Here is a 57,671-nt window from a genome sequence, read left to right as displayed (position 1 = left end):
CGTAAAATACCTGCTACAAAACCTTAAAAAATAAGCACCAAAGTACCGCCAATGATGAGCAGCGCACCCGATGCTGTTTTCCAGGTAAGGGGTTCGCCTAAAAATATCACCGATAAAACAATAGCGATGGCCACACTCAGTTTATCAACCGGGGCCACCTGCGATACCTTGCCCAGTTGCAGTGCCTTAAAATAACAGATCCACGAAAGCCCGGTAGCGCAACCCGAAAGCACCAGGAACGTCCAGTTTACTTTGGATAAACTACTGATACCCTGATTACTCCCTTTAAACAGCACAATACCCCAGGCCAGTATCAGTATCACTACCGTGCGTATGGCGGTTGCCAGGTCGGTATCAACGCCTTTGATGCCTACTTTGGCAAATATCGCGGTAAGGGCGGCAAACAGGGCCGAAAATAAAGCATAGATCCACCACATAATTTTTGAGTTTAATGTTATGAGTTTTACGGTTTATTATAGGTTTCTTTTGTGCAAAAACTTTTTAAACCTGGTATTTTAACAATTTTTTGTTCAAAAAGGGGCTAAAAAAGCTCTTTAATTGTCTGTTTTAATAAAGTTTTAATCCATTTTAACACTTTTTAACGAAATTATTGACGGCTTTTAAAAGTTTAAAAAGTATTAATTTATTGCCTACCAAATAACAACATACCGAACGGTCGGTTTGGTTGTTGTATTTTCCTTTAACCAAACAGCCCGGTTTCCTTTGTTATCAGGAAAACCGGGCTGCTGTTTATACAAAAACACGCAATATTATATAGAATATCCAGTGCCGGTATGCAAACTTCCGGATCAAAACTGTAGCAAATCTGGTGAATACAGAATGTCTACAAATTGATGCTGTAGCTTGGCCAATAATTGGCGATAATTAATAAAATACCATCTAACCAGAATAAGGGTAAAAACCAATGAAAGTGTTGTAAATAAAAATAAACAACAATTTAATTCAATATCATGAAAAATTTCTGCACTTTCGGGAACGCTTATTATAGATCTGATCACAGCAATAACACCAATAAAATAATCCCTACAGGTGTTGATGTAAAATTTATAGCCTGAGTTATCTACCTGAATTTTTGCGGGGGCCGGTTTACATCCCGTTTGAAGTTTAACATGCTTAAAGCATTGGTGTTCAGGTATCGGCAAAGTAAATTTTATATAAAATATTCATGAAATGTTTATGAAGTTTGATCTTTAACGAAAATTTTTTACAAAAAAATGATACTTTAAACACGTTTTCATTATATTTAGCGTTTATAAACTATATGATTAAAAAAACTGATTTTGTTTACTCCCAGGAGTCTGAACCTCATCGTATTCGTACAAAAAAAATCCTAAAGCAATTTCCGGAGCTACGTAAACTGATTGGCAAGAACCCAAAAACCATATGGGCTATCATTGGTCTGGTGGTATTTCAGGTAGTTTTAGCCTGGTTTGTTCGTGACCAATCCTGGTGGATCATTTTTGGGGCAGCTTATTTATTAGGTGCTTTTGCCGATCATGCCTTGTTTGTAATGATACACGAATGCACCCATCAGCTGTTATTTAAAAACCGTAATGCTAATCGCTGGGCCTCTATGTTTGCCAATTTACCGCAAATATTGCCAAGCGCTATATCGTTCGAAAAATACCATATTAAACACCACTCTTTTCAGGGTGTACATGAGCTTGATGCCGATTTGCCCAACAAATGGGAAGCAAAACTGATCAGCAATTCTTTTTTTGGTAAAGCCATGTGGTTACTATTCTTCCCGGTTTTCCAACTTTTCCGTTTATCAAGATTAAGAGAAATACACCCGTTTGATGGCTGGATACTGACCAACTTTGTACTACAGGTGGTGTTTACTACCGCCATATGGTATTTTATGGGCTGGCCGGCAGTTGCTTTCTTATTGTTAAGCTTTTCTTTCTCGGTTGGTTTACATCCACTGGGCGCCCGCTGGATACAGGAGCATTACCTTACTCACACCGAAGAACAGGAAACCTACAGCTATTATGGCAATTTTAACGTGGTAGCTTTCAATGTGGGGTTCCATAACGAACATCATGACTTTCCGTCAATTCCATGGAATAAATTACCAGAGATCAAAAAAACAGCACCTGAGTATTATGATACCCTGCACTATCATACTTCATGGACAAAATTATTTTTCCGTTTCCTGTTTGATCGCGAGATATCCTTATTTAACCGTATCCTGCGTAAAGAACGCGGCAAGGTTGCGTTAACCGATATATCCAAACCGGATATCGACATGACCCGCGCCGAAGCTGTAAAACCTAAGCTTGAACCAAGCCAGGTATAAATTATAAAAGCATTTGAAAAGGCCCTTTTAAGGGCCTTTTTTTGTTGCATAACATTTCCCCTCTTGAGAGGGGGCGCGCAGACTTGTGCAGTGGCAGGGTGTGTTTATGAAGCAGAGAACACACCCCTCCACCCCTCTCAAGAGGGGAATCGCGCCATCCTTCGCTCTTTTTCCGTATTCCCAACACCTGTAGTGCAAACGAGCGCAAACCTGAGAAGGGGTTTATGCTATCATCATAGAAAAAGCTTCCTCCCCCCAAGGGAGGAAATCACACATTTCCCAGGCATTTTACCTTCCTATTATCTCCATGAGAGATACTCAAATCCCCTTCCCAAAAATGAACAAATGATGAAGACAAAAAGATCAAATATCTGATTGATGCTAAATTAACTTACCTTTAAATCCCTATTAATTTAATTCGATAAATGGCAGAATTGCGTTCCTTTTTCTCACATCACGAAGATCTTACCCAGGTAATTTTATATGCAGGCATCATCACGAGCTTATGGTTTGCCGAAGCAATGGTTTCATCAGAAGGCACCCTCAGCAAGTGGAAACACTCTACGGTAAACGCTTTGTTTATCTTCACCGCGTTACCCATACAACTCGCTTTAACTACCTTTGTTATCCTGATATCTAAATGGACTATAGCTCATCATTGGGGGCTCATCAATTTTATTCCGTATTATAAAAACCCCTGGGTATATTATACCAGTCTGTTTGTACTGCTTGATCTGTGCGAATATATTTACCACGTGACCATGCACAAGGTTGAAGCCCTATGGAAATTTCACCTGGTACATCACAGCGATCTGAATGTTGACGTTTCCACTACCACCCGCGAACACCCTTTTGAAACCGGTATACGCACTTGTTTCCTGATGCTGTGGGTATTTATTTGCGGCCCGGCTATTGGCGTTTTAATTTTGCGTCAAACGTTTCAATCTTTCTCCAATATCATCGCGCATACGAAATTCAGGCTACCCGAAAAAGTTAACCGCATAGTAGGTTTGGTGTTTATAACCCCCAACCTGCACCATGTGCACCACCATTATCAGTTACCCTATACCGATTGCAATTATGGTGATGTGCTGAGCATCTGGGACCGGCTTTTTGGCACTTTTGGCAAACTAAGCCAGGAGGAAACTGTATTTGGGATTGACACTCATATGAACGAGGAATTAAACGGAACTTTTGTTGGCGCGGTTAAAATGCCCTTCCAAAAGTTTGAACGGCCCACCCAGCATTTAAATTAAAACACTTGCAGTTTTAATGGTAGGGAGGGATTTATACGCGCGATGATTATCCCGTTCCATAAACCCCTTCCTCCCCTTCCCGAGGGAAGGAATCGCACAGGGCTTTGGCTTTTTGATTGGGTATTATGCTAAGCTCCGTCGAAGCATGGCGGGCAGGCCTCTGCGCTCTACCCTTCAACGGAGCTCAACGTGACATCCCTCTTTCAGCACATCATTTATCTGCTATGCATTTTCATAGGCTCTTACTTTAAGAAGCATTTCTGACAAACAGCTTATTGCCCCTAATTTATTGCTCACCAACCATTTACTTATAATCCAAGGCATTTATTTAATGCTATCTTCATAATATTTTGGTTAATTTGCGTTATTATTCGCAACAAATAAGATGTCCAGATCAAAAAAATTAAAATTAATAGCACCCTTAGTCATCCTTATTTTTGTGGGGGCCTTTGCCAAGCACAGGCTATTTGACAAGGTTGCGCAATCTGGCACGCTCCAAAGTAAACAAATGGATGAGACATCGGGTATAGCCGCCTCAACCATCAACCCCGGCATTTATTATGTACATAACGACAGTGGTGATACCAGTCGCTTTTTTGCGATAACTCCCGATGGAAAATTAAAAACCACTATTTACTTTACCGGCTCAAAGGATATACCTTTAGGTGTACGCGATTGTGAAGACATTGCAGTAGGCCCGGGACCAGCCAAAGGCAAAAGCTACGTTTATATAGGCGATATTGGCGACAATGCGGGCAGATGGCCATATATCACCATTTACCGGATCCGCGAAAAAAGATCATGGGCAACCGACAGCCTCACCCATGCCGAAGCCGAACCGCTTTATTTGAAATACCCCGATGGCCCAAAAGATGCCGAAACCCTGATGCTTGACCCGGTTGAAGAATTGCTGTGTATTGTAAGCAAAAGAAGGGATACCGTATCGGTTTATACCACACCGCTGATGTATAATGCTAAGGATACTGTTACCCTCACCAAACGTGCTCAACTGTTTTTTTCTGGCTTTAAACCTTTTAAATGGATCACCGCCGGCGACATATCCAAAGATGGCAAGCAAATTCTGCTGAAAAGCTATGAAAAGGTTTATTACTGGAAACGCGAGCCCAAAGAGCACATATGGGAAACCATGCTCAGGAAACCTGATGAACTGCATTATAAGGTTGAAAAACAAGGTGAAGCGATAGGTTTCACCCCTGATGGTAAAGCGTATTATACTACCAGCGAAGGCGTTTTTGCCCCTATTTATTATTACGAAACACCGGAGTAGGTTAAATCCCGTGCGTCATTGCGTAGCGTGACTCACCTTATACAGGAGTCGTTTAGCCGGGCGTATACCCGCTCTTGGCCGCGGGAGGGCCAGTTACTTTGTAGCCACAAAGTAACCAAAAGGCTTTCAGCAGAAATGCTTCTTTGCGCTCTTAGCCTTTGCCCCGCAAATCGGACAGAACCAGGGCTGCAATTATTTTGCCCTACTTCGTTCGCGCAACCCTACACTTCAGCAAAAACTTGCTATCCCCGCATCCGCACCGCCCTGCATTGTTCTGCCCGCTTTCGCCCGAAGCTTATCTGCTGACGGGGAAGAGAAAACAGACTGTTACCAGTTATTTGAATATAGAATTGCATAAAAAACATGTCATTGCGAGCGATAGTGTGGCAATCTCTTCGCTTGCATATTGAAGGCAATGAGATTGCTTCGTCGTCTCTCCTCGCAATGACATGATGTTTAGTCAAATAGCTATTTCTCCACCCTGATCAGCATAACACCGTGAGGCGCTACTTTGGCACTGAAATCTTTACCGGTGGTGATCACGTATTTTTGCTGCCACACATCTCTGAATTTGGTGTAGCCTTTTAAGGCAGCATCATTTTTATCCAGGCTGATGGTTTGGTACTTGTCGGACAGGTTGAACAGGCCGATGGCCTTGCCGCCATCTTTCAGTTCCTTTACCCAGATCTGGTAATCGTCTTTTTTGATATACTGGCTGGCACCTTTGCCTAAAGCGTCCTGATCAATAGCCAGTACCTCATCATTGGTAAGCAAATTCAACGTAAACCTATCCAGGTGGCCCATATCGCAACCAATTAATAATGGCGATGATAACAAGCTCCACAAACTAATGTGCGTGTACTGCTCATCATAAGTGAGCTGTGTATTATGCAGGCTCGGCCCCCATCCTACTTTACCTACTACCAGCATATCGGGATCATTAAAGTGGCCCGGCTGAGAAAATGGAGCGGCTTTATCCTGGCTAAAACCTATAGACGATAAACTGCGCCAGGTATCCTGAATATCGCCGGTGGTGCGCCAGCTATTGCCGCCTACCTCGGCACCCCACTCCCATACCTTACCCCAGCCATACTGGCAAAGGCTGTACATGATATCGCGGTTTATTTTATCCAAAGAGTTACGCATTACCTGGTACGGCTTTTTAAGCGCGGCCAGATCAGGATGCGGCTCTATTTCGGAGTAGGCACACCAGTCGTATTTCAGGTAGTCGATGCCCCAATCACCATAAGTTTGCGCATCCTGGTCTTCATGTTGCCAGCTGCCCAGAAAACCGCCGCAGGTACGCGGCCCCGGCGACGAATAGATCCCCATACGCAAGCCCAGGCTGTGTACATAATCGGTAAGTCCTTTCATATCCGGAAACTTACTATTAGCCGTTATTTTACCATCAGTCTGGCGTTGTTCGGCCTCCCAGCCGTCGTCGATATTGATATAGGCCCAACCGTGCGCGCTTAGCCTGTCGGCCATGGCTTTTGCCGAAGTGCGTACCTTTTTATCATCCACACTTAAACCCCAGGCGTTCCAGCTGTTCCAGCCCAGTGCCGGTGTTAAGCCAATTTTATCGCCAATAATAATAGTGAAGGCTTTTGTTTTGCTACCCAGCCTGTTGCTCACGGTAAAGGTTACCAGATACGTGCCCTTTTGGGCAACCGCGCCGGTGATGATGCCCGTAGCTGCATCCAGTTTCAGACCATCGGGCAGCCCCTGCGCCTTATAAATTAAAGGCTTTTGACCGGTGGCCGGTATCAGGTATAAGAAAGGGTTACCCGGGCGTGCGCCAAAAACTTCGGCACCATTTATTTTGGGTTTGGCCGATGGATACGGGGTGAGCAAGTAAGGTGTTGTTTCGGTGTGGGTTATTTCCTTGCCCGATTTTTCGTCGGTAAAATTATAGGTGATAGTGTATGATTTTTTCTCTAAACGGGCTATGTTAAACGAATAGGTAAATGGCTTGCCAAAAGTAAAGGCGGCGTCATTTGTTTTTTCGTATAAAACGGCATTGGTTTCGGGATCGGTCACTCTAAAGGCCAGCTTACCGTTGTAATCATAATGATTGGTAGTGATCAGTTTTACCGATTTGCTCAAGCTCTGATGCTCGCCATATTCAAAATCGGCTTCGGTGTTTACAGTTACATGATCCATCACATCGGCCATGCCAATGCTAAAGTTGGTACCGTAGATGCCGCCATCGCCGCCGGTATCAAAAATACGAACGGCCAAAACATTCTCCTTGTCCCACAAAATAGCCGGGTTATTGGCGGCTATAGTATACGTACGCGGACCATAAAAACCACCGGTTTTAATGTCGCCGGTTTTGCCGCCGAACCGGCCTATCAGTTTACCATTCAGGAAAACCTCGTCGTTATCATCAACACTGCCCAGGTTAATCCGCAGACTGTCTTTCAAAAATGCTTTTTCTTTTAATGATGCGGGGATTACCACATGGATGCGGTACCAGCCAAAACCATCATAACCGGGATGGCCTTCCTGCTCCCAGCTGTGGGCTACGTTAACCTCTTTCCAATGCTGATCATTATACGTTGGCGAGGCCCATTGTGTCGAATCGCCAACGGCCAGTTTCCATCCCTTGGCAAGGGATACATGCTGCGCACGGACGCTTGAGAAGCCCGCGGCAAGCAAAACAAGTAAAAGTAGTTTTCTCATTCAGGGTAATTTAACAGGTTTAACAGTTCTCTCTTTTTGAAAATTCAGGAGCAACTAAGATACAGCATTAAGCCATAAAATGTATGCTTAACAATTATTGTTTTTTTAACAATAACATAGCGTTAGGTACATTGAAATTTAACCTCCTGTTCACCATGAGTTATAATTGAGGGACTAACTTTAAGTATCGAAAAAACAACCACATGAAAAGGACATTTTTGATAACCGCCTTATTAATTTGCTGCTTTTTAGCCGGTTTCGCCGCTATCGCCGATTTTTCGGGCCTATGGACAGGTACTTTAAAAGTAGAAACCGGCGAGGTTTATCCGCTGTTGTACAACTTTAAGATCGAAGGCGATAAATTAACCGGAACAGCCAAAACCCCCAAAGGCGACCTGCCTATTGACGACGGTAAAATAACCGGCAACGATTTCAAATTCACTGTAACACTGAGCGACATGGAAATTGCCCATACCGGTAAATTTTATGATGATTCAATCGGGGTTGATATTGCCGTGGGTGATACCAAAGCGCATACAACCTTGTTGAGGAAGAAGTAGAAGAAGAGGCAAGAAATAAGAATCAAGAAATAAGACATACGAAGTTTAAAACCCCGTATGTCATGACAGCATAATGGCGACGACTCACCCCGTCGGCGCTTCGCTGGACGGCCCTCTCTTCGCCTTCGGCGGAAAGAGGGCATGGGAAATTTTTTCTTTTATTTTCATCCATTTTTAAATCCCCTCTTTCCGGCAAAACCGAAGAGAGGGTGACCAAGCGTAGCGATGGTCGGGTGAGTCGACTCAACTATTACTCCGTCGTATCCCTTTCCACCAGTTCCATGCCACATTTGGAGCAAACGCCGGGTTTGTCGAAACTCAGGTCGGGGTGCATGGTGCAGGTGTACTTGCTTTTCTTTTGATGCTTTTCTGTGGCTTTAGGGCCGTTGCTGCAAGCCGTGATGGTTCCCAATGACCATACCGCTAAACACAAAATAATGATTGATCTTTTCATGGTTATTTATTTTTTAAAAATGCGGCAAAGCCAAACAGCGATGCCACCAGCACACCCAGGGCGGCAAGCATACTCACGATGTCGCGGATATCCTTACCAGCCCAGCTCATACCAAAATACTTATGCAGGAAGATAAAGGATAAACCTTCGGCCCTGTCGATACCGGCAACTTTGGCAGCCAGCTTTGATGAGGTAGTTTCGATGTACCAATTGTCGCCGTTGGGGTAACTAACCCGGGCAACCGGCAGGCGCTTGTTGATAAAGCCGTATTCGTTATTAAACTGCTTGATCACATCTACCTTTACCCGGCCTTTATATGTTTTTAAACCCGAGGCCGCAGTGTGATAATAGGTGCTTAAAAAGCGGGCATAGTCCTCGTCGGCTAATTCGCGTTCTTTGCCGGTTTGCGTATCAAAGTAAAGCACCTCTTTTTTGTTGTCGACCACCTGGTAAAAAGTATTGCCATTAAAACTTACCAAGCCGCTTTGTTTGATGGTGCTATCGGCAATGGGTAAGTTGAGGTTGGAAACAGCTAATTGTTTACGGTTGATCACCTGCCCATAGTCAGCTTTAGCCGGTTCGTTGTGATATAGTTTTACAAACAGGTGAAAAGCCCCGCTTACCACAAAGGTGAACATCACAAAAGATACGATGAGCCCTATCTGCCGGTGAAAGCGGTGCACAAAGCGTTTGTCCTCCCTGCCTTTGGCTTTACGGTTTTGCTGTATGGTTTTGAACTTTTTCCAGAACAAACCGTAGATGGTTAGGCCACTGATAAGCGAAAACAGCATCACGCACATGATAGCCAGCAGGAACGCGTTGCGAAAAGTATCGCCGGCAATATCGGCCAGGAACTGCCAGGTGTGGAACTGTTCAAACACCCAAAGCATGGTTTTCCGGGTATGGTTATTAAAAGTGCCCATACGGTTATGGCCTGTTTCTACGTAAACATCCATGCCATCGGGGCGGTTAAAGGAAACTTTCCAAACGGGCAGCAGGTGATTGATGGGCTGGTATTGCGCGTCGAAAGTGGTTTGCAGCAGGATGCTTTTCAGGGTAGATGTAGAGTCCTGTGTAAAAAAACGGGCGAGGTATTCGGCATACTGTACGTCGCCGTTGGGCAGCAGTACACCGTCGGTAGCCGAATAGTATTGATAAACACTATCGCGCCCCTGCACCTGGTAAAAGGTACCTTTGTTAAAATGGATGAGATTAAAGTTCCGCAGCTCATGCAGGTTGTTCTTATCCATCACTTGTTGGAGCGATAATGCAGGCTGCATTTTGCTTTGCGGCAGAGGCTTAAAAACCTCTTTGGCAATGGATGGCCTGAACCAGTTTGACATAAAAGGGTGCGAAAGCCCGCTTAATGTCCAAAAGATCACCGGTACCAGGCCTATTAAGCCCAGTACACGATGCCATTTATAAAAATTACTTTTTATTGCTGATGATACCATGATCAATATTTTGAAAAAGAGTAACTGATGCCCAAAGTGTAAGTACGCGGCGGCGCGGCATTATACGTATCGCCGTATTGGTTGCTGGTTACTGTGGTTGCGTATAACTTGTTGGTTAAGTTCATCACGTTAAACCAGATACCCGCTCCTTTGATCACGCTGCTTTTGATATCATAGCCCAAACGCAGGTTATAAATATCGTAACCACTGTAAGTTTTGGTATTAGCCGGATTGGTATAGTACTGGTTAATGTGCTGCCACTCGGTAGCAATGCGGAAACCTTGCAGATACTGCGGCTTGTAGGTGAGCTCGGAGTTGGCTATCCAGGCGGGTGCGTTGTTCATACGGTTGCCGTCGTAGTTGATCACCGTGCTGGTGCCATTGCTGGTGCGTACTTCGCTGTATTCTACATAGGTATGGCGGGCATTGGTACCACTAAACCGGAAGGTCAATTCTTTCACCGGCGCCACGGTTACGGAGTACTCCACACCGCGGTGACGGGTTGCACCTGCGTTTTGGTTTTGGGTGGTATTATCGGGCAACAGCTGACTGATGATCTCGTTATGCCCTTCCATATCAAACAAACTCAATTCAAAGTATAACTTCTTGTTGAACGCCGAAAACCATCCGCCTACTTCGTAATTATCAAAAGTGGCTTGCTTCAATGGTGTTAACTGGCGCGAGCTGTACAAGTCGCCGGTTTCTGGTGGCTGAAAGCCTACGCTGTAGTTGGCGTAGAAGCCTTTGTTATGACCCAGATCATAAGTTAAACCCAGTTTTGGCGCCAGGATATTAAAATTATTGGTTTCCTGCTGTTTGTATTTGGTTTGCCCCGCCGGGATGCTGTTGGTAAAATCATAATGTACCCTGTCATAACGCAGGCCACCGACGATACGTAGTGCCTCTACTGGTTTTATTTCGTATTGCAGGTAAGCGGCCGTATTGAACAGTTTGATGTTGTAATTATCAATGTACCTGCCGGTATTGGTAAAGCCGGTGTAGTAGTTGTTCTGCACATCTTTATCAATGTTCAGGTACTGGGCATAATACGAGCTCGGACTATCATCCATATAAACACCACCAATCAAACGCGAATGCAGAAAATCAATATCCACACGGTGCTGGGCCAGCAAGCCATAGCTTTGGAATTTCTGATCGTTCACCTGTCCGTTCGAGCTTACATATTTGCCGGTATTGTCGCGTACATCAGAGATATAATAGCTGGGCAGTTGCGCGGTAGAATTATCGCGGAAAAACAGGGTTACGAAAGTGCTGTTCTTGTCATCCCACTGATGATCCAATCGTGTGCTTGCCCGGAAAGCTTTTACCCTGCGGTAGGTAAAGCGTTGGTTGGCACTATATTTACGGCTGTAAAAACGGGTGCTATCCAAACTGCCCGGTGTTTGGGTATCCAGGTAATTGTAAGCAACGGCGGTGGTTAAACGCGTGGTTGCATTAAAATCGTAAGTGGTTTTAAAATTAACCGAATACTTGTCAAAGTCGGAATAATCCTGCCAGCTGTCTTTTTGATGAGCCACATATCCGCCAACATACAAACCAAACTTGCCCTGGCTAAAACCGCCATCGGCATCAACCCGGCGATAGTGATAATTATCGCCCTGAACAGAAACATTACCTGCATAACCCGTAGGCGGCCCTTGCGTAATAAAGTTTACCGCGCCGCCAATAGAATTACTACCATACAGCGATGACGCCGGACCTTTGATCACCTCGATATCCTTAACACCCGACATATTGATCTCATACAGCGAGTTATGGTTAAAGATCCCTGTAGGGCGTATCGGCAAACCATCCTCCATATATAAATAAAGCGCGTTATAGGTAATAGGCTGACGGATGGCCATGGTATGCTGCTCGTTACCCAGGTTCACCATATAAACACCGGCTACCTTGTTCAATAACTGGTATAAGGCGGTAGCTTTGGCGTCTTTGATCTGGGTAGAATTTATTTTGCTGATAGCGATAGGCGCATCCTGCCTGGCCTGCCCTTCCCGGCTGGCGGTTACTACCACGGGTTGCAGATCCACTGTTGAAGGCTCCAGGGCGATGTCAAGGTCGTGCCCTTTCAACGTAGCCACATCCACAATGCGTGCATTATAACCTACCATAGCAAATTTAAGTTTGGTAATCCCCTGCGCATTGATGCTAAAATGGCCCTTAGCATTGGTTGTGGCCAGCTTTACGCCGGTAGCGGCATCGGCTTTACATACAGAGGCACCCACCAGCGCCTCATGCGTATTGGCATCTGTAATGGTTCCCTGCAGGATGGTTTGGCCATATGACCGGGTAAAAAATGATATAAATAGTATAGATAGAATTAGATATTTTTTCATGAATAAATCATCAGGAGCCGAAGCCCCGGTATAAAAATTAAGTATAGGACAATGGGTTTCCCGGGGGGATCTCTTTTAGTTTGTCATGCTGAACGGAGTGAAGCATCAATTGTGCGACTTGCATGGTCGTGAACAGATCCTTCGCTATGCTCAGGATGACAAATTCAATGGCTGTCATGCTGAGCCCGTCGAAGCGTCGTGGGCAGGCCTCTGCGCACGATCCTTCGACAAGCTCAGGATGACACAGGCCGCTTTTTACTATACGCAAAAGCACACAGCAAAGCCATCAATCCAAAAAATCCGGGAAAATAAAATGGGAATTATCCTAACCGGGGAGGCTGGAAGATCGTACCGACACGGTCGACCGGAAGGGTACAATCATAAGGGGTTACAATCACTTGCAACAAGCTGGAGTGAAATTTAATAACCGTTGAACTGGCTACGTAAACTTCCTGAAAGAGGCTCTTTTGCGACTGCCTTTCATCGCTTGCCTGCTTTTCCTCTGCCTGTTTTATCTTTTTCGCGAAATAACATTTACCATCGCAATGCAACCAGGGTTTATTCCGGTTTTCGCAAAGCTTGGTAGCAATGTAGTTCCTGTTCAGTTCAAAACCCGCGTAAATAAAAAATCGCGAGAAATTAACCGTGATCAGCGAAACGATGAGTAAATAGGCTGTAAAACGTTGCAGCATGATGCCGCAAAGGTAGTAGCTGCACGTTTAATAAGCAATGCCTTATAAAAAATAAGTTTTAATTACCCCGTTTCAATACCGTGTTCAGATGCTCCCCTTTATAAACAATATGCATCTGGATGGAATCCGGGTAAATTTTCCCGGTATGCGGTGCATTACCATTGGGTACAGGTACGTTGAAAGAAAAATCGCTGCCGTTGATCATACCATCGGTAATTTGCACATCTCCTTCGGGCATATGGGCTGTGCCGGTAAGCTTATCGCTATCCACCTTAAAGGTGTAGTTTAATACAAATGTGGTATTGTTGGGCAGTTTGAGCGTTCCTGTCCATTTTCCGTTGATATTTATTACCGCGGCAAAACAGATCATCACCGTAATAACCATAACGGCAGTCGCCATCATCTTTTTTTTCATAGGGATATTGCCAACAGGCATTATAGCCCTGCCGCTATGGATATACAAACTTTTGGTTAAATAGTTTAACCAAACAAAAAAACCTTACTAAAAAGTAAGGTTTTCATAGCGAGGTTTAAGTATGAAAATACTTTAATATTATTTCTTTTCTTCTGGTCTTTTTAATACCGAGTGAACTTTGGCTCCGTTGATCTCCAGGTCGATTCCTGTTGAATCGCCATAAAATTTGCCGGTATGTGGAATATCCATACCACTGGTGGTAACACTGAACGAAAAAGTGGTACCATCTGTTTTTCCATTAGCTATCTGCACATCACCTTCGGGTGTTAAAGCCGTGCCGGTTAGCTTATCGCCGTCAACTTTAAAATTATATAATAATGGATACTCGGAACCATCACCTAAAACTAATTTTCCGGCCCATTTGCCACTCAAATCGGCAATGGCTGCCATACAAACCATAAAACAACCTACTAACATCGCGGTAGTAAAAAACTTTCTTTTCATAACGTATTTTTAATTTACCTAAGATAATGTGTTTTTTGTTAAAAATCAGTTAAGTACGCGTTATTTAAACTATACAAAAGTTAAGATAAAATAGCGGTTTAAACAAGTTATTTGCCCTTTTATTTTTACATATTAACTGAATGTTATTTTGCGGCACAAATAATTGTTTAATTTTGACCCGATGAAAAAGGTGGACGTATTAAAGCTGATGGACTTGGTTGAAGACATCAAGAAATTGGATGAACTGATTGCTACCAGTCGCCAAAAAAAGACCTCAGATTTTGTACTGAACCAGTATGAAGCTAAAAAGATCAAGATGGTAGGCTCCATTATCAACGAGCTGGCCAATCCACCTATTCAATCCATAGAGAGTTACCTGCTCATTAAAAAGATCCTGAATAAATACTACCCTAACCTTCCCGAAGATGAGCTGATGAGTAACAGCGACATTGGCAAAATTGTGGCCGTTATTGAGGGCTAAGCGTTAATAGACATCAGCTATTACTTCCACTTCGCCACCTTTCCAAAACGTTGTGGTTGGATGAAAATGCTTCCATGACCGCCAGTATTCCTGGTAGGCCTGCACTTTGGCCAATCGCTGCCCTTTTTGCGTTCCGGAAATACACAAGCCATCCCAATCCCAAACCGAAGCGGTTTCCTGGTCGGTTAGCAAGCCATCATTACCCAGGTTAAAATGCAGGGTTTTACCATTGATATTTGCATTCCAGACATGATAAGTAAGATTGTCATGCTCAACACCCAATAGCAACGCCTGATGATTAAACTCATCATTAAGCAAATGTTTATTAGTTAAACGCCGCCAATCATAAGCCCGGGCTTTACCGTTGATAATTATCCCCACTACCCAGCTTTTAGGGATTAGCGCATCCTTATTTTCCAGCGTGCTATCGCGATCAATGGCCTGCACACGATCATAATTTTTTAGATCGGCATAATCATCGGCATATAATTTATCCGGCTGCATGATCAACGAGTTAGGATGTTTTTGTAACCAGGCTCCCAGGGTTGATTGCTCGTAAGGTAATTCTTTTAGTTGATGACCTTTCAATTCGCCAACGGCAGCTACGCCCGTGGCCTGGTACCACCAGGTTTTGGTGTTTTCATCTTCAATAATAGCATTATAGTGCCGGGCTCCTACCAACCTGAAATGCTGCGTGACTCCATTGATAACCGGGTCGTATACCCTGCCGGTACGGCACATGGTACAATAGGTTACCAAGACAGGTTTCCGCCCAACTTCGTCCTGTACTTTATGATGATAGCCCAGGTAAACTACCGGATAAGCCCTGGCCGCGCCATTAATCACCACCCCTATAACCAGGTAATTCAAGGGTACTTTATTGGTAAAACCGGTAGCGAATTTCACCCTGGCTGTTTCTTTAAACATGGCTTCGGCCTTATAGGCAAAATCGGTAAAATAAAAACTGATGAGGCTAAGCACCAATACCACCACCTTTATAATATTACCCCTGGCCGTATTTTTTCCATAATACCCATAATATTTGATCAGATACCCTACAATGAGCAGCGTAGCAACCACACGTAATGGGTTAACCAGTTTTTCGAGATAATAACATACGGTAATGGCATCCAGATCCTGGCTGCCTGGAAAAGGCATCAGCAGGTAAGCGTGCACCAATCCCGGTACAATCAATAAAATAACACCCAGCCAAAATATCCAAGCTCTGCTCCTACTGCTCATTACACTTCGGGGTTTAAGACAGCATAACGGTAGGGTAACAGCAAATAGTCATTGGTTTTTAATATACCGGCAAAACGGCCATAAAACAAAGCATCCGTTGACAGGTTTTCGTCTAAAAATATATATGGCATATCAATAGTAAAGTATAGGTTTTGGTTTACCCTGCTAAGTAATTTCAAACAATCAGTCTAAAATCATCCCGAATTTATTAAAAATTACTTGATAAAAAACAGCCCACACTATAATTATTTTTAGTCAAAAACCTGCCCATCAAAGCTGGTATTTTACTGCTTTTTACCGTTCTCTACGCTTTTGATCTCTTCTTTACGATCTTTTGCAAAATCAAAATGATCAAAATCGGCAGTCTGTGGTACATCCAGGGTAAAGCTATTAAGTGGTTCAATTTCAAGCGTAATATTTTCGGCTATCAAGTCAACCACATGGCCTCCAAAGGCTTTATCAGTTGATAAAAAGTGAAAGTGATAACCGGCAATGTGCGGCCCCTCCATAAACTTTGGTATCCGGAAACCGATCAGGTCGCCGTTCATATCGGCATGGTCAAAAAAGTGCTGCCTGTCCAACATCGAGGCCAGGGGCAGATACGGCTTTTCAACCGGCGGGAATGCCCTGGTTTTTACCAGTTTAAATTTACCACTGATGTGGATAGCATAAATACCATTTTGGTTGGTGAGCAAACTATCCAGGTAACTGTAAAACGCCGCTTTGTTTAATGTGCCACTATGTTTATACACTTTAACGGCATTAAAAAAACACACTACCGCGTACGGCGTTTTACCGGTATCGGGTATTTCGGTGGTTTTACCGGTAGCCTGTGTCTGGTACAAATGTCCTTTAAAAACAAGCAGTTCGCCATCGAGCCTGGCCGGCGCGCCCAAACCAAAATTACCATGCTGTTTTAATTGTTTGTATGGATAATACGAATCATACAAACCACCAATAAATGCCGAAGCTAAACCGGCACTGAACAGATCACGATCGTTCGGGTTAACTGGTTTAGCTTTTTGTTGCGCCGATGCTGTAAAGCTGAAACAAATAACAGCCAGCAAGAAATAAATAGGGGATTTTTTCATAGCTAATAATACATTGTAAATGTGGCAGCAAAACAATCGTTTTTTTAGCAGTTTGGCAAATATTATAGTATACATTATTCATAAGTCGTTGTAAATTTTACGTTGCTTTTACCACGGGATGGCAGGGCTATGTTAACTTTGCATATTCTAAAAAAAAGAAAAACATGAAGATAGAGATATGGTCTGATGTGATGTGTCCGTTTTGCTACATTGGCAAACGCCGTTTTGAGGATGCGCTGCAACAATCAGGGCACCAGGAGCAGATAGAAATTGAATGGAAAAGTTTTCAGCTCAACCCCGATATGAAAACCGATCTGTCGACCAATATTAATCAATACCTGGCCGATGCCAAAGGCTGGACACTGGATTATGCCGCTCAACTGAACGATCATGTAACCCAAATGGCCGCCGAGGTTGGCCTCACCTACAATTTCGACCGCGCCGTAGTAGCCAATAGTTTTAATGCGCACCGTTTTACACACCTCGCCAAAAAACATGATCTGGGCGACGCCGCCGAAGAGGCCTTGTTTAAAGCCTACTTTACCGAAGGACAGAATATTGACGATAACGATACCCTGATTAAGTTGGGTATAAGCATTGGCTTAGATGCCGCTGAAATAAAGCAAGTATTAGCAAGTGATACTTATGCCGATGAGGTAAAATACGATATAGCACAAGCGCAGCAGTTAGGCATCCGTGGCGTTCCGTTTTTTGTGATGAACAATAAATATGGCGTATCGGGCGCACAGGCCGTTCCCCTATTCCTGGAAACTATCGAAAAATCATTTAGCGAGTGGCAGCAGGAAAATAAAAAGCCTTCATTAACCATTATTGAAGGAGAATCTTGCTCACCCGATGGCGATTGCGGATAATTCTATATCGCGGGTAAATATTTATGTATCAGGCAAAAAACGATTTAGCCTGTTAATTTTTAACATATTTGTTATACCTTTGTATATACAATACATAGTGTAACAAATACACTTACATAAATATCAATGATCGACGCGCCAGCTGTACCTCTTCCTGTATCAAAAAAAGCACTCCGCATTGCTGTGGGGGCCATGTTTTTTATGGCCGGCCTTAGCTTTTCGAGCTGGGCATCGCGCATTGCTACGGTACAACAAGACATGGGACTCTCTGATGCTGCTTTGGGCGCAGTATTATTCGCGTTGCCGGTAGGTTTAATGTGCTCCCTCCCTTTTTCGGGCTGGATCATCACTAAAATAGGCAGCCGTAAATTGCTGATCAGCGCTTTGCTCATCTATTCGATGGCCCTGGTGACTTTAGGTTTGGCGCAAAATCCTTTTCAACTGATCATTTGCCTCATCTGTTTTGGCTTCAGTAGCAACGCCGTAAATATATCTGTAAACACCCAGGCCGTACTTACCGAAGAATTATATCAACGCCCCATCCTGGCCTCATTTCATGGCTTATGGAGCCTGGCAGGATTCACAGGCGCGGGTGTGGGTACATTTATGATCGCCAACCATGTAGCGCCTTATCATCATTTTATATTAATGATGGTGGTGATCATGATAGGTGTAATTATAGCAGCCCGCTATCTGAAAGATGATAAAGTAGCCAACGCGGGTCCGGTTTTCGTGATGCCCGATAGCTCGCTGATCAAGCTGGGTGTTATCGCCTTTTGTTCGATGATCTGCGAAGGCGCCATGTTTGATTGGAGTGTTATTTACTTTAAAAAGGTAGTGCTTGCACCAACAGCCCTTGTAGGCGTGGGCTTTACTGCTTTCATGCTTACCATGGCGGGAGGCCGGTTCTTTGCCGATAAGTTCGCGCACCGTTATGGCTTAAAGCGCACCTTGCAGGTAAGCGGTACATTAACGGCTACGGGTTTGCTTTTCGCGGTAGCATTTCCTCATGTATATACAGCCATAGCCGGTTTTTTATTGGTAGGTGTTGGTGTATCATCGGTTGTGCCCATGGTTTTTAGCGCTGCGGGCAAATCAAAAACCATGCAGCCGGGTGTGGCTTTGGCAGCAGTATCAACTATAGGCTTCCTGGGCTTTTTGGTGGGCCCGCCCCTCATTGGTTTCATAGCGGGCCTGGCAACATTAAGGGCTTCGTTTATCCTGATAGCCTGCATGGGGATATCGGTAGTAGTGGTATCTACCAAAGCCAAAATTTGATCACTCCCTGTTCAAATCATCTTCTGTAGGGTTAAGCAAATACTCAAACTGCTCATGTCCGTTATGAAAAATAAATTTCAAACGCTCTTTGGGTGCTTCAATATCCAATGACATTAAGCCGATGGTTTGCGGCAGGTTGTCCCTTATTAATTTCAGATCGGTTATATGGGGCATCTCCACGAATATATCCTCTCCCTGTGCCTCTATCTTCCATCCCGGCAGGTTGGCGTGATTTAGTACATCGATCCATTTTTGCTGATAAGTGTTCATATTGCTATTTATAGAAATAAAGGTTTGAGCACCTGACTTGGTTTTAAATAATTCCTTAATTTAGGAGCGATGAGGCAAAAAACTCCCATTGAAAAGATCGCTGCTCCTGTAAATAAGTTCATCCACCAGGAACATACCAGCGGCATTGTGCTTTTTATCAGCGTGGTTATAGCCATCATTTGGGTCAACTCCCCGCTGGAGCATTTCTATCATGCCCTTTGGGACATCAAATTTTCCCTGGGCTTTAACGGTCATGTACTTGATCATTCCCTGCACCTGTGGATCAACGACGGACTGATGGCTATATTCTTTTTTGTGATAGGCCTGGAGCTGAAACGGGAGTTTATGGCCGGTGAGCTTTCCTCCATCAAAAAAGCATCCTTCCCCATGGTGGCTGCTTTGGGTGGTATGCTGGTACCGGCCCTTATTTATTTCCTGATCAACAAAAACACCCCATCTGAACATGGCTGGGGTATCCCTATGGCCACCGATATTGCCTTTGCGCTGGCACTGCTTTCCATCGCGGGCAAACATATCCCATCCTCCATCAAAGTATTCTTATCAGCCCTGGCTGTGGCAGACGATTTGGGTGCTGTACTGGTGATTGCTATATTTTATAGTTCGCATATTGCCCTAATGCCTTTAACCATTGGGGTTTGGTTATTGGTGATACTGCTTATAGGCAACAAAATGGGCATCAGGCCTATTGCTTTTTACCTGGTGATAGGCTTCGCTGTTTGGGTAGCTTTTTTACTTTCGGGAGTGCACGCCACTATTGCGGGTGTATTAGTGGCCTTTACCATCCCTGCACGTACCCGCATCAACGAAAAAAATTATGCCGATAACCTGCGCAAGCTACTGCTCAATTTTGAAAATGCCATCCCTAACAACAGCACCCTAACCACTCCCGAGCAGCATGACACTATCGAAAAAATAAAGCAATTAAGTATGGATGCCGAAACACCGCTGCAAAAAGTAGAATTTATGCTGCACCCATGGGTGGCTTTTGTGGTGATGCCGCTTTTTGCTTTGGCCAATGCCGGTATCGTGATCGGCGCTAACTTCTTTTCGTCACTGGCTAACCCAGTAAGCCTGGGAGTGGCAATCGGTTTACTGGCGGGCAAGTTTGTGGGTGTGTTATTGGCCACCTGGCTTATGGTAAAATTTGGTGCGCAACTGCCCGCAAAATCTACCTGGAAACAGATTATCGGGGTGGCCCTGCTGGCTGGCGTGGGCTTTACCATGTCGTTGTTTATATCGGGGCTTGCCTTTAGTCACCCGGAAATGGTTGATCAGGCTAAATATGGTATTTTGTTAGCTTCCTTATTGGCAGGTGTGCTTGGAGTACTGGTGTTGAGGAAGGCCCGATAGTGAGTTAGTGAGTGGTGAGTAGTGAGTTTTTTGTCTGAACCTTGATTCATACGATTTAAGGATTCTCAGGATTTTAGTCTAAATTGTCCGTCATTTTTAACTCACAACTCACAACTCACAACTCACAACTCACAACTCACAACTCACTATTCGGCTTGCCATACACACTCAAAGGTGTAAGCCTGTCCTGAAATATTACTTTCCCGCTATTATAAAACTTTATAAAATCATCGGCACTTATCTGTCCTGGATAAGGCACAAAATAATGGCTCGCAGTGCCGTTTCGCCAGGCCAATGCATAGGATAGTTTGTGCTTGACCAATGTGGGTAGCAAAATTTTTGTCCACCAGTCGGCTTGGGGTATTTGTTCATAACCCGTTTCGGGCAGGCAGGCTACTTTATGATGTTTGGTTGCTATGGTCTCTAAAATAGTAAGGCGATTATCCAGTTTGGTTTGATAATCGGCAACGTTAGTGTAGCAGTAATTATCAAAACCCACAAAATCAACATAGTCATCGCCGGGGTAGCGTTCCAGGAATTCCCCTTCTGAATCAAAATCGGCGGCGGAATATACGATGAGCAGATTATGCAGTTTTTTCTTCTTACGCAGGTAATCAATAGTAAAGCACCACAGCGTTTTAAATTCATCGGCCGACGAAGTATTTTTGCCCCACCAAAACCAGCTGCCGGTGAGCTCGTGAAAAGGCCTGAACAGGATGGGAATGGCTTCGCCGCCAGGACCCTTCATATCGGCCATATATGCGGCTGCTTTATCCAGCCAGGAAACATAAACATCATGGTAAACCCCGCCAGGTATCAATTCTTTAACCGTATGTTCTGTGGTATCCCAGGCCGTTTTACCATTGGCCGGATTATCCATGTGCCAGCAAAAAGTATTGATACCGCCGCGCGCATAGGCTTCCCTTACCAGTTGTTTTTGCAGTTTAAAAGGGACCCCGTTAATATCATTAATACTGTCGTGCTCAATTTTAGCCAAATCCCAACCATACACCGCCGGGTATGAACCCGTAACACTTTTTACATCCGAGCCGTTGAGCTCAAACTTCCAGTTAACACCATAAGCCGTATCGTCATGGTGTCCAAACAGAACGCCGGCACCCAACAAACGCTGCATACTAAAAAAGAGAGCGCTGGTTTCGGCCGTGGCTTTCTTATCGCAGGGGCTATATAATTGCGCGCTGGCCAACAAGTTGTAAAACAATAAAAACAAAGCGGTAATGATTATATACCTCAAAACTATATGCATATTTTAATAAACAGGGCAAGCCACTAATTTACTATTAAAAGTGTTGTTGAACAGAAATTTTACACTCCATCAACTATATTTTTCTCAGCCCTGTCATTCAATATAAATTATAACTGTTACGTTTGCAGCCAATTGCGGTTTTATTTTTTTACCCATATGGTCAGAAACTTAAACTCAATTTAATATGTTATTAAAAACGGCCTCCTTAACTTTCAGCAGGTTAATCCATGGCCTATAATTTGGCTTGTTAATTGTATAGTGAATTTAGATTTTATCATGCAAAAACAGAAAACTGCCATATTATATATCAAGTTCAAACAATTGCATCAGGTTATTGTAGAGTAACCATAATTAATTTGTACAAATACCTACTATATCGTATTTAATGGATACAGCAGAAAGCACAACAGCGGTTAAAAAGAATTCGAAGTTTAAACAAAGCCTCGTTAACTTTTTTACCGATCTCTATAAGATCAACCAATTTATTTTGCGTTTTTTCAGGGAGGCATTCGTCCCCCCGTTTGAATTTAAAGAGATCGTAAGGCAGTGTTTCGAGGTAGGTGTACGTTCTTTTACCTTGATATCGGTTACCGGTTTTATTGTTGGGGTGATATTTACCAAACAGTCTCGCCCGTCCTTATCCGAGTTCGGAGCGCAGTCATGGTTGCCATCATTGGTATCTATCGCTATTATGCGTGCGCTGGCACCCCTGGTTACCGCCCTTATCGCATCGGGTAAAGTAGGTTCAAGTATTGGCGCCGAGCTGGGCTCTATGCGTGTAACCGAACAAATAGACGCCATGGAAGTATCGGGCACCAAACCTTTTAAATTTTTGGTGTGTACACGCGTATTGGCCACTACCCTTACCATTCCTATTTTATCAACTTATACCGGTTTGATAGCCATATTGGGCGGATTTTTAAATGTAAGTCAGAACGAAGGCACCAGTTGGAGTACCTTTATACAACAGGTATTTGAGCCTTTAACTTTTGTTGATTTTGTGGCATCGCTCATCAAATCAATCGTATTTGGTTTTACCATAGGTATTGTAGGCTGCTACCAGGGATACAATTCGACCAAAGGAACCGAAGGTGTTGGCAAGGCAGCTAACGGCGCCGTAGTTACCGCCATGTTCCTGGTATTTATTGAAGAAGTGATTATTGTACAGATAACCAGCTGGTTCCGTTAATATGAAAAAGACACATACACCAACAGATCACAGCAACCCGGTTATCAGTATCAGAGGGCTTAAAAAAGCCTTTGAAGATTATGCCGTACTGCGCGGTATCGACCTTGACCTTTACCAGGGCGAAAACCTGGTGGTGCTGGGCAGGTCGGGTACGGGTAAATCGGTATTGATCAAGATCATTTCGGGCCTGTTGAAACCAGACGCGGGCGAAATAACCGTACTGGGGCATAATATGGAGCAAATAACCGAAAAAGAACTGCAGGAACTGCGGGTGAGGATCGGCTTTTCGTTCCAGAACAGCGCTTTGTATGATAGTATGACGGTTCGTAAAAACCTGGAATTTCCATTGGTGCGTAACCGTAAAGGCATTACCCGGGCTGAGATCAATACCGCGGTGGAAACCGTGCTGGATGCCGTTGGTTTGTCGCAAACCATTAACCAGATGCCTGCTGAGCTTTCGGGCGGTCAACGTAAACGTATCGGTATTGCCCGTACGCTGATCCTGAACCCCGAGATCATGCTGTATGACGAGCCCACTGCCGGTCTTGATCCGATAACCTGTATCGAGATCAATGACCTCATTAACGAAGTGCAGCAGCGTTACAATACTTCATCTATCATCATTACGCACGATTTAACCTGCGCCAAACAAACCGGCGACCGTATAGCCATGCTGCTCGATGGGCAGTTTCAGCGTACCGGCACTTTTGATGAGGTTTTTGATACCGACGATACCCGGGTTAAACCATTTTTTGATTACAACTTTATTCACTAAGAACAGACATTATACCATTATCATGGATGCAACAGAAAATAGAAAAGCAATAATAGTAGGCATATTTTTAGCGCTTGGCCTCATCGTATTTATCTTGGGGGTATTCACGCTTGGCGGCCAGCAAAAAAGCTTTGTAAAAAACATAAAAATAAGCTCCGTTTTTAGCGACGTAGCCGGACTAAAAAAAGGTAATAACGTATGGTTTTCGGGCGTTAAGGTAGGTACCATCAGCGAGGTTAAATTCATCGGCCCATCAAAAGTACAGGTGTTTATGAATGTTGATCAGGCCACTCAGCAATATATACACCGCAACGCCGGCGCCAAAGTAAGCTCCGACGGGTTAATTGGTAATAAGATCATCGTGATTGATGGCGGTAGTCCGCAAGCTCCTGAAATTCAGGACGGCGACGTATTGCAGGCCGAGAAAATGCTCTCAACCGACGACATGTTGAAGACCCTACAGGATAATAACCAGAATCTGCTGGCTATCACCACCGATTTTAAAGTACTGAGCCATAAAATACTGGAAGGCAAGGGAACTGTTGGCGCCTTAATGGCCGATAGCACCATGGCCATACAACTGCGCGGCGCCATGCGTAATTTACAGGCCGCCACACAAAGTGCTGCAAACATGGCCGTACAGTTGAATAATTTCAGCGCCAAAATGAATACCAAAGGCGGCTTTGCCGATAAACTGCTTACCGACACAGCTACTTTCAACAAAATAAGCCAATCGGTTGCCCAGCTGCAAAAAACAGCGGCGAATGCATCAACCCTTACCGAAAACCTGACCAAAGCCAGCAATAAACTGAATACTACCGACAACATTCTGGGTGTGCTGCTGAACGATCAGAAAGGCGCCACACAGGTACAAACCACACTGAACTATCTGCAACAAAGCTCGGTTAAACTTAATGATGACCTGGAAGCAGTACAGCACAATTTTCTGCTGCGCGGCTTTTTCAAAAAGAAGGCAAAAGCCAAGGCTGATAGTTTAAAGGCGCAATAAACTTTATACTACAGGTATGCAAAGCGGATGTATGGTATTGGGGATAATTGAGATGTGCGCGGCAGGGCTGCTCATTTTTTTGGCTTATCTTATCAAATACAAAAAAAGAGTTGAGATCATTGCCGGTTATGACGAGCGAACCTGTAAGGACAAAGACGGTCTGGCCAATTGGATAGGCGGCAGTCTCCTGATCACCGGGCTCCTATGCCTTTTATTAGGCATTGTAGCCACCCTAATGCCCAACCATACCGATCACATGCTGATCGCTTTTGGCATTATTGTACTTCTCTGGGTGGTTATAGTTAATGTAGGCGGACGGAAGTTTAAGGGATAATCTACTTATCTTCTCACAGCCGTCGCTCAGCTCCAGCCTACAGGTGTTGAGAAGAAGAAAAAGTTGTCATTTCGACGAGGTACGAGGAGAAATCTTATACGTCGAGATAAGCAAATTGTACAAGATTTCTCTTCGCCCTCTGCCACAAACCCCGGCTTCTGCTTATCGAAATGACAAATTTGGTAGGAAATTATATCTTCCCAACACCTGTAGGCTGTAGCCGAGCGACTGCTGCTGTGCTCTTCTACGCCACCGTATCCGGATGCAAGATCTTGCCCGGAAACTCATCCATGTTTTTATAATACATTTTGGGATCTACACTGCTTTGTTCCATTGCCCACACCGCCATGGTGTACAAAATAGGTTTTAAACGCATACCTGCATCAGTAAGCGTATAGCTAACATAAGGCGGCACTACAGGCTTCGCTTCTCTTACTATCAGATTATCGGCTTCTAACTGCTTCAGATGCTGGATCAGCACTTTTTCGGTAATGGCCGGGATGGCTTTTTTGATCTCACTGTACCGTTTGCTGCCCGATAACAGGTGAAACAAAATGATGGGTTTCCAATACCCCCCTATCTTTTCCATTACATAGGTTACCGGACATTCTTTAAATGCGGTCTGCTTGTTTTCCTGTATGGTTGAACTCTCTTTGATTGCTGTCATGGCTACATACTTCAGGGTAAGTACTTGTATAAAAGTAAGTACTAAGATAGCTTTGCTGGTAATAAAAACAAAATATAAAGTTATGAAAATCACCGTCACAGGCTCATTGGGCAATATCAGCAAACCACTGGCTAAACAATTAATAAGGGCCGGCCACCAATTAACTATCATCAGCAGTAACGCCGAGAAAGCGGCAGCTATTGAAGCCATAGGGGCAACAGCGGCCATCGGCGTAGTTACCGATGTAGAATTCTTAACTCGAGCTTTTACCGGAGCTGATGTGGTGTACACCATGGTGCCGCCTTATTTTGGGGCAAACAACTTCCGGGAATATGTGCGGAGTATCGGTAAAAATTACGCTGAAGCTATTGAAAAGGCAAGCGTGCCACGTGTGGTAAACCTGAGCAGTATAGGCGCGCATCTTGATGCAGGCACTGGCCCTATCGCCGGCATGCACGATGTGGAACTGGAACTGAATAAGCTGAGCAATGTAGCCATAAAACACCTACGTGCGCCATTCTTTTATGTAAACTTTGAGGGCAATATCGATATGATCCGGAATATGGGTATTTTAGGTTCTAACTACCCTGCGACAGCCAGATTAGTTATGGTTCATCCGGAGGATATTGCTGCCGTTGCCGCGGAAGAAATACAACAGGAATTTACTGGCAAAAGCATACGCTACCTGGTAAGCGACGACCGTACCATGGGCCCCATAGCCACCGTTTTAGGTACCGCCATAGGCAAACCAGAATTACCTTGGGTTGAATTTACCGATGAGCAGGCCTTGAACGGGATGCTGCAAAACGGCCTGCCACCCGAAATGGCCCGCAATTTTGTAGAAATGGGAACCGCTATAAGATCAGGCTTATTATGGGGCGATTATGATCAAAATAAACCCAAAGTACCGGGTATTATCAAACTGGAAGCCTTTGCACAGGAATTTGCAGATAGGTTTAAATTGGTCTAATACCTCACCCTGCCCTCTCCTTTGGAGAGGGTTGGTTAAGATTTTAAATAATCGCTTTTACTCCCGGTATTTTCACCAGTAAACTACCCAAAACAAATGAACCAATAACCGCCAACGGTGCCACAAAAAGCAATTTTATAGCAGGATCGGCATCCAATGGTCTGAATAACATGGACAAGGAAATCAGCACCAACGGATGAAATATATAAACCGCAAAAGTAGCTCTCGACATATTTTTCATGAACATTGATTGACTATTCCATCTTTGCCTGGCAATACCCAGTAAAGCCACAATGATAAATATCCCGGTGAACTGCTCCCAGCAGGCATACATTAAGGATTGCCAATGTCCGTCGCCGCTAAAAGTTTCTACAGGGCTGTTGGTAACTTCTTTGATATAATATATTACCGGAAACACCACTAAGATCATGACAGCAACCATAACGGCGAAGCCCTTACCCATTTTATAGCTCACTATATTAAGCCATTTCCCGCGCGAGGCTACTATACCTAAAGTAAATAAAGCGATATATTGTACAAAGTGCCCCAACTGAAAACCTACTGGTTTTAATACCCAGCCCACCGGAAATACCGACCGGACCAGGTAGCTGCCTAAAGCCAGTGTAAGCGCAAATAAAACCACAGTGAGCGTGGAAGGCATTTTCCCCGATGCGGATAGTTTGCTTTTAAACAACAACATGATGCCCACATACAATAAACTAAACAGCAGCAGGGCGGCCACAAACCATAATACCCCAAAATCTATCCAGGGATGAAAACCACCAAGGAACTGGATGTAGGTAATGTCATGACCCAGTGCAAAACGGTAAACCAGGAAGCATAATACCGGCGACAGGATAAATGAATAAAATATAAGGGGGATACCCAGACGTTTTAACCGATCGATGGTAAAACGTGCAGCGCCTTTTTTATGGTAGGATGATTCGGTGAAATAGGCCGAGATAAAAAAGAAAAAGCCCATAAAAAACGACTGATTGGTGGCCACAAACAAGGTCATCGGTATTGATGCAGCAACAGAGGTTGTTTTTTCGGCATAATACCAGCCGCCGGGGGCGCCATAAGTAATAAAAGCATGATGCAATACCACTAAAACGGTAAGCATTACTTTTAGATTATCGATATATACAATTTTAACTGTTTGTGTATTACTGCCAGCGGTAGCGGGTAATACAGCGGTTTGATCTTGCATTGGTATAGGTTAAGCGATATTTTATAATTTGATACACCTAAAGGATGCTTTTATTTCAAATTAGTTACACCGCTTTGCAATTATTTGATCAATTGTCCGGCATTGCGTTTATCCGGGGGGAGTGCCATGAAGCTTTTATAACTTGCACTTAAATAGTTGGTGAGGTTAAAATCATTGGCTGTATAAACCTTAACCGATGGAATGTATAACAATATAAAATTTTCAAGATCAGTACCTGTTAGGGGAACGTACTTAGCTATATTATCGGGTTTAAACACATTGGTAATCTCATCGCGTACTTTTTCGTTCTCTAATAACTCTGCTTGTTTCCTTTTATCTTTTTCGTCTTTGTTCCAGTAATGCAAGCGAAGTATTACACCACCTTTGGGATCACCTTTTGGATTGCCCGGGCTGGGTGCATTACGTTGATAGATCATGGTTTGCCCATGAAACTCCGGGTCAACATAACCACTTGCCGGCTTTTTGATCTCCACATTGGTTACTTTTACCTCTTTCAATTCATTTTGCTTAGCCGCTATAAGCACCTGAATACCACGCAAATCAGTAACAACAACAGTATCCGGAAGATAAAACGAACTTTTAAACAGGAGAATGTCGCCGCCTTTGGCGGGGATGCTGAACTTACCTGCTTTATCGGTTGCGGTGACTTTGCCATTGGTTGAGTTTTCCACCCGCAAACCAGCAACTACGGTATGAGACTTGATCTCATAAACAGTACCTTTCTGTACACCCTGCCCATAGGCCAGTGCCGAAACAAAACAAGCGATCAATATGAGCAGGAACTGACGAGGCATATATAAAGTATCCAAAATAACAAAACACAAATTTACAGATAAACTTTTTAACTTATTTTAACATATTGAGAAACCAATAACAGAAAGAAAAGGGCGCCAGTTGGCGCCCTTTTGATTAACGAGATACGTAATATTAAACGTATAGTTTATTCCTCACTCTTTCCCCCTTCATTCTCCTTCTGTAGCTTTTTAAGCATTTCTGTGCCTATCAGGGCATCTATTATACCGTTACCTCCGTTGTCTTTACCGCTTACCAATATTTCTGGTACCAGTTTAATACCGGCTGCGGCAAGGGCTTCGGCTACACGTACAATGGCGTATTGTTCGGTACCCATGGCTTCGGTTTTTTGTTTGGTTACCTCAGCTTCGGCCAAACCGATGGCTTTGATCTTGGTACTTTCTGCAATACCATTTACCTCGGTAGCGTTAGCGTCGGCCTTAGCATTCACTGTTTTGGCCTCAGCATCGGCTTTGGCTATGGTAATCCTTACTTCGGCATCGGCCTTAGCATTAATGGTTTTGGCTTCAGCTTCACCATGTGACGCTGCAACTTTTGAGGCAGCCATCTGGGTGTTGATCTCAACCTGGCGGGTTGATTTTACCACCTCTGGCTGCATATCGGCACCGGCACGGGCGCTTTCAAATTCCTTACGTTCAATTTGCGCATGGCGTTGTATCTCGTAAGTCACCTTTTCCTCTTCGGCCAGTTTACGGTCGGTCAGGGTTTTCATCAGGGCGGCTGGCGGTACTATGTCACCAATCAGGGTATCTACACCAATTACGTTATAGGTGGTTAATACCGCGCCGATATGGTCACGTGCATCACTTTGCCTTTGGATACGGTTAGCCAAAAAGCCTATCACGTCACTCTTTTGTGCCGAGTTACGGAAATAGTTGGCAATAGTAGGTTCCAATACCTGCGATACCAGGTTTTTCATCTTACCAAAACGGGCTATTACCTTTGGCGCTTCGTTACGTGGCACGTGGATGATCTGTGACACATCCAGGTTGAATGTAAAACCATCAGATGACCTTACCGTAATAGTACACAGGTTTTTATCCAATTCATGTGCTTCAGTGCGGCTATCGGCCCAGTTCAACACAATGTTGGTTGTTGGTACAATCTCCACCGCATGAGTGTAAATGTTGATCGGGTGTTTACCCGGATCAAGCGGATCTTCCCAAACACCTTTCTGGCCACGATGAACGATATTACCATGTTTAAAGGCATCGCCACTGGTATCTTTACCTTCGGGCCCAACAAAGGAGTTTACTACACCTACATAACCAATAGGTATATAGGTCATATCTACCTGTTCAACAATTACAAACCAAGGGTTCAGGTAATAAGTACCGGCCAGTATCACGTCTTCCTGCAAACCTTTACGACCACCGGCATTAATAAACGCGATAGGGTCCTGGTAGTTTTTATGGCCCGATACAGATTCACCGGCAATCTCGCCCTTATCCAGCGGCTCGCCATCCAACGTAGTGACGATACCTACTTTATTTTCGTGGATCTGGGTGATGGGTACCATCTCAATCTCAAACAAGAAGGTGTTGATACGGTAACTACCTGGCGTAAGGAAAGCAGCCTGCGGACCTTTTTGCCCATTATTGTCCAGGAAGGCAATAGCATCCTGGAACTTGTCGCAATCAACCGGTTTACCCAGCACACGACCTGTATCCAGCGAAGCTCCGTCTTTTGCCTTTACCAGTCCCAGCTTGTTTTGCTCAATCACGGTAAACGCCTCCATGGTAATACCATACTGCCATGGCCACAAACCCCAGTACAAACCAGGGGCAAGCGCTTTGGCCTGCATACCAGCCTCGCCATGAATAGCGATGATACGACCATCGGGCAAACGCGATTTGCTTGACAGAGTGAACTTTTTGACCACCAGTCCGATACGGTTATCCGGCACGATCACCATACCGAAAAACACGCGCAAAACAAATTTGTACATCAACAAAATCAGGATGACAGGCACAGCCCACCAAAGCATAACAATTAGATTGTTGTTCATTTTTTTTAAGATTTAAATAATTTGATTTTTTAACGGAACCCTTAAGGTGCGGGCCCTCACAATAACTTATAGCTTAAACTGGATTGGAGTACCTTGGCTATATAGTGTCATTAAGACAGTTGCAATTACAGGATGTTACAACTTTTTTAAAAAATATTTTTGACCGCTGATTTTTTTGATTTCGTTGATTACGCTGAAGCATGATTTACTGGATTAAGGATTATAGGATTTTTACCCAAGATGATATTTTCCGGTAACAATTCATAATGAATTAATTGTAAACAATTCAGTTTACCGATAGTTAAATCAATAGTATCTCATTTAATCTTTACGGTCATGAATACTTCAATATCAAAAAACACCAGCAAAAAAACTACTGATAGTAAGAACAGAAAGCAACTCGAAACAGAAGCGCCAATAAGCGAAAAAGACGAGGTAAAAAAAGCCGAAGAGCGAACAAAAAAGCACCTGAAAGGCAAAAGCTGATTTTATACTTTAACCGTAATTGCATAGCTTAGATTAAATTAATGCGATCATGAAATTTTACGGTTTTATATTATTTGCACTCTCGCTATTTGTTATGGCATCATGCAAACCGGCAGTTACCACCCAGGCACTTACCGGCAAATGGAAGTATATAAAAATAGAGCACCCAAATGCCAGCCCGCCGGATACGGTAAAAAAGGCCGAGTTGGATGAGGCTGTGCCCTACATACAGTTTACGCCTGAAATGAAATATACGATTGTATGGGGAGGTAAATTCCTGTCGCACGGTGCTTTCACGCTCAACGGCAGCAATATGAATGTAAAAGAAGTACTGCCCGATGGCAAGACCCGTGATTTTGTCTTTTATGTATCGGAATTAACGGATGATAAGATCGTTTTTGAAAGCACCGGCCCCGAAGGATCAAAGGTTACGGCTTTGCGGGCGAGTAAGTTTTAGATTTTGCTTTGTCATGCTGAACGCAGTGAAGCATCTATTATACGACAAGCAAAGCATGTTGAAGAAGATCCTTCGCTATGCTCAGGATGACAAGATAGATAAACTCCAAAAAAATTTCAGCCAAAAAAGGTGATATATCTGTTATAAGTTACACATGGTAATAAACAGTGTACAATGGATGCAGTTAATTTAGAAGAGCAGGTTGCAGAACGGCAGCAGCTTTTCATCACATTATATCAAAAAGTTTTCCCGGCGGTAGCCCGGTATGTGAGCAAATGCGGCGGATCATTTGACGAGGCCAAAGATGTTTTCCAGGATGCTTTGCTGAGCTATTATGAAAAAAGCAGATCGGCCAATGCCGATATTAAAAGCAGCGAAGGTGCCTATATTTATGGTACTGCCCGCTACCTGTGGATTAAACGCTACAAAGAAGGCCAGCAAACCACACAATTGGACGACAGCGCTACTGACTTAGCTGTGGAAACCATCGTACCCCTCGCCGACGATAAACTATTGAACTTCCTGGAAACAGCTGGCAAACGCTGTATGGAGCTGCTACGCTCCTTTTATTATGATCAGTTACCCATGACCAAACTGGCACAACTATTTGGCTTTTCCGGGGTGCGTTCGGCAACCGTGCAAAAATATAAGTGCATTGAAAAAGTAAGGGAATCCGTTAAACAAAAAGCATTAACCTATGAGGACTTCCTTGAATAACATAGCACAAACCGAAGCCTACCTTTTCAAAAGGTCGAACCCTACCAGCTCTCTGCTGTTCGAAGCCAAAATGCTGCTTGATCGGGATCTGCAGACCCGTGTTTCGCAGCAACAACAGGTATATACCCTGGTACAGCAATATGGCCGCAAACAGGTAAAAGCCGAGATCGAGGCCGTTCATCAACAATTATTTAACCAGCCCGAACATCTGAGTTTCAGGCAAAAAATAGCACGCATCTTTTTAAGATAGAATCAAGAAGTAAGAATCAAGAATCAAGACGGTAAAACAATTTCTGGCTCTCGGTTCTTCGCTCGCACTCTCCCCTTTAAAAACCACAATTTTATGAATATCGATAAACAGGAATTCCGCAAATATGCGGTCATGCACCATGCTATTGCCGGTACCCGGGTAGATAGCTTTATTTCACAGGTCGAAAAAAGTACGTTACCCGTAGCCATGACGCCCTACATTACCGAAGAACGCGAAATGCGCGTAGCCCAGATGGACGTATTTTCGCGTCTGATGATGGACCGGATCATTTTTCTTGGCGAAGCCGTTGACGATCATGTAGCCAACATCATTCAGGCGCAACTGCTTTTTCTGCAGTCGACAGATGCCAAAAAAGATATACAGATGTATATCAATTCGCCGGGCGGTTCGGTTTATGCCGGCTTGGGTATTTATGATACCATGCATTTTATAGGACCCGATGTGGCTACCATTTGTACCGGCATGGCCCTCTCCATGGGATCAGTACTGCTATGTGCAGGTGCAGCGGGTAAACGTGCAGCGCTCAAGCATTCCCGCATTATGCTGCACCAGCCATCGGGCGGGGCGCAGGGTATGGCATCAGACATTGAAATAGCCTCTACCCAGATCCGCAAAATGAAACAGGAACTATATGAGATCATCGCCCAGCATAGCGGCCAGCCATACCAAAAGGTTCATGATGTATCCGACCGGGATTACTGGATGACAGCCAGTGAGTCAAAAGAGTTTGGGATAATTGATGAGGTGTTGGGGTAACACCTCACCCTACCCTCTCCTTTGGAGAGGGTTTTAAAACCAAGCTCCATATCGCCAATAAAAAAGCCTCTTAACGAGGCTTTTTTATTTATCTTGGTTTTATTATCCGCAAGCAATGAGCACAAGATTTATTATCATGTTACTAAACGACGACGTTGTAGCCGGTGGGTTTTCTTTCGGACTTATTTTTAGTTGGTGGCAGATCCTTACGTTTCTTATTCTTGTTACTTGTGTAATTTACTTCATTAGAAGAAATCGTAGAAATAGGCGCATATAGCATTTTGCTCTATTGACAACACACAGACGGAGTGGGTCGTCTATCACAGTCCTCAATGCGCTATCACACCCGCATCTACCGATGCCGATACTTTATGCTTGATAAACCGGCTGCCTATCAGTAAAGTAAGCAATGCTACCACACCTGCCGCCGCCATAACCCCTGCCATGGGTAATGCGCTATGACTTGTAATGAGTGTGATACCCACCGATGCCAGTGAGCCAATAGCCATTTGGAAGGCTCCCATTAATGCTGAAGCCGAACCCGCGTTTTTGGTAAAAGGTGCCAATGATAAGGCAGCTGTATTAGGATAACTGATACCCACACCGCACAATACACCAAATATCATGGCAATGGTGCCAGCAATGTTAAACCAGTTATTGAACGCACCTATTAAAAATACAGTCGAGATAAATACCAGCCAAATTAATGAGGCATTCACCAATTGTTCGCTTTTATATCTTTTCATCAGGATGCTGTTTACCTGGCTCGAGCCGATAAACCCTACAGAAAGTCCGGCGAATATCCACCCAAACCCTTTCTGACTTACTTTAAACACCTCAATAAATACAATTGACGACGATGATACGTAAGCGAACAGGCCTGCAAAAGCGAATGCCCCGCAAAGCGCATAAGTTAAAAACTGCGAATTTTTTAATACATGCCAGAAGTTACGGATAATAGGCAGTGGCTTTAAGGAATATGATGGATCGGGCTGATAGCTTTCGGGAAGTAAAAATATAACCGCTAATAGTATCAGTACAGCAATAATCGTCAATATCAAAAATATTACCTGCCATTCAAATGCAGCTGTAATATAGCTACCAATGGTTGGCGCCAGCATAGGTGAAGCACCCAGTACCAATATCAACAGCGAAAATACTTTGGCGTTATCCTCCACCGGGAAAAGATCGCGTACCATAGCCATAGCCGCAACGGTAGCAGCACAGCTGCCTATGGCCTGAAAAAACCGCATCACGATTAGCATTTCTAACGAGGTGGAAAAGAAACAACCCACAGAGGCCACTATATAAAGACATAAACCGAAATACAAGGGGCGTTTACGGCCATACCTGTCCAACAAAGGGCCATACAATAATTGCCCGGCCGATATACCTATAAAATAGCTCGACAGTGACAAGGCTACCTTATCGGTACTGGTATGCAGATATTTAGCGATGGCTGTAAAGCCAGGCAGGTACATATCTATAGAGAAAGGGCCCAATGCGGTTAATGAACCCAAAATGAGTATCAGTGTTACGTAACGTTTTTTTGTCATGTGATTTTTGGCAGATGGTCGGTTTTTGACCAGGGTTAACAGAATAAATACAGGATATTACCGGCGAGGTACTGAAGGGTCTTTTACTACGAATGGCCGGATAAAAACATACCACGAAAATAAAATTTAAATTTCAAAACCTATATCCTTGTTTTGTCATTTTAGGAAAATAGATAAGATACAAAAATCAAACACGTCATTACGAGGCACTTTTTATAATAAAACAACAAAGCTCTAATCCCCTAAAACGTTTCTCCCAGGTTAAGGTTTATCGATGAGAAATTTTTGCTCACACCATAATCCAGGGCAATATTAGTCCCCGATTTTTTGTTGAACTTAAAACGCAGGCCTGTACCACCAGCGGGTCGCCAGTAAACAAAATCATGTGTATTGGGCTCGGTAACCGAGTTTACGTTGGCAAATAAAACAAAGCCAATAAGGCCGTTGCGGGTAATATCACGCCGGTATTCAGTTTCAAAATAAGCCAGTCGTTGCCCTCTGTACCTGTTTTGCACAAATCCCCTGCCCGATCGCTGGTAAGGTTCCCAACCCAAACTGGGCAGATTCAAATACGGTGTACCAGGTGTAAGTGATGTCCAGAAATATGACCAGAATGCCAGTACGTTTTTAGGACCGCTATTGGTTAATGATACGTATTTGCGTAGATCGATATATAACGAACTCCAGTTGGTATTACTCCCCAGCATTTTTGAATTTACCCGGTATATGATATTAGCATAGGCCCCCGGCAGAGGATTAATGGAGTTTTTGCGGGTATCGTATAGCAAATTGAAAGTCACCCCTGACGAAAAAACATTTTGATCTTTAGTAGTGCCGTATTTATAACCGGTAAAACTATGCAGACTCACATCTCCATCGCTGTCAATGTCCTGATAATAATCCAGATCGTAACCCAGGCCAGCATAAAAGTATGGTTTTATTCTTTTCAATACCGTTTGATAAAAACGCCCGTAATTATAGTTCACCAAAAAGCGATGATCTTCGGGTTGTTTCCCACCCAAACCCCAGGTGTATTGCGGATATACCAATACACGGGTATCGCCAACAATATTCCACTGATTGTTATTGAGCCAGATATTTGAGCGGATGGGCAGGCCATACCTTCCTTTAAAGTTAAAATAAGGAGTAAATATAAAACTGGACAGGTTGGTTGTTGCAGGATCCCCCAAGTATACCGCCAATGATGTTGAAGTAAAAAGTGCCCTCCCCCCACTTCGGCCATCTGAAGAAGAGATAGGTAAGATAGAAAAATAAATCTTCTTTTTTTCGGTGGCCGATATTTTACGGGGCTTTATTTTAAACAGAGATCGGGCTATATCAATAAGGTCTTTTTGCGCAATGGTATCTTTATTAACCTGAAGCGTATCAACAGCGGTTGCCTTGCTTTGGGCCATTACAACAGCAGAAAGAAAGCAAAAAAGTAATGCCGAAAGCGTTTTAACCATTATATACTAAACCAAATATTCACTGCCCTTGTTTGTAAAATGCCTGATATAATAACGCCCTATATATGATTTAAATTTTTATCTCGGCTATATATCCATCTGCAAAATTTATTTCACTGTATAAATAATAATACGCATACTATTAGCCGGAAGCAACACAGTCATCAAGATAAAATAAAAAGCCGGCAGGTAAAATAAACCGCCGGCTTTTTAACTATAATTAACATTTAGTTAGTGTGTAGTTGTTTTGGTGTAATGATGGTGTTTAGGATGCGCCCTGCGCCAGGCAGCCCTGCGTTTCTTTTCATCGGCACGGCGTTGTTCGTTACCTATAATATAACCACCGCCGGCTCCAATGGCACCACCAATTAGGGCCCCACCAACATTATGTCCAATAAGTCCGCCTGCAACCGCACCGCCGGCACCACCAATGATGGCTCCTTTAGCCTGCTTGCTCATTTTTTTCTTGGTCTGCGCCTGGGCGTTAAATGTCAGCGTTAGCAGAAACGCTACAAACAGACAGGCATATATCATTAGCTTTTTCATAAAATATGTATTGATAAGTGTTAAAAATTATCTCTGAACATACCTATACAAATAGCAAGCCGCTTATTTAAAAGGCTGTATTATATCACCTAAAGATGACATTTACTTCAGGAAGGCAAGTACATCTGCCGAAAACTGTATAGTTCTCGATGCACTGTTATGATCGCCGGGCACATAATTGAGCTTTGAACCAGGGATAAGTTTGTTGAGTGCGGTTTCTGATCCGTTATCATGATCCTCCGTACCGCAAATGATTAGCACAGGTATTTTTACTTTGGCCAACTCCTGCGGACTTGTTGATGGCTGATATTTCTGCTGCAGGGCCAACGCGGTTACATCAAAAGCAGGGTTGCTGTGGATATAATTGATCATGCCATCTACATCGTGAAAAGTAGTATCGCCCATAAGCGCCTTGTAGGCATGTACGCGCCTGGGCCATTCGGGGTTGGTATAGGCATCGCCCATGCCGCCCATTACCAGTTTTTGCACCCTCTTATCCAGCACCAACAACCGGGAGGCAATAATGGAACCGCGCGAGTAACCCACCACATCATATTTTTTAAGTTTAAGATGGCTGGCCAACCCCATGACATCCTTAGCTTCGGCATCATTGGCATAACCGGCATCGCTATGTGGCTTGTCTGACCGGCCATTGCCCCGCTGATCTATAATGATTACCTTGTAACCGGCGTTTAGCAGGTCGGCATAAAGCGGGCCTTTTTTCCAGCCCTCGCCCGTACCAGAAAATCCGTGAACGAGTATCACCGGAAAGCCACCGCCTTTTACCTCGTAGTATATTTTTGTACCATCAACCGCAGTATAATAACTACCTGGAGATTGTGCCTGGCTGTTATATCCAAATATAAGTAGTAACAGGATGATGACGCTTTTTTTCATGGTGGAGGGCTATTTTACAAACTGGTTAATGATCAAAACACCTATTAAGCCTATAACAGAAACCAATGATTCCATCATTGACCATGATTTGATGGTATCTTTTATACTGAGGTTAAAGTACTCTTTATACAGCCAGAAACCGGAGTCGTTAACATGGGAGAAAGCCAGGCTGCCCGCCCCAATGGATAGTACCATTAAATTGGGGTTCACGTGATTTTGTACTACTAATGAAGCTACAATACCAGCTGCCGTTAACCCAGCCACCGTAGCCGAGCCTAAACTGATGCGTATAATAGCCGCGATAACCCAGCCCAGTACCAATGGCGGCAAATTAAACTGCTGCAACTGAGCGGCTATCTGATCACTTACACCACTTGCCGTCAACACCTCTTTAAACGCTCCAGAGCCGGCAATGATCAATAAGATCAAAGCAATATCTTTTATAGCATCAGTAAAATTAGTGGCCAGCTGGCTCATGCTCCTACCCTGTTTTACGCCCAGTGTAAAAGTAGCCACAATAAGGGCAATGAGCATTACAATGGATGGATCGCCCAGGAAAGCTACCAGTTTTAATAGGCCCGGATCCTTGATACCCAGGTACGGGAAAAACGCGGTTAGCATCAATAACATCACAGGCAGCAAGGCGGTAAAAAAACTATTGAATGCCCCGGGTAATTTTTCTTCAGGCAGTTCTTCGGCCCGGAAGGTAGCCAGCGGCTCTGAGGGTATTTTTTTAAGGAAGCGGGCAAATACAGGTCCGGCCAGTATAATGGCAGGCACAGCTATCATCAAACCATAAATAAAAGTGGTAGCCATGTTGGCATGAAACAATACTACAAGTGCCGATGGTGAGGGGTGCGGTGGTAAAAAACCATGCGTTACCGATAACGAGGCCAGCATAGGCAAACCTATATATACCGCCGGTAGTTTGTATTTGTAAACCACCGAAAATATAAGCGGCACCATCAGCACAAAGCCAATACCGTAAAACAACGGAATACCGATGATGAAGCCTGCAGTTACCAAGGCCCACTGTATATATTTTTGGCCAACAGCGTTCACCAACACTTCGGCAATTTTTTGGGCGGCACCACTTACGGCTACCAATTTGCCTAACATAGCGCCCAGGCAAATGATAATTAGCAGCTGGCCCATAATATCGCCCATACCCTTTTGTACAGACGCCGTAACTTTATTGATGGGGATACCCAGCATTAAGCCGGCTAAAATAGATACCAAAAGAAAAGCGATGAACGGATTAACTTTTGCCCAGCTCACCAATAAAACAAGCAGGATAATACAGATCAGAATAGTTAGTAATGCCATGATTTAAACGGTTATGTACGGGTAGAAGCCACGCAGCATGTTATCTGCCTAAAGTAATAACAATATTTGAGTTTCGGATTCTTATAGACAAAACCGTTACAATTAAGCGGGCTGACCCTCACCGGTTTCTAAAGGCAACAGGAAATAAAATTCGGAGCCTTTTCCCTCCTCACTTTCAACGGCTATTTTACCATGATGCAGCCTGATGATCTCGGCCGATAAATATAAACCTATACCAAAGCCTGACAGCCCCCGGGTGCTCTCATCTTCTACCCGGTAAAAACGTTGAAAAACAGTTTGCTGATCACTCTTTTTTAAGCCAATGCCTGCATCTTTTACGCTTACTTTCAAATCTTCATTATGCTTTTTAACAACGATAGTTATTGCGCTACCTTTTGGCGAATATTTTACAGCATTGCTTATAAAGTTGCTTATTACCTGGGCTATCTTTTCTCTGTCGGCAGTGATCTGAATGGATTGTTTGCTTTTAAAAGATAAAACATGATCGGGTGCTATTAGCACTTTATCGGCCATTATTTCGACAACCAATTCATTCATATCAAAGGATTGGATATTAAGTTTTAGCTTACCCGATTCAATTTTTGACATATCCAGGAAACCATGGATGAGCCTGCTCATTTTGTTGATCTGATTTTCTGATTTTTCAAGCGCGCTTATAAAAAAGTCATCACCTGCTTTTTGGGCTTTGGATACCAGTAATTGTGTATAAGCTTTGAGCGAGGTGAGCGGTGTTTTTAATTCATGACTGGCCATAGCAATAAAATCATTTTTCATGATCTCTTCTTGCTTACGTTTGGTAATATCGTGAGTTGTGCCCAGCATACGTACAGGTTTATGGAGGGCATCATACAAAATCTTCCCGGTTGTCCGTATCCAATGTATCGATCCATCAGTCCATACTATACGGGCCTCATACGAATAAACTCCTGCTTTTATAGCTTTCTTATAGGCGTCATTTACCAGCGACTTATCATCGGGGTGTATCATTCCCCGCAGCTCCATGTGTGTTACAGACTCATCAGGGTCAAGACCAAATATCACGGAAAGTGTTGGCGACGCGATAACATCGTTATTTACCAGATCAAGGTCCCAATTGCCAATACCCGTAGCTTCGATGGCCAGGCGAAGGCGTTCTTCCGCATCCTCCAAAAGCTGCCTGGCTATCACCTGCTTGGTTACTTCTGTGGCAACCACCATAACACCAATTATATTATTATCGTTATCCTTAACCGGCTGGTAAACAAAATCGAAATAAAATAAATTAATATGACCGTTCCGGTTAAGCCAGATAGGTGTTTCATAACCATAATGGATATGGCCGCTTTTATACGCATCCCAAACCAGTTTTACATCATCCGGTTTTAAGATAAGTGCAAGCGGCCAGCCAATAATATCAGTTTGTTTTTCCCATAACTCCAGTATATTGGTGTTAGCCGATTCAATGATGAGATCGGGGCCTTTTAGAAAACCGATAGCTACCGGAGCCTGAATAATCAGATCATCTATGTGTTGCTTTGCAGCTATATTTTGATCTTTATTTTTCAAAACTTTAATTAAAACAAAAATATATGTGGGACGGCTCTATTTTTTGTGACTCAATAATATAAAAAATAGTTAAGTTTGTACTTTATTTACCCGATAATTTTTTTTGCTCAAGCCATAATTTTTTATGCTATTTTAATTAGTTTTACTTATTTACTACCTTCGACCCTTTTCACTATTGAATATTTTTTATGTCAAAACGTATTTTAGTATTAGATGACAATCAGGACATATTAGATATTGTGCATGAAACTCTTACTTATGAACAGTTTGAGGTAAAAAGTACTTCCAACAGCCTTGATGTATTACCACTAATGGAGCAGTTTCTCCCAGACCTGGTTATATTAGACTATCGGGTTTCGGGTACCACCGGGGGCGAAATTTGCAGAAGCATCAAGTTACACAGCAAATTCAGCAACATACCTGTTATTATTTTTTCGGCCTATCTGAATGGCGATGATCATTTATTAAATTACGGTTGCGACGGCGTTATTAACAAACCGTTTGATCTTTCTGAACTCGTTGAAAAAGTTAATAATTTAATTTAAGTCATTAAAATCCCCCCTCTTATTGGCTGTATGTTGTGTTTTTATCTTGCACCAGGATATTCTATTTTCCGCTAAACCCACTCTTCCTGTTGGTGACCATTTAACAGACAAATAAAAAACGTTCTTCAAAACGTCTATTTTTTACCACTTCTATTAAAATTCCGTCATAAAAATCACATTTAACTAATAATCAAGCACTCGGGTTAAAATATTCACAATTATTATTAGATTTGTTAAGAACAGTATTAAGGATATTGATATACAGTAAACCCCGGAGCGTATATGGTTATTCCAGTAAATTCAACTGAATCTATCGAATCTCGAGGTAAAAAATTACCCTTATGCCCTAAGTGTAAAAATCAGCTTGACGATCGCGTACCACGTAGCTATTTGGTAAAAACTTTGCTATTCTTCCTGCCTTTAAAACGTTATATCTGTTACAGATGCCAGCGTAAGCGCTATATATTGGGATGATTAATCTGAACGATATTTTTTACCTTTTAAATTAATTAAAACATACCTAATAGTAAGTTTACATTAAATAGCCCCTCATTCTTGAAGGATGTATTGTATTTTGCACACTATTTTATTTATAGTGACCGACCTAAATTCAAGCACCCAGAAAAGAAGAAAGTATCACTGCTCCAAGTGCGGTGAGCCATTCCATTTCCAGTTAAAGAGAAGCTGGTTTGTAAAAAGAGTATTATATTTTTTACCTGTACGAAAGTATTTCTGCGCCAAATGCAAAAAGGCGTCTTATATTTTTGTTGATAAATCTCATGCCTAGGCATAACGGGTGTTTATTTAAACAGGCATTAAAAGCCAGTTTGTATTTTACATAATACCTTCAGCGAAAAAAAATCACTTTATTATTAAGTATCAGCGACGATATTAAACTTTACTTTAAGTACTTAACTATTACTTTGGTACAAGAATTGCTAAACCTCATACAGCTTACTTTTTACTATCTGGAAGCATTTTGTAGATGATACTTAAGAATAAAATATGAGACGGATATTAGCGGTTGATGATGACAGTGATATACTGGAGGTTTTACAATACATATTGGAAGATTCGGGTTATGAAGTAATAACCCTTGCCGATGGGCACTATCTTTTTGATAAAATAAAAGAAAGTCAGCCCGATTTGATATTATTAGACATTATGTTGGGTAATTTGGACGGCCGGGATCTTTGTAAAAGTGTTAAAACCAGCATTGAAACACATGATATACCGGTTATACTCATTTCGGCAAGTCATGAGGTTTCCAGGGCACTAAACCAAACCGGCGCTCCTGATGATTTTATTGCCAAACCATTTGATATTGATGTGTTACTTGGTAGCATCAACCGGCAATTAAATAATGCAGCTTAAAATACGCAACAAAAGGGCCGCGCTAATTAGCGCGGCCCTTTTGTTTTATCCCCGTCATATTCAGACATTAATGTTAAATGCTCTTTCTCTTTTTGCCCGGTTGCGTAATTTGAAAAATACAATCAGGTTCATAAAATGCATTCCGCCCAATATCAAGATAATCCACCCTACTTTGTAGCTTAAAACCTCAACTACTACCTGCGCGCTGGGTATATTACCCGTTTCCTTGAGGGCCAGACTCATATAGCCTATATTAACCAGGTAAAACCCTACTACCAGCAACTTGTTCACAGAATCGGCCAGTTCATTATTGCCATGAAAAATATCTACCAAAAATATACGACCGTTTTTAAACAGCACTTTAGCCACCCATACGGTTAATGCTATGCTTACCAACAGGTAAACAACATAAGTTAAAATAAAGTAGTTCATGATTGTGATTATTTATATGTTATTAATTATTGAATTTTCAGTAAAAATTGAAATTTATTTGCAAAAAATATATTACTTGAATATTTTAAATATCGAACCAAAAAACCAGCTCTCTTCGGCCTTGAGCATGGTATCCAATGTTTTGTTCACATTGTTGGCCAGCCTGCTAATGTCTGTTACTGATGAATGGAATGCTTTAAAAGCCGGATCCTTTTTATCCCCCTTTACCTCTGTTAACTGGCCCAGTATCTTGATCACCGGGTCGAGTTCGCGTTTTTTACGCTCTTCGGCTACCCGTCTGGCTATTACCCAGGTATCCTTTTCGGCATAAAAGTATTCTTTACGCTCGCCGGTTTTATGCTGTTTTTCAATTAGTCCCCAACCAATCAGATCACGCAGGGTCATATTGGCGTTACCCCGCGATATGCTCAACTCGGCCATTACATCTTCGGTGGTTAAGGCCTCCGGCGAGATCAGCAACAAGGCATGTACCTGAGCCATGGTGCGGTTAATCCCCCACTCCGACCCCAGCTTACCCCAGGCTTCAATAAATTTTAGCTTTGCCTCTGCCAGTTCCATATACAAATATAGATAACTTTTTAAACTTTCAAAAATAAATGAAAGATATTTTTAATTTGGAATTTCGGATGCTATATTTCGGTTTTTTGTCTGAACCTTGATTTACAGGATTTTTCATTATCTTGTTTCCCCATTTCCCCAACCGCTCATCACTACCTAAAACTCCGCAATTCCTTATCTATCTTTTCATTCCATTCTTCCTGGGCGGCTATATTCATGCCGTGAGCAGTTTCTGTATCATACTGATCCTGCATTACATTCATTTCATGAAACGATTCCAGGTATTGTACATTAATAGGGCCGTCGTAATTATCAACAGTATACTTTTCGGCTCTCAACTTTTGTTTAAACCGTTCCACTATTATTTTAACAATATCAAAATGCCGCTGTTCGTGGTTTAGGCTATAGGCATTTTTACTATCAGTTTTTACCCAACTGGCGCTTTTGGGCACAAAAGCCTTGGTGCTCAGGTGCACATTTACAATACCCTTGCTTACATCTACATCCTCACTGTAACCAATACTTGGTAAAATCTCTGCTCCAAACTTGCTATTTAGTGGCTTGGCCTTAAAGTCGTCCCAGGTTAAGGGTCTTTTAAATGAATAGTAAACAGTATCACCTTCGGGCTGTTCGGTATAATCGGTAAAGGAGATCTTTACCGCCCTCGCCAGTTTAATATTGGTTGATGCTTCGCTGTTTATCCAGGTATTAAAATAAGTAAGGCCATACTCCAGTGCATGGCGAAACACCGGCTCTATATCTATCTGCTGGTTAACATGCCGGTTATAGCCCGCGCTGCCATTATAGTCAGAAAGCCGGATACTTTGATCACCCTTTTGCAGGTAGAATGACAGCGATACTTTTAGCTTGCCCTCCACATGATCCAAAGATAAGGGTGTTTCATCTAATCTGAATTTTTGGATATGGATGATGACTGGTCTTAATATCTTATTAGGCGGCAAAGCGGCATTTACAAACTGTTTGATAGCGGCTATGGTTCCTCCTTTAAGATCGATAGTATATTTTGCAGGGATACCCGGACCGGTTGACCATAGCCAGGCTACCGCGTTCCGGTCAACCCTGTCGTCAACTACTCCGACCACATAAAACTCCTTTGCCGTTACCGGTAACTGTTCGTTTTTTAAAAAAACTATTGGGCCTACTATTTTCTGGGCCCATAAAACCCGTGGTACAAACAGGCATATACATAATAATAATATGACAAACCGGTACATAGCCATGCTAAAAAAAACGCGGTGAATTAATAAGCGCATCGGGTTATCACGGTTCATACTATATAATGCATAATTTAAAAATAAATTGCCTCCGGATGCTCTATTTGATTACCTTTGGCCATCGATGCCAGTACCATGGCTTTTGTTCAACAATTTTAAAGTTTTCCACACACATATCATCTTAAGTATTACCTTCGTTCAATTAAAAGTGTTATCCACATTTGTTAATTACTTATGTTAATAGCTCTTTTTCGTTTCGCTAATTTAGCACCATCGTTAGTATGCGCTTTATGATCAAAATAAAATACATTTCCCTGTTAATCCCCGTATTTATTGTTTCAACAGCCAGCGCGCAGCAAAATCCATCCTTCCAGGTTTACCGCACTTATCATACCGCTATGGATCTGATGGACAAGGGTAAATTTGCCTCCGCTGCCGAGCAATTCCGCTCTGTTGAAGCAACACGCCTTAAAACAGCCACCCAGCCCCAGTTTGAATCGGAGCTCTCGCTGGTAAAAGAAAACAGCCAATACTACGAGGCTTTTTGCGCCCTCAATTTGGGTAACGATGATGCCGAAAGTATGTTCCTGCGTTTTATAAAGGAACATCCCGAAAACCCCTTAACCAAGCTGGCTTATTTCCAGATAGGTAAATCGTATTTTAAACAAGGTAAATATGAAGATGCTATCCGTTGGTTTGACAAAGTAGAAGCCAGCGAACTGAACGGCCATGATAATACTGAGTACAAATTCCGTAAGGGTTACGCTTACTTCTCTCTTAAAGATTACAAGAACGCTCAGCTACTTTTTGCCGAAGTAAAAAATAAAAGGTCTGAATTTACTGAAGATGCTACGTACTACTTTGCGTATATAGCTTATCTGAACAAAGATTATCACCTGGCCCTGGCCAATTTCGAAAAGCTTAAAAACTCCAAAAAGTACGAACGGAGCTATCCATACTACATATCGGCAGTCTACTTTTTAGATAAACGGTATGATGATGTGATCAGCTACGCTGTGCCTATTGTAAACAGTACCCGCCAGGAGCACGAAACCGAAATGCTGCGTATTATTGCCGCCTCATACTTCGCTAAAGCCGATTATGATAACGCTGTTAAATATTACGACCGTTTCCAGAGCGGCGACCAGGGTAAAACACAAAACACGCAGGACAGCTACCAGATTGGCTACACCTATTACAAGGTAGGCAACTACGCCAAATCGGCAACCGAACTGGAACGCCTGATTGAACAGGGCGATGTGTACAGCCAAAGTGGTAACTATACCCTCGGTGATGTTTTCCTGAAAATGAACAACAAACAAAGCGCCCGTAACGCGTTTCTGGCTGCTTCTAAACTGACTTACGACAAGCAATTACAGGAAGATGCCTTGTACGAGTACGCCAAATTATCTTACGAGCTCGATTTCAATACAGAAGCGCTGGCAGCTACCCGTTTATACCTCAAAAATTATCCCCGCTCTCGCCGTAACGATGAAGTAAAAGTGTTGCTTGGTGAAGAACTATTGAACTCCCGCAACTACAAAGAAGCGGTAGAGATACTGGAACCGATACCTAACAAATCGGAAAGCGCGCAGATAGCTTATCAAAAAGTTACCTACTATCGCGGTCTGGAGTTTTATAATGAGCGTGCTTTTGAAAATGCCATTGGTATTTTCCTGCGGTCGTTAAAAAATCCGGTCGATCCAAAAACTAAGGCTTTAACCACTTACTGGATGGCCGAGGCGATGTACGAGGTACGTAAATATGGAGAATCGGTTGAAAACTTCGAGGCGTTTTTAAGCATGCCCGAAGCAAAAGAGACCGACCTGGGCAATTACGCCAATTACGCCTTGGCTTATGCTGCCTTTTACGGCGAGCAATATAAAAAAGCCGCCAACTATTTCGAAAAATTCCTGCGTGGCGATGTAAAAGATAAAAACACCGAAAACGACGCGATAACCCGCCTGGGTGATAGCTATTTTGTATTGAAAAGCTATGGCACCGCTTTAGATTATTACAACCGCATCATAGCCATGCACAACCAGGGCGAAGACTACGCCTTGTTTCAACGCGGTATGATACAGGGCTTACAAGGTTCACTGGACACCAAAATCAGCACGCTGAACGACGTATTGAGCACTTTCCCGAATTCGGATTATGCTGATGACGCCTCTTTCGAAATAGCTTATACCTATTTCCTTAAAAATGATGGCGAACGCGCCAAAAGCGATCTGAATGCCATGATCCAGAAGTATCCGCATAGCAGTTATGTACCGCGCGCGCTTACCACCATAGGCCTTATTGATTACAACGCCGGTCACGACGATCTGGCTGTTGAATCATTTAAAAAAGTGGTTGCCGATTACTCCTCAACAGATGAGGCCAAACAATCGCTTAAACAAATTGAAAAAATATACACCGATAAAGGCGATGCCCAAACGTTTATCAACTATGCAGGTACAACATCTATCGGTAACTATACCACCTCCCAACAGGAAGATATTATGATCACGGCCGCCAACAACCTTTATTTAAAAGGCGACTGGCAGGGAGCCGTAGGCGCGGTTAACGCCTACCTGGATAAATTCCCGAGCAAACAGATCTACGAAAAACAGGCCCGCTTTATACGTGCGCAAAGTTTAGTTAACCTGAACCGCACCCAGGAAGCCGTAGTTGATTATAACGTGATCCTGAACGATTGGACAAGCGCCTATACCGAGAAATCACTCATCAGCATGGCCAAGCTGTATATCTCACAAAAAAAATATAACGAAGCCATTGTGTTCCTGAAAAAACTGGAAACCAATGCCGAGTTTAAAGAGGATTATTCCTTCGCCATCAATAACCTGATGCTATGCTACGCTCAAATGAATATGCCCGATGACGTGTTGAACTACGTGAAACAGATTAGAGGTAACGACAAAGCCGCTCAGGAAGATAAATTCCGTACCGGTTTATACGCCGGCGAAGCCTACCTGCTGAAAGGTGATACCACTGCCGCGGTAAAAGAGTTTGACTATACTGTAGCCAATACCAAAACCGTAGCAGCAGCCGAAGCTAAATACAACATTGCCAATGTAGAGTACTTAAAAGGCAGGTACAAAACTTCACAAAAAATGTGTTTCGACCTGGCTAAAGAAATGCCGAACTATGATTACTGGGTAGCCAAAACCTATATTTTGCTGGCCGATAACTATGTGAAGCTGAAAGATAACTTCCAGGCCAAAGCTACACTGCAAAGTATTATTGAAAATTATAAAGGTAACGACGATGTGCTACCAACAGCTAAGCAAAAGCTGGGTGTGCTGACGGGTAAACCTGTAAAAATAGAGACCCCGGTAACCGATACAAGTGATGATAATAAACCGGCCCCGGCCGATACTACCAAAACCGGTCAAAATTAACAGGATGGCAAAGAATAATATAAAAAGACAAGCAATGAAATTAAAATATATCTATACGCTGCTTACCTTAATAATAGCATTATACTTTGTCCCTGCACAAGCGCAAACAAAGAAACAGGCCAAAAAGGCTACAACAAAAACCGCTGCGAAAAAAGCACCGGCAAAACCGGCAGCTAAAAAGCCTGCGACTAAAACTACCGCACCTAAAAAATCAGCATCATCAAAAAATTTGGGTGATGCCGCTGCAAAATCAGCCGCTGATACTACCAAAAAAGGTGGCAATGGTACTAATGCCGATAACGGTGGCAGCCTTTCTGAAGAGATTGTAGTAACTACCGCTTACAAACCGGTACTGGCCGATGCGGTGAAAATACGCCGCAATCCCGACCTGGAAGATAAAGTACCGTTTAAAGCGCCACTGGTATATACTCCGCTGGATAAACGGCAAGAGCAAAACTCCGAGATCAGGCAGTTGGAGGCCATGAAAAGGCCAGCCGAACAGGATTCCGTTTTGCTGAATAACTATGTGAAAGTAGGCGCCGGAAATCTGAAATCGCTCTTTGGTGAAGCTTATTTCTCCAATGGCCGTGACCAAGCATTGCAAGTTGGTGGGTATTTAAAACATTTTTCGCAATCGGGCTCGTTAGAAAAGCAAAGCCAGAGCAAAGATGATGTAGGCGTATTTGGCAAAAGCATTTTGGGAGGTAATAATATCAGCGGCCGCATCACCTATAATCGTATGGGTACCAACTTTTACGGGTATGATCAATCTGTTCCCCCGGTAAGCACATTTGTTCCCGGTAAACAGCATTTTAACACCATTGGCGCCGAAGCCGAGCTGGCCAAAAATTATAAGGATGTCGAAAACGATTTTACCTATGCACTGAAAATAAAAGGTTATGCTTTTAGCAACGCTTACCAGGCCAGAGAAAACAACTTCGTGATCTCGGGCTTTATCAACCAAACTGTAAAACAATTTTATGCGGGCTTGAGCGGTTCGGTGGACATTAACTCACAGAAAGATAGCCTTTACAAAATCAGCAATAATATTTTGCGCTTAAACCCTTATATTAAATTCCAGGGTACTAATTATAAGATTGACGCGGGTGTAAATATCGAGAAGGAATTTGGCGAATTTGGCAAGTTCTATATCTTCCCTGCCGCTAAATTGGAGGTACAGGTGATCCCGAAATATGTACGTTTGTTTGTTGAAGCCAAAGGCGATATCAACCGCACATCCCTGCATGATCTGGCCTACATCAATCCTTTCCTTGGTCAAAATATCGACATCAAAAACTCAGTTGACCAGCTGGATCTTAGCGCGGGCTTAAAAGGTACTCTTGCTCCAGGCTTAAGCTTCAAGGCATCGGTATTTCGCAACAGCGTGAAGAACATGCCGCTGCTGGTAAGCAATTTCGACGCCGAAGTGAACAAATTCAAGGTGATATATGATGATGGAAAGGCCCGCGTGAACGGTTTTAACGGTGAGCTTGACTTTAAAGCCAGCGATGATTTTAACATCTTTGGTCGCGTAGAGATCAAGGATTATCAGATGGCTTCCGAGGCACAACCCTGGAACCTGCCTAAGTTTTTGTTAACCGCTGGTACATCTATCAATATCAACAAGCAGGTAAGCATTACCGGTTCGTTATTGTTCCGCGGATCAACAAACGACAGAACATTTACCACTACAGGTGGTACATCAACTCTGGTTCAAAAACCGATAGCTTCGTTTGCCGACTTAAGTGGCGGTGTTCAATACAAGGCTACCCGTCAGATAACCGTATTTGTACAGGCTAATAACATTTTAAGCACCAGTTATCAAAACTGGTTATACTACCCTAACTACGGATTTAATATCTTTGGCGGCGTAGGGTATTCTTTTTAAGCCTTTTGATGTTTTATAATTAACCGTATTTTTAGCGAATGGATATAGCCAATTATTTAAGCGAACTCTTAGGCCGGCATAGTAAAGTAGGTGTGCCAGGCCTGGGTTCTTTTACACAAGTGCGTGTAAATGGTTATTATAACAGCGTCGAAGGCAAGCTATATCCGCCCGGTTACCAGGTACAATTCAGTCCGGATCCGTTTGACGATGATACACTGGTAGAGCATATCGCCCAAAAGAAAAACATATCGCTGGCATCATCAAAATATTTTACCGAAAAGTATATTACCTCCCTAAAGCAGGATGCCGCTTTTAAAGAGGTCCCCTTTGCCAGCCTGGGCTGGTTTTATACCAATAATGGGGAAATAACTTTTAAAGCCGGCGAAAACCATAACGAAGGACCAGAGTTTTACGGCCTCACGCCGATACCTATCAAAAAACTTAATCCGGAAAAAGGGCCCGAAAGTCCGGTTCCGGCACCATTACCATTCACGGTAGCACCGCAACCTATTGCTCCAGTCAGCACCTCTCCCGCGCCAACTGCCGACCAACCCGAGGTATATGAGGACGAGGAGACTGAAGAAAAAACACGTTCAACAAGTCCGTGGCTTATCGCGCTTATCATCCTGGTGATTATCGCGGCAGCAGCATTCGGGCTTTATAAATATAACCCGGCTTTATTCAGCTTTATGAAGCAACCGGCAAAACCAGGCACCGAGCAACCTAAAACAAAACCCGCTGCTGCAGCGGATAGTGCTGATGACAGCAATAAAACAGCTGCTCCTATCCTGGATACCCAGGCTAAGGCAATTTCTAAACCCGATACGGCGTTAAAGAAAACAGTAGCTGCTGCTGATACTGGTAAACCCGAATATGTTATCTTCGCCGGTTCGTTTAAAACGCAGACCAAAAGTAATGAAGCGGTTAAAATATACAAAAGTGTAGGTGTTGATGCCCGCACATGGCATGCCCCTGGCTCAGGCAAACGTATAAAAGTAATCATTGGTAGTTTTGCCACATCTGCCGAGGCAGAAGCCGAAAGACTTAAATTAATAAAAGAGAAAAAAATAAGCAAAGACTCATACAGTCAAGAAATTAACGAAAAGAAATGACATTATTATTGATTCAGCAGATGGCAGATACCGCGAAACATTTAGCAGACACCGCAGGCCATATTACTCAACCGATTACTACACAACCCGAAGAGCTGCGTTTTGGTGATCTTTTGATCAAAGGCGGTTGGGTGATGGTTCCCATAGGTATTTTGGCTGTTTTAGGTTTGGTTATATTTTTTGAACGCTATTTTACTATTCGCAAAGCCTCTAAAAACGAGGCCAATCTGATGCTGCAGGTACGCTCCAGTATCCACTCTGGTAACCTGGAAGCGGCCATTGCACTTTGCCGCAATAATAATTCGCCGCTGGGCCGTATGCTGCAAAAGGGATTGTTGCGTATCGGTCGCCCTATTAAAGATATCGAGGGTGCTATTGAAAACGTAGGCAAACTAGAAGTATCCAAATTGGAAAAGAACATCGGCATCCTGGGTATCGTAGCAGGCATCGCGCCCATGTTTGGGTTCCTGGGTACCATTGCCGGGGTAATCAAGATCTTTTATGATATTTCTAAAACCGATAACATCAGCATGGGTGTTATATCTGGTGGTTTATACGTAAAAATGGTTACATCAGCCGCCGGCTTAATGGTGGGTATTGTGGCTTATGTATGTTACCATATTTTGAATATGATGGTTGATAAGGTAATTTTGAGCCTGGAGACAGATGCTATTGAATTTATTGACCTGTTAGAGGAGCCGAGCAAATGAATTTAAGAAAAAGACATAGAGGTGCATCGGCAGAGGTTCATACCTCTGCCATGAACGACATCATGTTCTTCCTGCTTCTGTTTTTCCTCATCGCGTCAACAGTAACCAACCCCAACGTGATTAAACTGGTACTGCCTAAATCATCAAGCGGGCAATCGGTATCCAAAAAAACCATCACCGTGTCGGTAACCAAGGATCTGAAGTACTACGTTGATAAAAAGGAAGTTCCGGTAGATGCCCTGCAAACTACCCTGGCGGGCTATAAAACCGTGGCAACAGAACTCACCATTGTTTTATACGTGGACAAAACCGTAGCCATACAGGATGTGGTACAGGTAATGGATATAGCACAAAAATTAAACATCAAACTCGTTCTGGCAACAGAACCAAAATAGTATCAAGTAGCTAGTATCAAGTATCACGACATTTAAAAGTCGACCACAAAAAATATTGATACTTGATACTAGCTACTTGATACTAACTACGTGATACTAAAAAATGGAATACAGAGAAGAAAATAACTATCCAAAGGCGTTCGCGGCAACAGGCATTATTCTGGCTGTGCTTATAGCTGCCTGTTATTTTATCGTGTTTCAAAACCCGCCCAAACAGGAAGAAGGTACAGGGGGCATACTTGTAAATTACGGGACTGTTGATGAAGGTACAGGTAATGATTATATGAGCACCGAAGAGCCTTCGGTTGCCGAAAAGGCCAACAATACCAAACCGGATAAAGTTACCCACGAAAAGCCCACCGAGGATAAGCCCACGCCGCAAAGCAGCGACAAAACAGTGGTGACCCAAAATACCGAGGACGCCCCGGAAGTGGCCGCCCCAACAAAAAAGCCAAGCAATACCGTAGCTACTCCGCAGCCTACCAAAACACAGCCCAAACCAACCGTGAACCAAAACGCTTTATATAAAGGCAAGGCCACAACAGGCACCGGCGAAGGCGACGGAACCGGCAATACACCAGGTAACCAGGGCAAGCCCACAGGTACAACACTCACCAATAATTATAACGGAACGGGATCTGGCAATGGCGGTAACCTTAACCTATCGGCACGTAACTTTGTTAGTAAACCCAATGTGGATGACGGTAACCGTTTTACAGGTAAAGTAGTGATAGATATACAGGTAGACAAGGCCGGTAATGTAACCTACGCCAAGGCTGGCCGCGGAACCACAATATCTGATTATAACCTGATCCAGAAATGCGAGGATGCCGTACGAAATGCCCGCATCACCTCGCTGGATACCGCTCCTGATACCCAGAAAGGCTCCGTGGTATTTGTATTTAAGGTAAACTAAGCTTGCTCAATAGTTGATGGACGATAGACCATAGAAAGGGTTGTATCATTGATTTACCACATTTTCACAAGCACCTGTATTCTGTAAACCACAGCAATAAATTTATTTATAAGTTTGTTGAATATTCGCCATAGCTATAGTCTATCGACTATGGGCCACTGCAACCATGAATTACAACGAAACCATCCAATATCTATACACTCAGCTCCCCATGTTTACGCGGGATGGGGCCTCGGCTTTTAAAAAGGATCTCACCAATACTATTGAGCTTTGCAAACGACTGGGCGATCCGCAGCATCAGTTCAAAAGCGTGCATATAGCAGGCACCAATGGTAAGGGTTCCACATCGCACATGCTGGCCGCCATTTTGCAAATCGCGGGCTATAAAACCGGGCTATATACATCGCCCCACCTGAAAGATTTCAGGGAGCGCATTCGCATTAACGGGCAAATGATCAGTGAGCAAACCGTGATTGATTTTGTCGCGACCCGCCGTACCGATTTTGAGGAAATAGCACCCTCCTTTTTTGAGATGACCGTAGCCCTGGCCTTTGATGTTTTCGCTAAAGAGAAAGTGGATATAGCTATAGTCGAGGTAGGCCTCGGCGGGCGTTTAGACTCCACCAACATCATTACCCCGCTCCTCTCTGTTATTACCAATATCGGCTGGGATCATATGAATATGCTGGGCGATACTCTGCAACTGATAGCCGGCGAAAAGGCAGGTATCATCAAGCCGGGTATCCCCGTAGTGATCAGCGAAACCCAACCCGAAACGGCACAGGTTTTCATCGATAAAGCGAACCAGGAAGATAGTCCAATCACTTTTGCATCGGAGGTTTGGCGCGAGTCGGAAAGTCCGGAAGTCGGAAAGGCCGAAAGTCCAAGCCTCTTAACAATTGAGGTTCGCCGCTCACTACTCGCCACTCACTACCAACCACTTACCATGTCACTCGACCTTACAGGCACCTATCAGCTTAAAAACATCAAGGGTGTTTTATCTGCTGTTGACGAACTGCGTAAACAAGGTTTTGAAATAACCGATGAACACATTACCACCGCGTTAAAACAGGTAAAGACGCTCACCGGCCTGCACGGTCGCTGGGAGGTATTAAGTACCAACCCACTCACTATTTGCGATACCGGTCACAATCCTGATGGCATACAGGAAGTACTGAAAAATATAGCTGCGATTAACTACCAGCAACTACATTTTGTGATAGGCATGGTGAACGATAAGGACATCAGCAAAGTACTGGCCATGCTACCCACAGATGCCACCTATTACTTCTGCAAACCCGATATACCAAGAGGACTGGATGCCGAAAGCATGCAACAGCAAGCAAAAAGTTTTGGCCTACACGGTAGTACCTACCCCTCTGTAAAAGCAGCTTTATTGGCAGCCCAGGCCAATGCTACGGATCAAGACCTGGTATTTGCAGGCGGCAGCACATTTGTGGTAGCGGAGATCGTATAACTCGATAAAACTCAATTGTCATCTCGAATGAGGTACGAGGAGAGATCTTTTGCGCGGGATAATCCTGTTACTGAAACGACTCACCCCGACTACGCTTCGCTAGTCGCCCCTCTCTTCTCCTGCGGCGGAAAGAGGATGAAATCCTTCTATCCCCGCGCGTCATTGCGAGGAACGAAGACAACCGACCGGAGGGAGCTCATTAATACCGATTGAAAATAATCAATATTAATAATTCTCGATGAGCAGAGCAGCTCTGTATAGCATAGAGATTGCTTCGCCCCTCGCAATGACGCGGGAAATATATGTCAGCCCGGATGTTCTACTTAACAAATAATTTACTTCCGTTATCTACATAAAATTCTATTTTTACTCCACAATATAATCCCCATATTTTATATGACATATCTACCATCAACAGACAGATACAAAAAAATGCAATATCGCCGTTGCGGCCATAGCGGTATTAAATTGCCGGCTATTTCGCTTGGTTTGTGGCACAATTTCGGGCACGTAGATGTAACCGAAACTTACCGAAAAATTTTACACCTGGCTTTCGACAGCGGCATCACCCACTTTGACCTGGCCAACAACTATGGCCCGCCTCCGGGCTCTGCCGAAGAAAATTTTGGTCGTATTTTAAAAGAAGATTTCCGCGGCTACCGCGACGAGATGATCATCTCGAGCAAAGCTGGTTATACCATGTGGGATGGCCCTTACGGCGACTGGGGTTCCAAAAAGTACCTGGTAGCCAGTTTAGATCAAAGCCTGAAACGCATGGGGCTGGATTATGTAGATATATTTTATCACCACCGTCCGGATCCGGAAACACCGCTGGAAGAAACCATGGCTGCGCTTGATCTGATCGTTCGTCAGGGCAAAGCCTTATATGCAGGTATTTCCAACTATCCGGCTCAAGAAGCAGCCAAAGCTATCGCAATTTTGAAAGACCTGGGCACACCATGCCTCATCCATCAGCCCAAATACTCCATGTTTGTACGCGATCCGGAAGAAGGTTTATTGGATGTGCTGGGTAATACCGGTGTAGGCTGTATCCCTTTCTCACCTTTGGCGCAAGGCTTGTTGACCAACAAATATCTTCACGGTATTCCCGAAGATTCAAGAGCCGCCAAATCAACCGGTTTCCTGCAAAAAGACCAGGTAACACCTGAACGGATAGCCCAGATCAAACAACTGAATGATCTGGCCCTGAAACGCGACCAGACACTGGCGCAAATGGCCCTGGCCTGGCTGTTGAAAGACAACCGGGTAACCTCGGTACTGATTGGCGCAAGCCGTGCAGAACAACTGGCCGACTCATTAAAGGCTTTGGATAATATCGCATTCTCTGCTGATGAATTAGCGCAGATAGAAAAAATATTGGCCGCCTAAACCCCGGAGTGAGTGTCGCCAGGACGACCATTATATATAATTGTCATCCTGGACGTAGTGAAGGATCTATTCCAGACCCTGTTTTATTGGATAATAGATGCTTCGCTACGCTCAGCATGACAACGTTTTTAAAGTACTTACTTATATGAGCAACATCAATTGGGGCATTATTGGTTGCGGCGACGTAACCGAAGTAAAAAGCGGACCGGCATTTAAAAAAGTAGCCGATAGCGATCTGTTGGCTGTGATGCGTCGCGACGCAACCAAAGCTGCCGACTATGCCCAGCGCCACCTGGTAGGCCAGTGGTACAGTGATGCCGAAAAACTGATGAATGAGGCCGGTGTTAACGCCATTTATATTGCTACGCCCCCATCCTCGCACCTGGAATATGCCCTGAGTGCCTTAAAAAAAGGGCTGAATGTATATGTGGAAAAACCGGTTACCCGCAACGCCGCTGAGGCCCGCGCAATGGCCGAAGCTGTAAAACAAAGCAATGCGAAGCTTACCGTTGCCCATTATCGCCGCGCTGTACCTATGTTTTTAACCGTTAAGGAGCTAATCGATAACAAAAAGATAGGAGATATTCGCACGGTACAGATCAGAATGTGGCAAAGCCGCAAACCAGAATTGATTGCCAAAACCAAGGACAACTGGCGGGTAAATCCGGAACTGTCTGGTGGTGGCTATTTCCATGATCTTGCCCCGCACCAGCTCGATCTGATGCTGTATTACTTTGGCCAACCTGAGAAATATCATGGCTTCTCGCTCAACCAATCGGGCGCTACCCCGGCCGACGATCACGTTTGCGGAGAGATCTTATTTAAAAACAAAGTGGTAGTAAACGGCTCCTGGTGCTTTAATGTAGCTGAAAACTTAACTACTGATACCTGCGAGATCATCGGCACCAAAGGTAAGATCACCTTCCCCTTTTTTGGTAACTACATCAGCTGGAAAACCGATACAGAAGACGAAACCATAACTTTTACGCATCCGCAGCATATACAACAACCGATGATCGAAAAGATAGTAGCCTACTTTAAAAACGAAGGACCGAATCCTTGCAGTATAGAAGAAGCGATTGTGCTAATGGATGTGATGGATGCATTTACCAGTCATGGGTAAAAAAGCGTTATTGTTTGGAGCAATAACGCTTTCCATTTTAAATTTCAGCTTTTCTTTTTAGGCACTTTTGCACCTTCTTTACGTGCTTCGGATAAGCCAATAGCTACAGCCTGCTTTTTGCTGGTCACCTTTTTGCCGCTACCGCTTTTGAGTTTACCCTCTTTCATTTCGTGCATGGTTTTTTCAACTTTTTCACCT

Annotated in this window: 56 protein-coding genes (1 of these 56 only partly in view); 29 read left to right on the top strand and 27 right to left on the bottom strand. The window is 43.5% G+C overall.

Going from position 1 to position 57,671, the window contains the following annotated elements; all coding sequences use genetic code 11:
* Positions 1-23: 23 nt before the first annotated feature.
* A complete protein-coding gene (locus FHW89_RS21480; protein WP_172337104.1) occupies positions 24-437 on the bottom strand; it encodes an EamA family transporter in 414 nt (137 codons plus the stop codon).
* A gap of 845 nt (positions 438-1,282) precedes the next feature.
* Between FHW89_RS21480 and FHW89_RS21475 the strand changes: the two genes are divergently transcribed.
* The 3 genes from FHW89_RS21475 (at position 1,283) to FHW89_RS21465 (ending at position 4,864) form a co-directional block, all read left to right on the top strand.
* Positions 1,283-2,320 carry a fatty acid desaturase gene (locus FHW89_RS21475; protein ID WP_172337103.1) on the top strand — a complete coding sequence of 346 codons (1,038 nt, stop codon included), beginning with the start codon at positions 1,283-1,285 and terminating at the stop codon, positions 2,318-2,320.
* Positions 2,321-2,745: 425 nt separating this feature from the next.
* The gene (locus tag FHW89_RS21470; protein WP_172337102.1) at positions 2,746-3,576 is read left to right on the top strand and encodes a sterol desaturase family protein; all 831 of its coding nucleotides are present in this window, start codon (positions 2,746-2,748) and stop codon (positions 3,574-3,576) included.
* A 385-nt stretch (positions 3,577-3,961) separates the two neighbouring features.
* Complete coding sequence (locus FHW89_RS21465) at positions 3,962-4,864, top strand: hypothetical protein (protein WP_172337101.1); 903 nt, start codon at positions 3,962-3,964, stop codon at positions 4,862-4,864.
* Between the two features lie 468 nt (positions 4,865-5,332).
* On the opposite strand, the gene FHW89_RS21460 is transcribed toward FHW89_RS21465, so the two are convergent.
* Positions 5,333-7,549: a putative Ig domain-containing protein gene (locus FHW89_RS21460; RefSeq protein WP_172337100.1), complete on the bottom strand. Its 2,217-nt coding sequence runs from the start codon at positions 7,547-7,549 to the stop codon at positions 5,333-5,335.
* 203 nt (positions 7,550-7,752) lie between these two features.
* Between FHW89_RS21460 and FHW89_RS21455 the strand changes: the two genes are divergently transcribed.
* Entirely contained in the window at positions 7,753-8,109 is a 357-nt protein-coding gene (locus tag FHW89_RS21455) for a hypothetical protein (RefSeq protein ID WP_172337099.1), read from the top strand.
* Between the two features lie 250 nt (positions 8,110-8,359).
* On the opposite strand, the gene FHW89_RS21450 is transcribed toward FHW89_RS21455, so the two are convergent.
* The 6 genes from FHW89_RS21450 to FHW89_RS21425 all read right to left on the bottom strand — a co-directional run bounded on the left by FHW89_RS21450 (position 8,360) and on the right by FHW89_RS21425 (position 13,982).
* Entirely contained in the window at positions 8,360-8,563 is a 204-nt protein-coding gene (locus tag FHW89_RS21450; RefSeq protein ID WP_172337098.1) for a heavy metal-binding domain-containing protein, read from the bottom strand.
* Positions 8,564-8,565: 2 nt separating this feature from the next.
* Positions 8,566-10,017: a PepSY domain-containing protein gene (locus FHW89_RS21445; RefSeq protein ID WP_172337097.1), complete on the bottom strand. Its 1,452-nt coding sequence runs from the start codon at positions 10,015-10,017 to the stop codon at positions 8,566-8,568.
* A gap of 2 nt (positions 10,018-10,019) precedes the next feature.
* Positions 10,020-12,371 (bottom strand): TonB-dependent receptor, encoded by a 2,352-nt coding sequence (locus tag FHW89_RS21440; protein WP_172337096.1) that lies wholly within the window; start codon positions 12,369-12,371, stop codon positions 10,020-10,022.
* A 320-nt stretch (positions 12,372-12,691) separates the two neighbouring features.
* The gene (locus FHW89_RS21435) at positions 12,692-13,063 is read right to left on the bottom strand and encodes a hypothetical protein (protein WP_172337095.1); all 372 of its coding nucleotides are present in this window, start codon (positions 13,061-13,063) and stop codon (positions 12,692-12,694) included.
* A gap of 58 nt (positions 13,064-13,121) precedes the next feature.
* Entirely contained in the window at positions 13,122-13,478 is a 357-nt protein-coding gene (locus FHW89_RS21430) for a glycoside hydrolase (RefSeq protein WP_172337094.1), read from the bottom strand.
* A gap of 138 nt (positions 13,479-13,616) precedes the next feature.
* Complete coding sequence (locus FHW89_RS21425; protein ID WP_172337093.1) at positions 13,617-13,982, bottom strand: glycoside hydrolase; 366 nt, start codon at positions 13,980-13,982, stop codon at positions 13,617-13,619.
* Between the two features lie 181 nt (positions 13,983-14,163).
* On the opposite strand from FHW89_RS21425, the gene FHW89_RS21420 reads away from it, so the two are divergent.
* The gene (locus tag FHW89_RS21420; protein ID WP_172337092.1) at positions 14,164-14,463 is read left to right on the top strand and encodes a hypothetical protein; all 300 of its coding nucleotides are present in this window, start codon (positions 14,164-14,166) and stop codon (positions 14,461-14,463) included.
* A 3-nt stretch (positions 14,464-14,466) separates the two neighbouring features.
* Here FHW89_RS21420 and FHW89_RS21415 read toward each other — a convergent pair whose 3' ends face one another.
* The 3 genes from FHW89_RS21415 to budA all read right to left on the bottom strand — a co-directional run bounded on the left by FHW89_RS21415 (position 14,467) and on the right by budA (position 16,796).
* A complete protein-coding gene (locus FHW89_RS21415; RefSeq protein ID WP_172337091.1) occupies positions 14,467-15,705 on the bottom strand; it encodes a DUF3179 domain-containing (seleno)protein in 1,239 nt (412 codons plus the stop codon).
* Positions 15,705-15,836: a hypothetical protein gene (locus FHW89_RS29010; RefSeq protein WP_256367810.1), complete on the bottom strand. Its 132-nt coding sequence runs from the start codon at positions 15,834-15,836 to the stop codon at positions 15,705-15,707. The genes FHW89_RS21415 and FHW89_RS29010 overlap by 1 nt, the downstream gene beginning before the upstream one ends.
* 153 nt (positions 15,837-15,989) lie before the next feature.
* Positions 15,990-16,796 carry an acetolactate decarboxylase gene (gene budA / locus FHW89_RS21410; protein ID WP_172337090.1) on the bottom strand — a complete coding sequence of 269 codons (807 nt, stop codon included), beginning with the start codon at positions 16,794-16,796 and terminating at the stop codon, positions 15,990-15,992.
* Between the two features lie 164 nt (positions 16,797-16,960).
* Between budA and FHW89_RS21405 the strand changes: the two genes are divergently transcribed.
* Positions 16,961-17,668, top strand: coding sequence for a DsbA family oxidoreductase (locus FHW89_RS21405; protein WP_172337089.1), 708 nt, complete (start codon positions 16,961-16,963; stop codon positions 17,666-17,668).
* A gap of 126 nt (positions 17,669-17,794) precedes the next feature.
* Complete coding sequence (locus tag FHW89_RS21400; RefSeq protein ID WP_172337088.1) at positions 17,795-18,946, top strand: MFS transporter; 1,152 nt, start codon at positions 17,795-17,797, stop codon at positions 18,944-18,946.
* Here FHW89_RS21400 and FHW89_RS21395 read toward each other — a convergent pair whose 3' ends face one another.
* Positions 18,947-19,216, bottom strand: coding sequence for a hypothetical protein (locus tag FHW89_RS21395; RefSeq protein ID WP_172337087.1), 270 nt, complete (start codon positions 19,214-19,216; stop codon positions 18,947-18,949).
* 69 nt (positions 19,217-19,285) lie between these two features.
* Between FHW89_RS21395 and nhaA the strand changes: the two genes are divergently transcribed.
* Positions 19,286-20,587: a Na+/H+ antiporter NhaA gene (nhaA, locus tag FHW89_RS21390; RefSeq protein WP_172337086.1), complete on the top strand. Its 1,302-nt coding sequence runs from the start codon at positions 19,286-19,288 to the stop codon at positions 20,585-20,587.
* A gap of 136 nt (positions 20,588-20,723) precedes the next feature.
* On the opposite strand, the gene FHW89_RS21385 is transcribed toward nhaA, so the two are convergent.
* A complete protein-coding gene (locus FHW89_RS21385; RefSeq protein ID WP_172337085.1) occupies positions 20,724-21,854 on the bottom strand; it encodes a glycoside hydrolase family 26 protein in 1,131 nt (376 codons plus the stop codon).
* Positions 21,855-22,239: 385 nt separating this feature from the next.
* On the opposite strand from FHW89_RS21385, the gene FHW89_RS21380 reads away from it, so the two are divergent.
* The 4 genes from FHW89_RS21380 to FHW89_RS21365 are packed head-to-tail and all read left to right on the top strand — an operon-like array spanning position 22,240 to position 25,161.
* Positions 22,240-23,043, top strand: coding sequence for an ABC transporter permease (locus tag FHW89_RS21380; RefSeq protein ID WP_172337084.1), 804 nt, complete (start codon positions 22,240-22,242; stop codon positions 23,041-23,043).
* Between the two features lies 1 nt (position 23,044).
* Positions 23,045-23,818 carry an ABC transporter ATP-binding protein gene (locus FHW89_RS21375; protein ID WP_172337083.1) on the top strand — a complete coding sequence of 258 codons (774 nt, stop codon included), beginning with the start codon at positions 23,045-23,047 and terminating at the stop codon, positions 23,816-23,818.
* Between the two features lie 22 nt (positions 23,819-23,840).
* Complete coding sequence (locus tag FHW89_RS21370; RefSeq protein WP_172337082.1) at positions 23,841-24,827, top strand: MlaD family protein; 987 nt, start codon at positions 23,841-23,843, stop codon at positions 24,825-24,827.
* A gap of 16 nt (positions 24,828-24,843) precedes the next feature.
* Positions 24,844-25,161 carry a DUF3784 domain-containing protein gene (locus tag FHW89_RS21365; RefSeq protein ID WP_172337081.1) on the top strand — a complete coding sequence of 106 codons (318 nt, stop codon included), beginning with the start codon at positions 24,844-24,846 and terminating at the stop codon, positions 25,159-25,161.
* Between the two features lie 244 nt (positions 25,162-25,405).
* Here the strand turns inward: FHW89_RS21365 and FHW89_RS21360 are convergent, their stop codons facing one another.
* A complete protein-coding gene (locus FHW89_RS21360) occupies positions 25,406-25,828 on the bottom strand; it encodes a helix-turn-helix domain-containing protein (protein WP_172337080.1) in 423 nt (140 codons plus the stop codon).
* An 82-nt stretch (positions 25,829-25,910) separates the two neighbouring features.
* Between FHW89_RS21360 and FHW89_RS21355 the strand changes: the two genes are divergently transcribed.
* A complete protein-coding gene (locus FHW89_RS21355) occupies positions 25,911-26,798 on the top strand; it encodes an NAD(P)H-binding protein (RefSeq protein ID WP_172337079.1) in 888 nt (295 codons plus the stop codon).
* Positions 26,799-26,841: 43 nt separating this feature from the next.
* Here FHW89_RS21355 and FHW89_RS21350 read toward each other — a convergent pair whose 3' ends face one another.
* The 3 genes from FHW89_RS21350 to FHW89_RS21340 all read right to left on the bottom strand — a co-directional run bounded on the left by FHW89_RS21350 (position 26,842) and on the right by FHW89_RS21340 (position 30,850).
* Entirely contained in the window at positions 26,842-28,008 is a 1,167-nt protein-coding gene (locus tag FHW89_RS21350) for an acyltransferase (protein ID WP_172337078.1), read from the bottom strand.
* Positions 28,009-28,088: 80 nt separating this feature from the next.
* Positions 28,089-28,823 carry a hypothetical protein gene (locus tag FHW89_RS21345; protein ID WP_172337077.1) on the bottom strand — a complete coding sequence of 245 codons (735 nt, stop codon included), beginning with the start codon at positions 28,821-28,823 and terminating at the stop codon, positions 28,089-28,091.
* Positions 28,824-28,969: 146 nt separating this feature from the next.
* Positions 28,970-30,850, bottom strand: coding sequence for an SPFH domain-containing protein (locus tag FHW89_RS21340; protein WP_172337076.1), 1,881 nt, complete (start codon positions 30,848-30,850; stop codon positions 28,970-28,972).
* A 336-nt stretch (positions 30,851-31,186) separates the two neighbouring features.
* Here FHW89_RS21340 and FHW89_RS21335 point away from each other — a divergent pair, with 336 nt between their 5' ends.
* From FHW89_RS21335 to FHW89_RS21315, 5 genes are all read left to right on the top strand, one after another.
* Positions 31,187-31,336, top strand: coding sequence for a hypothetical protein (locus FHW89_RS21335; protein ID WP_172337075.1), 150 nt, complete (start codon positions 31,187-31,189; stop codon positions 31,334-31,336).
* 49 nt (positions 31,337-31,385) lie between these two features.
* Positions 31,386-31,793 (top strand): hypothetical protein, encoded by a 408-nt coding sequence (locus tag FHW89_RS21330; RefSeq protein ID WP_172337074.1) that lies wholly within the window; start codon positions 31,386-31,388, stop codon positions 31,791-31,793.
* 174 nt (positions 31,794-31,967) lie between these two features.
* Positions 31,968-32,510, top strand: coding sequence for an RNA polymerase sigma factor (locus FHW89_RS21325; RefSeq protein ID WP_172337073.1), 543 nt, complete (start codon positions 31,968-31,970; stop codon positions 32,508-32,510).
* Positions 32,491-32,760, top strand: a complete 270-nt coding sequence (locus tag FHW89_RS21320; protein WP_172337072.1) for a hypothetical protein — start codon at positions 32,491-32,493, stop codon at positions 32,758-32,760. Before FHW89_RS21325 ends, FHW89_RS21320 begins: the two co-directional genes overlap by 20 nt.
* Positions 32,761-32,853: 93 nt before the next feature.
* On the top strand, positions 32,854-33,537 hold the full coding sequence (locus FHW89_RS21315) for an ATP-dependent Clp protease proteolytic subunit (RefSeq protein ID WP_172337071.1): 684 nt from the start codon (positions 32,854-32,856) through the stop codon (positions 33,535-33,537).
* 329 nt (positions 33,538-33,866) lie between these two features.
* Here FHW89_RS21315 and FHW89_RS21310 read toward each other — a convergent pair whose 3' ends face one another.
* From FHW89_RS21310 to FHW89_RS21285, 6 genes are all read right to left on the bottom strand, one after another.
* A complete protein-coding gene (locus FHW89_RS21310) occupies positions 33,867-35,093 on the bottom strand; it encodes a multidrug effflux MFS transporter (RefSeq protein ID WP_172337070.1) in 1,227 nt (408 codons plus the stop codon).
* A gap of 242 nt (positions 35,094-35,335) precedes the next feature.
* Positions 35,336-36,559 carry a hypothetical protein gene (locus FHW89_RS21305; RefSeq protein ID WP_172337069.1) on the bottom strand — a complete coding sequence of 408 codons (1,224 nt, stop codon included), beginning with the start codon at positions 36,557-36,559 and terminating at the stop codon, positions 35,336-35,338.
* Between the two features lie 231 nt (positions 36,560-36,790).
* A complete protein-coding gene (locus FHW89_RS21300; protein ID WP_172337068.1) occupies positions 36,791-37,105 on the bottom strand; it encodes a YMGG-like glycine zipper-containing protein in 315 nt (104 codons plus the stop codon).
* 102 nt (positions 37,106-37,207) lie between these two features.
* Positions 37,208-38,002 (bottom strand): alpha/beta fold hydrolase, encoded by a 795-nt coding sequence (locus FHW89_RS21295; protein WP_172337067.1) that lies wholly within the window; start codon positions 38,000-38,002, stop codon positions 37,208-37,210.
* Between the two features lie 9 nt (positions 38,003-38,011).
* On the bottom strand, positions 38,012-39,328 hold the full coding sequence (locus FHW89_RS21290) for a gluconate:H+ symporter (protein ID WP_172337066.1): 1,317 nt from the start codon (positions 39,326-39,328) through the stop codon (positions 38,012-38,014).
* Between the two features lie 102 nt (positions 39,329-39,430).
* Entirely contained in the window at positions 39,431-40,894 is a 1,464-nt protein-coding gene (locus tag FHW89_RS21285; protein WP_172337065.1) for a cell wall metabolism sensor histidine kinase WalK, read from the bottom strand.
* A 188-nt stretch (positions 40,895-41,082) separates the two neighbouring features.
* Between FHW89_RS21285 and FHW89_RS21280 the strand changes: the two genes are divergently transcribed.
* On the top strand, positions 41,083-41,439 hold the full coding sequence (locus tag FHW89_RS21280; RefSeq protein WP_172337064.1) for a PleD family two-component system response regulator: 357 nt from the start codon (positions 41,083-41,085) through the stop codon (positions 41,437-41,439).
* A gap of 1,005 nt (positions 41,440-42,444) precedes the next feature.
* The gene (locus FHW89_RS21275) at positions 42,445-42,813 is read left to right on the top strand and encodes a PleD family two-component system response regulator (protein ID WP_172337063.1); all 369 of its coding nucleotides are present in this window, start codon (positions 42,445-42,447) and stop codon (positions 42,811-42,813) included.
* 60 nt (positions 42,814-42,873) lie between these two features.
* On the opposite strand, the gene FHW89_RS21270 is transcribed toward FHW89_RS21275, so the two are convergent.
* The 3 genes from FHW89_RS21270 to FHW89_RS21260 form a co-directional block, all read right to left on the bottom strand.
* On the bottom strand, positions 42,874-43,245 hold the full coding sequence (locus FHW89_RS21270; RefSeq protein WP_172337062.1) for a hypothetical protein: 372 nt from the start codon (positions 43,243-43,245) through the stop codon (positions 42,874-42,876).
* Positions 43,246-43,317: 72 nt separating this feature from the next.
* Positions 43,318-43,824, bottom strand: coding sequence for a GbsR/MarR family transcriptional regulator (locus FHW89_RS21265; protein WP_172337061.1), 507 nt, complete (start codon positions 43,822-43,824; stop codon positions 43,318-43,320).
* A gap of 152 nt (positions 43,825-43,976) precedes the next feature.
* The gene (locus FHW89_RS21260; protein WP_172337060.1) at positions 43,977-45,116 is read right to left on the bottom strand and encodes a hypothetical protein; all 1,140 of its coding nucleotides are present in this window, start codon (positions 45,114-45,116) and stop codon (positions 43,977-43,979) included.
* Between the two features lie 233 nt (positions 45,117-45,349).
* On the opposite strand from FHW89_RS21260, the gene FHW89_RS21255 reads away from it, so the two are divergent.
* From FHW89_RS21255 to FHW89_RS21215, 9 genes are all read left to right on the top strand, one after another.
* Positions 45,350-48,463, top strand: a complete 3,114-nt coding sequence (locus FHW89_RS21255) for a tetratricopeptide repeat protein (protein WP_172337059.1) — start codon at positions 45,350-45,352, stop codon at positions 48,461-48,463.
* A 34-nt stretch (positions 48,464-48,497) separates the two neighbouring features.
* Positions 48,498-50,351 (top strand): hypothetical protein, encoded by a 1,854-nt coding sequence (locus tag FHW89_RS28685; RefSeq protein WP_216650649.1) that lies wholly within the window; start codon positions 48,498-48,500, stop codon positions 50,349-50,351.
* A 38-nt stretch (positions 50,352-50,389) separates the two neighbouring features.
* Complete coding sequence (locus tag FHW89_RS21245) at positions 50,390-51,463, top strand: SPOR domain-containing protein (RefSeq protein WP_172337058.1); 1,074 nt, start codon at positions 50,390-50,392, stop codon at positions 51,461-51,463.
* Positions 51,460-52,173: a MotA/TolQ/ExbB proton channel family protein gene (locus FHW89_RS21240; RefSeq protein WP_172337057.1), complete on the top strand. Its 714-nt coding sequence runs from the start codon at positions 51,460-51,462 to the stop codon at positions 52,171-52,173. The genes FHW89_RS21245 and FHW89_RS21240 overlap by 4 nt, the downstream gene beginning before the upstream one ends.
* Positions 52,170-52,568 carry a biopolymer transporter ExbD gene (locus FHW89_RS21235; protein ID WP_172337056.1) on the top strand — a complete coding sequence of 133 codons (399 nt, stop codon included), beginning with the start codon at positions 52,170-52,172 and terminating at the stop codon, positions 52,566-52,568. The genes FHW89_RS21240 and FHW89_RS21235 overlap by 4 nt, the downstream gene beginning before the upstream one ends.
* Positions 52,569-52,671: 103 nt before the next feature.
* Positions 52,672-53,484 (top strand): energy transducer TonB, encoded by an 813-nt coding sequence (locus FHW89_RS21230; RefSeq protein ID WP_172337055.1) that lies wholly within the window; start codon positions 52,672-52,674, stop codon positions 53,482-53,484.
* A 166-nt stretch (positions 53,485-53,650) separates the two neighbouring features.
* On the top strand, positions 53,651-54,961 hold the full coding sequence (locus tag FHW89_RS21225) for a folylpolyglutamate synthase/dihydrofolate synthase family protein (protein WP_172337054.1): 1,311 nt from the start codon (positions 53,651-53,653) through the stop codon (positions 54,959-54,961).
* A 396-nt stretch (positions 54,962-55,357) separates the two neighbouring features.
* A complete protein-coding gene (gene mgrA, locus FHW89_RS21220; RefSeq protein ID WP_172337053.1) occupies positions 55,358-56,350 on the top strand; it encodes an L-glyceraldehyde 3-phosphate reductase in 993 nt (330 codons plus the stop codon).
* 145 nt (positions 56,351-56,495) lie between these two features.
* Entirely contained in the window at positions 56,496-57,473 is a 978-nt protein-coding gene (locus tag FHW89_RS21215) for a Gfo/Idh/MocA family protein (protein ID WP_172337052.1), read from the top strand.
* Positions 57,474-57,517: 44 nt separating this feature from the next.
* Here the strand turns inward: FHW89_RS21215 and FHW89_RS21210 are convergent, their stop codons facing one another.
* Positions 57,518-57,671 carry the 3' portion of a DUF6496 domain-containing protein gene (locus FHW89_RS21210; RefSeq protein WP_167516215.1) on the bottom strand. Its footprint extends 23 nt past the window's final position, so only the last 154 of its 177 coding nucleotides appear in the window; the start codon falls outside the window, past its right edge; it ends in the stop codon at positions 57,518-57,520.

Origin of the sequence: Mucilaginibacter sp. SG564 (genome assembly GCF_013149275.1) — a bacterium.
Lineage (GTDB): Bacteria > Bacteroidota > Bacteroidia > Sphingobacteriales > Sphingobacteriaceae > Mucilaginibacter.
This window is presented reverse-complemented; position numbering and strand designations above follow the sequence as displayed.

Coding starts and splice junctions, on each gene's coding strand:
- FHW89_RS21290 (WP_172337066.1), bottom strand. CDS start 39,328: ATGGCATTACTAACTATTCTGATCTGTATTATCCTGCTTGTTTTATTG.
- FHW89_RS21320 (WP_172337072.1), top strand. CDS start 32,491: ATGAGGACTTCCTTGAATAACATAGCACAAACCGAAGCCTACCTTTTC.
- FHW89_RS21240 (WP_172337057.1), top strand. CDS start 51,460: ATGACATTATTATTGATTCAGCAGATGGCAGATACCGCGAAACATTTA.
- FHW89_RS21455 (WP_172337099.1), top strand. CDS start 7,753: ATGAAAAGGACATTTTTGATAACCGCCTTATTAATTTGCTGCTTTTTA.
- FHW89_RS21480 (WP_172337104.1), bottom strand. CDS start 437: ATGTGGTGGATCTATGCTTTATTTTCGGCCCTGTTTGCCGCCCTTACC.
- FHW89_RS21255 (WP_172337059.1), top strand. CDS start 45,350: ATGATCAAAATAAAATACATTTCCCTGTTAATCCCCGTATTTATTGTT.
- FHW89_RS21425 (WP_172337093.1), bottom strand. CDS start 13,982: ATGAAAAGAAAGTTTTTTACTACCGCGATGTTAGTAGGTTGTTTTATG.
- FHW89_RS21315 (WP_172337071.1), top strand. CDS start 32,854: ATGAATATCGATAAACAGGAATTCCGCAAATATGCGGTCATGCACCAT.
- FHW89_RS21305 (WP_172337069.1), bottom strand. CDS start 36,559: ATGGTTAAAACGCTTTCGGCATTACTTTTTTGCTTTCTTTCTGCTGTT.
- FHW89_RS21420 (WP_172337092.1), top strand. CDS start 14,164: ATGAAAAAGGTGGACGTATTAAAGCTGATGGACTTGGTTGAAGACATC.
- FHW89_RS21335 (WP_172337075.1), top strand. CDS start 31,187: ATGAATACTTCAATATCAAAAAACACCAGCAAAAAAACTACTGATAGT.
- FHW89_RS21310 (WP_172337070.1), bottom strand. CDS start 35,093: ATGACAAAAAAACGTTACGTAACACTGATACTCATTTTGGGTTCATTA.
- FHW89_RS21385 (WP_172337085.1), bottom strand. CDS start 21,854: ATGCATATAGTTTTGAGGTATATAATCATTACCGCTTTGTTTTTATTG.
- FHW89_RS21445 (WP_172337097.1), bottom strand. CDS start 10,017: ATGGTATCATCAGCAATAAAAAGTAATTTTTATAAATGGCATCGTGTA.
- FHW89_RS21230 (WP_172337055.1), top strand. CDS start 52,672: ATGGAATACAGAGAAGAAAATAACTATCCAAAGGCGTTCGCGGCAACA.
- FHW89_RS21430 (WP_172337094.1), bottom strand. CDS start 13,478: ATGAAAAAAAAGATGATGGCGACTGCCGTTATGGTTATTACGGTGATG.
- FHW89_RS21350 (WP_172337078.1), bottom strand. CDS start 28,008: ATGCAAGATCAAACCGCTGTATTACCCGCTACCGCTGGCAGTAATACA.
- FHW89_RS21260 (WP_172337060.1), bottom strand. CDS start 45,116: ATGAACCGTGATAACCCGATGCGCTTATTAATTCACCGCGTTTTTTTT.
- FHW89_RS21380 (WP_172337084.1), top strand. CDS start 22,240: ATGGATACAGCAGAAAGCACAACAGCGGTTAAAAAGAATTCGAAGTTT.
- FHW89_RS29010 (WP_256367810.1), bottom strand. CDS start 15,836: ATGCCATATATATTTTTAGACGAAAACCTGTCAACGGATGCTTTGTTT.
- mgrA (WP_172337053.1), top strand. CDS start 55,358: ATGACATATCTACCATCAACAGACAGATACAAAAAAATGCAATATCGC.
- FHW89_RS21375 (WP_172337083.1), top strand. CDS start 23,045: ATGAAAAAGACACATACACCAACAGATCACAGCAACCCGGTTATCAGT.
- FHW89_RS21280 (WP_172337064.1), top strand. CDS start 41,083: ATGTCAAAACGTATTTTAGTATTAGATGACAATCAGGACATATTAGAT.
- FHW89_RS21365 (WP_172337081.1), top strand. CDS start 24,844: ATGCAAAGCGGATGTATGGTATTGGGGATAATTGAGATGTGCGCGGCA.
- FHW89_RS21470 (WP_172337102.1), top strand. CDS start 2,746: ATGGCAGAATTGCGTTCCTTTTTCTCACATCACGAAGATCTTACCCAG.
- FHW89_RS21215 (WP_172337052.1), top strand. CDS start 56,496: ATGAGCAACATCAATTGGGGCATTATTGGTTGCGGCGACGTAACCGAA.
- nhaA (WP_172337086.1), top strand. CDS start 19,286: ATGAGGCAAAAAACTCCCATTGAAAAGATCGCTGCTCCTGTAAATAAG.
- FHW89_RS21395 (WP_172337087.1), bottom strand. CDS start 19,216: ATGAACACTTATCAGCAAAAATGGATCGATGTACTAAATCACGCCAAC.
- FHW89_RS21440 (WP_172337096.1), bottom strand. CDS start 12,371: ATGAAAAAATATCTAATTCTATCTATACTATTTATATCATTTTTTACC.
- FHW89_RS28685 (WP_216650649.1), top strand. CDS start 48,498: ATGAAATTAAAATATATCTATACGCTGCTTACCTTAATAATAGCATTA.
- FHW89_RS21475 (WP_172337103.1), top strand. CDS start 1,283: ATGATTAAAAAAACTGATTTTGTTTACTCCCAGGAGTCTGAACCTCAT.
- FHW89_RS21405 (WP_172337089.1), top strand. CDS start 16,961: ATGAAGATAGAGATATGGTCTGATGTGATGTGTCCGTTTTGCTACATT.
- FHW89_RS21245 (WP_172337058.1), top strand. CDS start 50,390: ATGGATATAGCCAATTATTTAAGCGAACTCTTAGGCCGGCATAGTAAA.
- FHW89_RS21270 (WP_172337062.1), bottom strand. CDS start 43,245: ATGAACTACTTTATTTTAACTTATGTTGTTTACCTGTTGGTAAGCATA.
- FHW89_RS21435 (WP_172337095.1), bottom strand. CDS start 13,063: ATGCTGCAACGTTTTACAGCCTATTTACTCATCGTTTCGCTGATCACG.
- budA (WP_172337090.1), bottom strand. CDS start 16,796: ATGAAAAAATCCCCTATTTATTTCTTGCTGGCTGTTATTTGTTTCAGC.
- FHW89_RS21340 (WP_172337076.1), bottom strand. CDS start 30,850: ATGAACAACAATCTAATTGTTATGCTTTGGTGGGCTGTGCCTGTCATC.
- FHW89_RS21265 (WP_172337061.1), bottom strand. CDS start 43,824: ATGGAACTGGCAGAGGCAAAGCTAAAATTTATTGAAGCCTGGGGTAAG.
- FHW89_RS21275 (WP_172337063.1), top strand. CDS start 42,445: ATGAGACGGATATTAGCGGTTGATGATGACAGTGATATACTGGAGGTT.
- FHW89_RS21225 (WP_172337054.1), top strand. CDS start 53,651: ATGAATTACAACGAAACCATCCAATATCTATACACTCAGCTCCCCATG.
- FHW89_RS21345 (WP_172337077.1), bottom strand. CDS start 28,823: ATGCCTCGTCAGTTCCTGCTCATATTGATCGCTTGTTTTGTTTCGGCA.
- FHW89_RS21450 (WP_172337098.1), bottom strand. CDS start 8,563: ATGAAAAGATCAATCATTATTTTGTGTTTAGCGGTATGGTCATTGGGA.
- FHW89_RS21325 (WP_172337073.1), top strand. CDS start 31,968: ATGGATGCAGTTAATTTAGAAGAGCAGGTTGCAGAACGGCAGCAGCTT.
- FHW89_RS21370 (WP_172337082.1), top strand. CDS start 23,841: ATGGATGCAACAGAAAATAGAAAAGCAATAATAGTAGGCATATTTTTA.
- FHW89_RS21295 (WP_172337067.1), bottom strand. CDS start 38,002: ATGAAAAAAAGCGTCATCATCCTGTTACTACTTATATTTGGATATAAC.
- FHW89_RS21460 (WP_172337100.1), bottom strand. CDS start 7,549: ATGAGAAAACTACTTTTACTTGTTTTGCTTGCCGCGGGCTTCTCAAGC.
- FHW89_RS21400 (WP_172337088.1), top strand. CDS start 17,795: ATGATCGACGCGCCAGCTGTACCTCTTCCTGTATCAAAAAAAGCACTC.
- FHW89_RS21300 (WP_172337068.1), bottom strand. CDS start 37,105: ATGAAAAAGCTAATGATATATGCCTGTCTGTTTGTAGCGTTTCTGCTA.
- FHW89_RS21330 (WP_172337074.1), top strand. CDS start 31,386: ATGAAATTTTACGGTTTTATATTATTTGCACTCTCGCTATTTGTTATG.
- FHW89_RS21465 (WP_172337101.1), top strand. CDS start 3,962: ATGTCCAGATCAAAAAAATTAAAATTAATAGCACCCTTAGTCATCCTT.
- FHW89_RS21235 (WP_172337056.1), top strand. CDS start 52,170: ATGAATTTAAGAAAAAGACATAGAGGTGCATCGGCAGAGGTTCATACC.
- FHW89_RS21360 (WP_172337080.1), bottom strand. CDS start 25,828: ATGACAGCAATCAAAGAGAGTTCAACCATACAGGAAAACAAGCAGACC.
- FHW89_RS21415 (WP_172337091.1), bottom strand. CDS start 15,705: ATGAGCAGTAGGAGCAGAGCTTGGATATTTTGGCTGGGTGTTATTTTA.
- FHW89_RS21355 (WP_172337079.1), top strand. CDS start 25,911: ATGAAAATCACCGTCACAGGCTCATTGGGCAATATCAGCAAACCACTG.